Annotated in this window: 37 protein-coding genes and 2 pseudogenes; 14 read left to right on the top strand and 25 right to left on the bottom strand. The window is 37.2% G+C overall.

Features of this window, described 5'->3' with window-relative positions; all coding sequences use genetic code 11:
• Window positions 1-14 precede the first annotated feature (14 nt).
• From JCM15092_RS10155 to JCM15092_RS10120, 7 genes are all read right to left on the bottom strand, one after another.
• Window positions 15-614, bottom strand: coding sequence for an epoxyqueuosine reductase QueH (locus JCM15092_RS10155; protein WP_024994562.1), 600 nt, complete (start codon window positions 612-614; stop codon window positions 15-17).
• Window positions 615-725: 111 nt separating this feature from the next.
• Window positions 726-1,886, bottom strand: coding sequence for a sodium ion-translocating decarboxylase subunit beta (locus JCM15092_RS10150; protein WP_024994561.1), 1,161 nt, complete (start codon window positions 1,884-1,886; stop codon window positions 726-728).
• 1 nt (window position 1,887) lies between these two features.
• Window positions 1,888-2,319 (bottom strand): acetyl-CoA carboxylase biotin carboxyl carrier protein, encoded by a 432-nt coding sequence (locus JCM15092_RS10145; RefSeq protein ID WP_024994560.1) that lies wholly within the window; start codon window positions 2,317-2,319, stop codon window positions 1,888-1,890.
• Between the two features lie 22 nt (window positions 2,320-2,341).
• A complete protein-coding gene (locus JCM15092_RS10140) occupies window positions 2,342-3,262 on the bottom strand; it encodes an OadG family transporter subunit (protein ID WP_024994559.1) in 921 nt (306 codons plus the stop codon).
• 20 nt (window positions 3,263-3,282) lie between these two features.
• A complete protein-coding gene (locus JCM15092_RS10135; RefSeq protein ID WP_024994558.1) occupies window positions 3,283-4,836 on the bottom strand; it encodes an acyl-CoA carboxylase subunit beta in 1,554 nt (517 codons plus the stop codon).
• A gap of 24 nt (window positions 4,837-4,860) precedes the next feature.
• Complete coding sequence (gene mce, locus JCM15092_RS10130) at window positions 4,861-5,265, bottom strand: methylmalonyl-CoA epimerase (RefSeq protein WP_024994557.1); 405 nt, start codon at window positions 5,263-5,265, stop codon at window positions 4,861-4,863.
• A 128-nt stretch (window positions 5,266-5,393) separates the two neighbouring features.
• The gene (locus JCM15092_RS10120; protein WP_024994556.1) at window positions 5,394-6,374 is read right to left on the bottom strand and encodes a GNAT family N-acetyltransferase; all 981 of its coding nucleotides are present in this window, start codon (window positions 6,372-6,374) and stop codon (window positions 5,394-5,396) included.
• Window positions 6,375-6,456: 82 nt separating this feature from the next.
• Here JCM15092_RS10120 and JCM15092_RS10115 point away from each other — a divergent pair, with 82 nt between their 5' ends.
• Genes JCM15092_RS10115 through JCM15092_RS10095 form a run of 5 tightly spaced genes read left to right on the top strand, consistent with a single transcriptional unit; the run spans window position 6,457 to window position 9,929 of the window.
• Window positions 6,457-6,993, top strand: a complete 537-nt coding sequence (locus tag JCM15092_RS10115) for a nitroreductase family protein (protein ID WP_024994555.1) — start codon at window positions 6,457-6,459, stop codon at window positions 6,991-6,993.
• On the top strand, window positions 6,990-7,763 hold the full coding sequence (locus JCM15092_RS10110; protein ID WP_024994554.1) for a Rossmann-like and DUF2520 domain-containing protein: 774 nt from the start codon (window positions 6,990-6,992) through the stop codon (window positions 7,761-7,763). The genes JCM15092_RS10115 and JCM15092_RS10110 overlap by 4 nt, the downstream gene beginning before the upstream one ends.
• The gene (locus JCM15092_RS10105; protein WP_024994553.1) at window positions 7,760-8,278 is read left to right on the top strand and encodes a KdsC family phosphatase; all 519 of its coding nucleotides are present in this window, start codon (window positions 7,760-7,762) and stop codon (window positions 8,276-8,278) included. Before JCM15092_RS10110 ends, JCM15092_RS10105 begins: the two co-directional genes overlap by 4 nt.
• A gap of 11 nt (window positions 8,279-8,289) precedes the next feature.
• Window positions 8,290-8,871, top strand: a complete 582-nt coding sequence (locus JCM15092_RS10100; protein WP_024994552.1) for a Maf-like protein — start codon at window positions 8,290-8,292, stop codon at window positions 8,869-8,871.
• Between the two features lie 59 nt (window positions 8,872-8,930).
• A complete protein-coding gene (locus tag JCM15092_RS10095; RefSeq protein ID WP_024994551.1) occupies window positions 8,931-9,929 on the top strand; it encodes a 2-hydroxyacid dehydrogenase in 999 nt (332 codons plus the stop codon).
• Between the two features lie 230 nt (window positions 9,930-10,159).
• On the opposite strand, the gene JCM15092_RS10090 is transcribed toward JCM15092_RS10095, so the two are convergent.
• Window positions 10,160-11,329: a DUF3843 family protein gene (locus tag JCM15092_RS10090; protein WP_024994550.1), complete on the bottom strand. Its 1,170-nt coding sequence runs from the start codon at window positions 11,327-11,329 to the stop codon at window positions 10,160-10,162.
• Between the two features lie 85 nt (window positions 11,330-11,414).
• Here JCM15092_RS10090 and JCM15092_RS10085 point away from each other — a divergent pair, with 85 nt between their 5' ends.
• Entirely contained in the window at window positions 11,415-11,624 is a 210-nt protein-coding gene (locus JCM15092_RS10085) for a putative signal transducing protein (protein WP_024994549.1), read from the top strand.
• A 158-nt stretch (window positions 11,625-11,782) separates the two neighbouring features.
• On the opposite strand, the gene JCM15092_RS10080 is transcribed toward JCM15092_RS10085, so the two are convergent.
• The gene (locus tag JCM15092_RS10080; RefSeq protein ID WP_024994548.1) at window positions 11,783-12,805 is read right to left on the bottom strand and encodes a metallophosphoesterase family protein; all 1,023 of its coding nucleotides are present in this window, start codon (window positions 12,803-12,805) and stop codon (window positions 11,783-11,785) included.
• A gap of 453 nt (window positions 12,806-13,258) precedes the next feature.
• On the opposite strand from JCM15092_RS10080, the gene JCM15092_RS18075 reads away from it, so the two are divergent.
• The 4 genes and pseudogenes from JCM15092_RS18075 (at window position 13,259) to JCM15092_RS15770 (ending at window position 16,934) form a co-directional block, all read left to right on the top strand.
• A complete protein-coding gene (locus tag JCM15092_RS18075) occupies window positions 13,259-13,690 on the top strand; it encodes a nucleoside hydrolase-like domain-containing protein (protein WP_159101390.1) in 432 nt (143 codons plus the stop codon).
• 2 nt (window positions 13,691-13,692) lie between these two features.
• The gene (locus tag JCM15092_RS18070; protein WP_051532536.1) at window positions 13,693-14,673 is read left to right on the top strand and encodes a DUF1593 domain-containing protein; all 981 of its coding nucleotides are present in this window, start codon (window positions 13,693-13,695) and stop codon (window positions 14,671-14,673) included.
• Window positions 14,674-14,701: 28 nt separating this feature from the next.
• The gene (locus tag JCM15092_RS10070) at window positions 14,702-15,811 is read left to right on the top strand and encodes an acyltransferase (RefSeq protein ID WP_024994547.1); all 1,110 of its coding nucleotides are present in this window, start codon (window positions 14,702-14,704) and stop codon (window positions 15,809-15,811) included.
• A 96-nt stretch (window positions 15,812-15,907) separates the two neighbouring features.
• A pseudogene (locus tag JCM15092_RS15770) lies at window positions 15,908-16,934 on the top strand (glycoside hydrolase family 53 protein).
• Between the two features lie 85 nt (window positions 16,935-17,019).
• On the opposite strand, the gene JCM15092_RS10060 reads toward JCM15092_RS15770, so the two are convergent.
• The 8 genes from JCM15092_RS10060 to JCM15092_RS10025 all read right to left on the bottom strand — a co-directional run bounded on the left by JCM15092_RS10060 (window position 17,020) and on the right by JCM15092_RS10025 (window position 31,765).
• Window positions 17,020-18,231, bottom strand: coding sequence for a glycoside hydrolase family 5 protein (locus JCM15092_RS10060; protein ID WP_024994546.1), 1,212 nt, complete (start codon window positions 18,229-18,231; stop codon window positions 17,020-17,022).
• Between the two features lie 124 nt (window positions 18,232-18,355).
• The gene (locus tag JCM15092_RS10055; protein ID WP_024994545.1) at window positions 18,356-19,678 is read right to left on the bottom strand and encodes a glycosyl hydrolase; all 1,323 of its coding nucleotides are present in this window, start codon (window positions 19,676-19,678) and stop codon (window positions 18,356-18,358) included.
• Between the two features lie 6 nt (window positions 19,679-19,684).
• Window positions 19,685-21,667, bottom strand: a complete 1,983-nt coding sequence (locus JCM15092_RS10050) for a hypothetical protein (RefSeq protein WP_024994544.1) — start codon at window positions 21,665-21,667, stop codon at window positions 19,685-19,687.
• 18 nt (window positions 21,668-21,685) lie between these two features.
• On the bottom strand, window positions 21,686-22,987 hold the full coding sequence (locus JCM15092_RS10045) for a glycan-binding surface protein (protein ID WP_024994543.1): 1,302 nt from the start codon (window positions 22,985-22,987) through the stop codon (window positions 21,686-21,688).
• Between the two features lie 18 nt (window positions 22,988-23,005).
• On the bottom strand, window positions 23,006-24,727 hold the full coding sequence (locus JCM15092_RS10040) for a RagB/SusD family nutrient uptake outer membrane protein (protein ID WP_024994542.1): 1,722 nt from the start codon (window positions 24,725-24,727) through the stop codon (window positions 23,006-23,008).
• Between the two features lie 19 nt (window positions 24,728-24,746).
• Window positions 24,747-27,953, bottom strand: coding sequence for a SusC/RagA family TonB-linked outer membrane protein (locus JCM15092_RS10035; RefSeq protein ID WP_235782328.1), 3,207 nt, complete (start codon window positions 27,951-27,953; stop codon window positions 24,747-24,749).
• A gap of 880 nt (window positions 27,954-28,833) precedes the next feature.
• The gene (locus JCM15092_RS10030) at window positions 28,834-30,462 is read right to left on the bottom strand and encodes a CARDB domain-containing protein (protein ID WP_024994540.1); all 1,629 of its coding nucleotides are present in this window, start codon (window positions 30,460-30,462) and stop codon (window positions 28,834-28,836) included.
• Between the two features lie 181 nt (window positions 30,463-30,643).
• Entirely contained in the window at window positions 30,644-31,765 is a 1,122-nt protein-coding gene (locus tag JCM15092_RS10025) for an AraC family transcriptional regulator (RefSeq protein WP_024994539.1), read from the bottom strand.
• A 291-nt stretch (window positions 31,766-32,056) separates the two neighbouring features.
• Between JCM15092_RS10025 and JCM15092_RS10020 the strand changes: the two genes are divergently transcribed.
• The 3 genes from JCM15092_RS10020 (at window position 32,057) to JCM15092_RS15765 (ending at window position 33,877) form a co-directional block, all read left to right on the top strand.
• Window positions 32,057-32,569, top strand: a complete 513-nt coding sequence (locus JCM15092_RS10020) for a metallophosphoesterase (protein WP_024994538.1) — start codon at window positions 32,057-32,059, stop codon at window positions 32,567-32,569.
• 96 nt (window positions 32,570-32,665) lie between these two features.
• Window positions 32,666-32,809 carry a hypothetical protein gene (locus JCM15092_RS17345; protein ID WP_204367517.1) on the top strand — a complete coding sequence of 48 codons (144 nt, stop codon included), beginning with the start codon at window positions 32,666-32,668 and terminating at the stop codon, window positions 32,807-32,809.
• Window positions 32,810-33,481: 672 nt separating this feature from the next.
• On the top strand, window positions 33,482-33,877 hold the full coding sequence (locus tag JCM15092_RS15765) for a TlpA family protein disulfide reductase (protein ID WP_084488534.1): 396 nt from the start codon (window positions 33,482-33,484) through the stop codon (window positions 33,875-33,877).
• 745 nt (window positions 33,878-34,622) lie between these two features.
• Here the strand turns inward: JCM15092_RS15765 and JCM15092_RS17835 are convergent.
• Window positions 34,623-34,757: a hypothetical protein gene (locus JCM15092_RS17835; protein WP_262501378.1), complete on the bottom strand. Its 135-nt coding sequence runs from the start codon at window positions 34,755-34,757 to the stop codon at window positions 34,623-34,625.
• A gap of 202 nt (window positions 34,758-34,959) precedes the next feature.
• On the opposite strand from JCM15092_RS17835, the gene JCM15092_RS09995 reads away from it, so the two are divergent.
• A complete protein-coding gene (locus JCM15092_RS09995; protein ID WP_024994536.1) occupies window positions 34,960-43,665 on the top strand; it encodes a GH36-type glycosyl hydrolase domain-containing protein in 8,706 nt (2,901 codons plus the stop codon).
• Window positions 43,666-43,683: 18 nt separating this feature from the next.
• Here JCM15092_RS09995 and JCM15092_RS09990 read toward each other — a convergent pair whose 3' ends face one another.
• From JCM15092_RS09990 to JCM15092_RS09960, 7 genes and pseudogenes are all read right to left on the bottom strand, one after another.
• Window positions 43,684-44,223, bottom strand: a complete 540-nt coding sequence (locus JCM15092_RS09990) for a helix-turn-helix domain-containing protein (protein ID WP_369384652.1) — start codon at window positions 44,221-44,223, stop codon at window positions 43,684-43,686.
• Between the two features lie 172 nt (window positions 44,224-44,395).
• Window positions 44,396-44,704: an RNA-binding regulator gene (gene rbp / locus JCM15092_RS09985; RefSeq protein ID WP_024994534.1), complete on the bottom strand. Its 309-nt coding sequence runs from the start codon at window positions 44,702-44,704 to the stop codon at window positions 44,396-44,398.
• 144 nt (window positions 44,705-44,848) lie between these two features.
• Window positions 44,849-45,088, bottom strand: coding sequence for a hypothetical protein (locus JCM15092_RS09980; protein WP_024994533.1), 240 nt, complete (start codon window positions 45,086-45,088; stop codon window positions 44,849-44,851).
• A gap of 118 nt (window positions 45,089-45,206) precedes the next feature.
• Complete coding sequence (locus JCM15092_RS09975; RefSeq protein ID WP_024994532.1) at window positions 45,207-46,301, bottom strand: NAD(P)H-dependent flavin oxidoreductase; 1,095 nt, start codon at window positions 46,299-46,301, stop codon at window positions 45,207-45,209.
• Between the two features lie 481 nt (window positions 46,302-46,782).
• Window positions 46,783-47,311 (bottom strand): annotated as a pseudogene (locus tag JCM15092_RS16910) (site-specific integrase); the annotation flags it as partial.
• A 66-nt stretch (window positions 47,312-47,377) separates the two neighbouring features.
• Window positions 47,378-48,388, bottom strand: coding sequence for a GGGtGRT protein (locus JCM15092_RS09965; RefSeq protein WP_024994530.1), 1,011 nt, complete (start codon window positions 48,386-48,388; stop codon window positions 47,378-47,380).
• Between the two features lie 19 nt (window positions 48,389-48,407).
• Window positions 48,408-49,109 carry an iron-sulfur cluster assembly scaffold protein gene (locus JCM15092_RS09960; protein WP_024994529.1) on the bottom strand — a complete coding sequence of 234 codons (702 nt, stop codon included), beginning with the start codon at window positions 49,107-49,109 and terminating at the stop codon, window positions 48,408-48,410.
• Between the last annotated feature and the right edge of the window lie 140 nt (window positions 49,110-49,249).

Below are 49,249 nucleotides of genomic sequence, written 5' to 3'. Positions count from 1 at the left end.
ATTTATATTTAGAATCATTGTTTTTCAGACTCAGAATCATCCTTCCTCATGCTGAATTCACATCCGCAGTATCTTTGATTGTAAAAGTTATACTCTTTTATTATAGCTATCCTTCTATCACTCAAACCGCCTTTACGCCAGTTCTGTGCCCAATATGATACATCATCATAATTGCTGCATGCAAAATTGCCTGCTTCCTCAATCTGTTCCAGACTCTTCCATCTGCTTGAAGCAAGAGTTGTAGTTATAAGCGAGAAACCATTTTCGTGAGCATATTTTGCTGTCTCAAGAAGTCGAATCTTAAAGCATTTCAGACATCTTCCACCTCTCTCCGGTTCATTTTCCATACCTTTAACCATGCATCTCCAATTGTCATGATCCCAATCCCAATCAACAATATCCAATCCTAATGATTTAGCATATCGACTGCACTCTTCCTTACGTATATTATACTCTTCCAAAGGGTATATATTGGGATTAAAATAGAAGATTGTAGGTATGATGCCATGTTGCATCATACATTCAATTATGGCAGAGGAGCATGGAGCACAGCAAGTATGCAGCAACACTTTGTCAGAACCATCAGGAGTCTCTATGGAAAATTTCTTCTTCATGGTGCAAAGATATCATTTATTTATATGATTTATTATTATGATAGTGGTATAAAAAAAGTAAGTCTGACTAATGCCAGACTTACTTAATATTATATAAACTGTTTAATGATCTTACATCAAGAAACCAAGCAAGATACCGGCTGCTACAGCAGAACCGATAACACCTGCTACGTTAGGACCCATAGCATGCATGAGCAGATAATTTGTAGGATCGTATTCCAAACCGATTATCTGAGAGATACGTGCAGAGGCAGGTACAGCAGATATACCTGCATTACCGATAAGTGGGTTGATCTTGTTGTCTTTTCCGAGGAACAAGTTGAATATCTTTACAAAAAATACACCAGATGCTGTTGCAATGAAGAATGATATTGCACCAAGAGCAAATATAAGTATTGATGAGAATGTAAGGAATTCTGAAGCCTGTGTAGATGCACCTACGGTAAGACCAAGAAGCATTGTGATAACATCGATAAGTGGACCACGTGCTGTCTCAGCAAGACGACGTGTAACGCCACTTTCTTTTAACAGGTTACCGAAGAATAACATACCAAGAAGTGGAAGACCTGATGGTACAAGGAAACATGTAAGTAAAAGACCGATGATAGGGAAAATAACCTTCTCAGTATGTGATACAACACGTGGAGCCTTCATGCGAATCAATCTCTCTTTACGAGTAGTAAGAGCACGCATGATAGGTGGCTGAATCACAGGAACAAGTGCCATATATGAGTATGCAGATACTGCGATAGCTCCCATAAGGTTAGGTGCTAGCTTTGATGAAAGGAAGATAGCTGTTGGGCCATCAGCTCCACCAATAATACCTATTGCACCAGCCTGCATAGGGTCAAATCCTAATATAAGTGCAATCATGTAAGCACCGAATATGCCAAATTGAGCAGCAGCACCGATAAGCATAAGCTTAGGGTTCGATATAAGTGCAGAAAAGTCGGTCATTGCACCTATGCCAAGGAATATTAACGGCGGGTACCAACCCGATGTTACTCCCTGATATAGAATGTTAAGTACAGAACCATCTTCATAGATACCTACCATAAGTCCGGCTTCAGTATTGAAAGGTATGTTACCTACTAACATACCGAAACCGATAGGAATCAGCAACATTGGCTCGAATTCCTTTGAGACGGCCAAATAGATGAATGCTAATCCAATGAGAATCATAATTATGTTCCCCGGAGTAGCATTATGGAATCCGGTATATGTCCAGAAGTCCGCTAAGTTAGCTCCTAAAAAACCTATAAAATCTCCCATATTATTCAATTATTACAAGATCGGTACCTTCCAAAACAGATTCACCTTTACTTACATTTACAGCTGTAATCTTTCCATCTTTATCTGCATTGATATTATTTTCCATCTTCATAGCTTCGAGGATAATAATGGTTTGTCCTCTTTTTACAGTGTCGCCTACATTGACTCTGATGTCAAGTATTACACCTGGAAGTGGAGATTTAACTCCTGATTTGCCTGTAGATTTTGGCGCAGGTTTAGCAACGGTTGCAGTTGGTGCCTGAGGTGTCACAGGTACAGGTCTCTCAACCTTTGTAACCTGTTGTTTAGGAGCCTTCTCCATTTCAACTTTATATGGAGTTCCGTTAACTTCTACTGTAGCAATGTTATCTTCAATTTCTCCAATAGTTACTTTATATAAGTTACCATTGATTTTATATTTATATTCTTTCATGATATGATCAATTTTTGTTGGATTATTTTCTTGGTATTTCACGTAGAGTATAGATCTTTGAACTCCATGGAGAATAGCTTCTCTTAACTCTTGTGATGGTAAGTACAGTGTCTTCATTATCATGTACTTCATTTTGTATTTCATGCATTGCCATTGATATAGCTGCATAAATTTCACCTGGAGCTTCTTTCATGTTCTTAGCATCTTTCTCATCAGTAATTCCGGAGACCTTCATTGCATTACGGCTTGTCATTTTGACAGAAATATTGCCAACAAATTTGAATGCTATGTATAGCAGGATTAATCCGATGAAAACAACTGTCATTGCAGTTATCGACATACCTATACCCAACTGGTCATCTTCTTGGAATCTCTCTTGTTTCGCATTTTTATCAAGAGTCTTATTGTTTGTACTTGGAGTGACATATTTATCTTTAGAACCAGTCTTAATTTCCCACTTATCATCGCCGTCTGAGATACGTGCATATGACTGATTGGTCTTCAAAACTCCAGCAGGAACTGTTACTTCATCAAGAAGGTTTTTACCTGAGTCGTATAATCCAATCCAGTTGGAATTGATAGAATCAAGCTTGAAGTTTGTATGGAATGTGCCACGATTTGGAAGATTGTCCGCCCAGAATAGAGCATGTTGGCGAGGTTTCACCAATGTAAGTACATCCCCTTTCGGAATAAAGTATGTAGCAGTATCTCCCGGCGTTGAACTCACCTTGATAAGGCAAGCTGCAAGATTAGAACTTCCATATGATTTATTGAATATTTCAATCCATCCGTTGTGTACTCCATAATCATCCTCTAAGTCTGTTTGGTTGTCTATGAGTACCTCATTGATCATAAGTTTCTTCTGCACTTTCTGTTCTTTGCAGGAAGAGAAGCATACAACTACAATCATGGAGAGTAATATTCCTATTTTTGTTCTGTTCATAATTCTCATATTAATAATTATTACAAAGGAATATTACCATGTTTCTTTGCTGGATTTGTCAATTTCTTAGTTTGTAGCTGCTGAAGAGCTCTGATAATACGGAAACGAGTATTTCTTGGCTCGATAACATCGTCAATATATCCGTATTTAGCAGCATTATAAGGATTAGCAAATAGCTTGTTGTATTCAGCCTCTTTTTCAGCAAGGAATTGAGCTGGGTTCTCCTGTTCTTTAGCCTCACGAGCATAGAGAACTTCAACAGCACCTGCTCCACCCATAACAGCAATTTCTGCTGTAGGCCATGCATAGTTCATATCACCACGAAGTTGCTTACAGCTCATTACGATGTGTGATCCACCATAAGACTTACGAAGAGTGATAGTTACTTTGGGAACTGTTGCCTCACCATATGCATAAAGAAGTTTTGCACCATGAAGGATAACTGCATTGTACTCCTGTCCTGTACCTGGAAGGAATCCTGGAACGTCAACAAGTGAAACCAAAGGAATATTGAAAGCATCGCAGAAGCGTACGAATCTTGCACCTTTTCTTGATGCGTTACTGTCGAGAACACCTGCAAGATATTTAGGTTGGTTTGCAACGATACCAACAGATTGTCCGTTGAAACGTGCGAAACCGATAATCATATTTTTTGAATAATCTTTCTGAATTTCCAAGAACTCACCATTGTCAACGATTGCTGAAATAACTTCATTCATGTCGTATGGTTTGTTTGGATTGTCAGGGATAATTTCATTTAGAGAATCTTCAAGACGGTCTATTGGGTCTGTGCAATCAACATATGGAGCCTCTTCAAGATTGTTCTGTGGAATGTAACTCAAAAGTTTGCGGATTAGTGCCAAAGCCTCTTCTTCAGTAGAAGCTGTGAAATGAGTAACACCTGATTTAGTTGAGTGAACGCTTGCACCACCAAGGTTTTCTTGAGAAACATCTTCACCTGTTACAGTCTTAACTACCTTAGGACCGGTAAGGAACATATATGATGTACCTTCCATCATAAGAGTGAAGTCAGTAAGAGCAGGAGAGTAAACAGCACCACCGGCACAAGGTCCGAAGATACCTGAAATCTGAGGTATGACACCTGATGCAAGTATGTTACGTTGGAATATTTCGGCATAACCGGCGAGAGCATTAATTCCCTCTTGAATACGAGCGCCACCTGAATCATTAATTCCGATACATGGAGCACCCATCTTCATAGCCTGATCCATTACCTTACATATCTTGAGTGACATTGTTTCAGATAGAGAACCAGCTGAAACTGTGAAGTCTTGAGCGAAAATATAAACAAGACGGCCTTCAATAGTACCACATCCTGTAACTACACCATCACCTGGATAGTGTTTCTTTTCCATACCGAAGTTGGTACATCTGTGTTCAACAAACATATCCATCTCCTCAAAGCTACCTTCATCAAGTAGCATAGCAATACGTTCACGTGCCGTATATTTACCTTTCTCGTGTTGTTTGGCTATTGCCTTTTCACCGCCTCCAATACGTGCATTAGCACGACGTTCTATCAGCTCTTTAATTTTATCAAGTTGATTGCTCATTATATTTTGTTTTTATGTTATTACTTATTTTTCACAAAGTTCTGTAAGAACACCTAGAGTTGATTTTGGGTGAAGGAAAGCTATACTCAAACCTTCTGCTCCATTTCTTGGTGCTTTATCTATAAGGCGAATGCCCTTTTCTTCTGCTTCAGCAAGTGCGGTAGCAACACCATCTTCAATTGCAAAAGCTACGTGGTGTACACCTGCTCCTTTGTTTTCTATAAATTTAGCTATAGTGCTTTCTGGTGATGTAGCTTCAAGAAGTTCGATTTTAGTATCGCCTACTTTCAAAAAAGCAGTCTTAACCTTTTGGTCTTCCACAGTTTCAATGTTATAACATTTTAAACCTAAAACATTTTCGTAGTATGGAAGTGCTTCTTCGATGCTTTTTACCGCAATACCTAAATGCTCGATGTGTGAAATTTTCATAATGATTTTATTTATAAGTTTTAAAGTTCAAAAATTTATTTTTTTCAATCACAAAGAAAAGAAATTCAATATTAATAAAGAAATAATTCTTCAATTTTATTTGTAGTCAAAATCATGAGTTTTAGAGTCTAAGAATATATCTTACAAAATAGCTTGTTAAGCATATTCCATCTAAATCTGAACCATCGTCTTGTACTTGTCTGTTTACCTCCAAACCTCAGTATAAATTCCCTATATCCATACTTCTTGAATGGTAAACCCGGGTCAAGGAATTCAAAATGATCATATCCGTTTTCGTATGAATATTTAATTGCTCCCCACACTGCCATAATACCTGGATATTCGAAAGGATAGCTCTTTTTCATTCCCATAGAGAACCATAGATATGCAGTATCCTTTGAGAAAGCACATACTGATCCGCCAATAATCTTGTTGTTGTATTTTACGAGAAAGATCTTCGCAATCTCCTGTCCGGCATTTTTCCTAGAAAGTTGTATGAAGAAACCTATATGAGGGAAGTGTTTACGAATTTTTGAGGAGTAGTATTTTCTTAATAACATAGAAAATGCTCTTATCTCTTCCTCATCTTTTGCAATTTCAATGGTAACTCCGCTTTTTAAAGCTCTGTTAATCTGCTTCTTTCTTGATGAGCTAAGCCTCTCCTCAGGAGATTTGCTATGAAGTGAATTATAGACTCTCAGCCAATTTATTGCAAAATAGTTATTCTTTTTGAATGCTTGATATCCCAATAGAGGATTGTCAAGATTTCGGAACTCAATTAAAAAAGATCTCTTTTTAACCTCTCTTGTCAGCTTGTTGAGTAGTAATGAAAATAATTCTTCTTTATCGTATGAATTATCAAAATATTCCCCATTACCATAAACCTCACATCTCTTGATAATAGCAGGTGGAAATAATCTTACACTTTTTCTTACAGTGCCCATTAGTCTAGCAATGCATCTATCATCTTCCTCTGCTATTATCATTATGGGTTTGTAACCGCTAGTCTGTTTAAAAATTTTAAACAGCTCATTGGAATGGAAAAGAGTTGTACCCTCTATTTCCGGAAGCTCTTCAATGCTAGTGATAGTGGAAAGTTTGATAGCCATAATATGCAAAAATATTATTTTATTTTATATAAATCTCTATTCATGTAGTATATTTGTATAAACAAAAAAAGATAGACTATTTATGGATAATTTTACCGAACTCATCAAAAAAAGACGCAGTATGCGTAAATTTACAGAACAGACACTTTCACAAGAAGAGGTAGTAGAAATAATGAAGGCTGCTTTGATGTCTCCATCCTCCAAAAGAAGTAACTGTTGGCAGTTTATTGTTGTTGACGACAAGGATAAGTTAGAGAAGCTATCTTTATGTAAAGAAAATGGAAGCTCTTTTGTTAAAGATGCTCCAATGGCTGTAGTCGTTTTAGGCGATCCTTTATTGAGTGATGTCTGGATTGAAGATACATCTATAGCATCTATAATGATTCAGCTTCAGGCAGAAGATCTTGGACTGGGAAGCTGTTGGGTGCAGGTAAGAGAGAGATATCTTGCTAATGGTACTCCGTCAGGGGACTATGTAAGAAACGTACTTGATATTCCACTTCAACTTCAGGTGCTGTCTATAATAGCTATAGGACATAAAGGAATGGAAAGAAAGTCTTTCAACGAAGATAACCTGTTATGGGAAAAGGTTCATATTAATAATTTCGGAGAGAAATGAGAATAGCTCTTATCGGCGCTGGTAATTTGGCAACACATTTAGGAAAAGCCTTGCATAAGGCTGGTTATGAAATAGTATGCGTATTCAGTCGTACTGAAGAGTCAGCCAAAAACCTTTCGTCAATATTGAAATGCAGATATACAACAGACATTAAAGAAGTTGACAAAGATGCCGATATATACATTTCAGCTATAAAGGACTCTGCTTTTCATGAAATAGCTCCTGAACTTATAAAAGACAGAGAGAATTCTCTATTCCTTCACACTGCAGGAAGTCTACCAATGGATATATGGAGCGGTTATGCTAAGAGATATGGCGTGATATATCCTATGCAGACATTCAGCAAGTGCAAAGAGGTAGATTTTACTGTTATCCCTCTCTTTTTAGAGGCAAATAGTAAGGATGATCTTTCACTGATAAGAACTATTGCTGAACAGTTGTCGGATAGAGTATATGATGCCTCATCAGAGCAGAGAAGATATCTGCATATAGCAGCTGTCTTTGCATGTAACTTCTCAAACCATATGTATGCTATTTGTGATGACCTTCTTCAGAGGAATGGCATACCTTTCGATGTGATGCTGCCATTGATTGATGAGACAGCTGCAAAGGTGCATAAGTTGAAGCCAATTGATGCTCAGACCGGGCCGGCAATAAGATATGACGAGAATGTTATCAATGGTCATCTCTCTATGCTAGAGAATGATAAAGATTTTCAGGTTATATATGAGGCTATAAGTAAAAGTATTAATAAATTTTCCAGGAAATGATTGATTACGATTTAAAAAAGATAAAAGCCATTATATTTGATATAGATGGAGTACTAAGTAGCAGTACCATCCAGATGAATGATAAAGGAGAGCCTATAAGGACGGTAAACATTAAAGATGGTTACTCTATTCAGCTCGCTGTTAAATGTGGAATAAAAATAGCAATTATAACAGGTGGAAAAGGCGAGGCAATAATTGAAAGATATAAGGGATTGGGTGTAAAGGATATCTATACTTCTGCATCTGTCAAGACAAGAGAGTATGCAGATTTTGTGCAGAAATATAATCTGAAGGATGAAGAGGTCATTTATATGGGTGATGACATTCCCGATTATGAGGTTATGAAGATTTGTGGAGTGCCATGTTGTCCTGCTGATGCAGCTCCTGAAATAAAAACAATAGCAAGATATATTTCCCATGTTAATGGAGGTCAAGGTTGCGGAAGAGACGTTATTGAACAGGTGCTCAAGGCACAGGATAAATGGATGTCTCATGCTCACGCTTTTGGCTGGTGAAAAAAGATTGTATGTTAGAGAATTTGAAAAAATACAGTATTATCTTGGCCAGCAACTCACCGAGAAGAAAAGAGCTTCTTGAAGGGTTAGGCATAGAGTATAAGGTAAAGACGCTGCCAGATGTTGACGAATCTTATCCGGAAACATTAATTGGAGAACAGATACCTCTGTTTATAGCTAGGAAAAAGGCTGAAGCTTACATAGACACTATAGAGGACAATGAACTTATCATCACAGCTGATACAATAGTGTGGCTTGATGGAAAGGTGTTGGGTAAGCCTGAAGATAGTGCTCACGCTAAAGAGATGCTTGCATCTTTGTCCGGCAAAACACATCAGGTTATGACTGGTGTATGTATAACTACCAAAGATATCCGAAAAGAATTTGTTTCTGTGACTGATGTTACTTTTAACACTCTATCAATGGAAGAGATTGATCATTATGTCATAAACTACAAGCCTTTCGATAAGGCCGGAGCTTATGGTATACAGGAGTGGATAGGCTATATAGGAGTACAATCTATCAGTGGAAGCTACTTTAATGTAGTTGGCCTTCCAATACAGAGATTATACAGAGAATTGATAAAAATGTAAAGATTGTAAGAACCAAAATAATATTTGGTTTGTTTATTAAATAAAAAAAAGAATAAACCATGGCTTTGAAGATTGCATTTTATGACACCAAACCCTACGACGAACGCTCGTTCAAAGAGGCAAATGAAAAGTACGGATTTGACATTAGGTACTACAAAGGAAGATTAAATTTGAACAATGTAGTACTTACTAAGGGAGTTGATGCTGTATGTATATTTGTGAACGATACGGCTGATGCCGAAGTTATCCAGGCCTTAGCGGATAATGGCGTTAAACTGCTTGCATTAAGATGTGCAGGTTACAACAATGTAGACTTGAAGGCTGCAAAGGACAAAATGACAATTGTCAGAGTACCGGCTTATTCACCTTATGCTGTAGCTGAATATACGCTGGCTCTAATGCTGTCGCTTAACCGCAAAATTCCTCGTGCTACAATGCGTACTCGTGACGGAAACTTTTCTCTTCATGGATTGATGGGATTTGATATGCATGGCAAGACAGTTGGTATTATCGGAACTGGTAAGATTGCGAAAATCCTTATAAAAATATTGAAAGGATTTGGTATGAATATTATTGCTTACGACCTGTTCCCTGATTATAACTTTGCCCGTGAGAACCATTTTATTTATGCCTCATTAGATGAACTATATAAGGCATCGGATATTATTTCTCTTCATTGCCCACTTACCGAACAGACTAAATATCTTATCAACGACTACTCTATCAGTAAGATGAAAGACGGAGTTATGATAATCAATACTGGACGGGGACAACTTATTCACACTAATGCTCTTATCGAAGGATTGAAGAACAAGAAGGTTGGATATGCCGGACTTGATGTATATGAAGAGGAGAGTGAGTACTTCTATGAGGATGTTTCTGACAAGATTATTGATGATGATACACTTGCAAGACTTCTGTCATTTAACAATGTAATAGTAACATCTCATCAGGCTTTCTTTACAAAGGAGGCATTGGTAAATATAGCTAATACTACTTTGCAGAACATTAAAGATTTCCACGAAGGTAAGATCGAAAATGAAGTGACAATTTCTTAATGTAGAACAGAGTTTTTCTTTATAAAATATTATAGGCTGACCCATAAGCATAAATTGAGGGGTCAGCCTTATTTTTTGTGATATTATCACGTTCTGTTTCTCGAGAGAATGAGATATCCTTTTCACTCAACAGACTATGACTATATAAATCACAGCTGTAGTCTGTATAGACATCATTGAAGTCTATAAGAATAATATCTGTTGAGCAAGAAATAGGTTACGAAACCATATTAATCTCCTCTGTAGTAATATAGCAAAGAACAACGTGCAATGAAATCGGCAAACTTCACAGTAATCTCATTCTCACCATACTTAGGGAATTGAACATCAGGTATATATCTGTTGTCAATAAGATACTCCAAAAGATCTGGCGGACATTTTGTTGGTACTGTAAGCATAGAGAAGGCCTCTTTCTCTGCAATCGATTTATTATAGTATGGATTTAGAGGATCTTTTATATATTGGCATATATCATGTGCTATCAACATACCCTTCTCTTCATTGCACATCAGCACAAAGTTCTTGAAATCTTTCATTTGTGGAAGCATGTGGTTCTCATCATCAGGCCATTTCAATACGTTCACTAAGAACTTCTTCAATCCGGAATATCCATCAACGTATGCAATCTTATTTCCCATATTCCCATCCATGAAGTTTTGATATATCTCTTTGCTCTTCTCCTTCATCTTTTCAGACATTTCCGGGTTGGTAAAGAATAGCCCACCAATCTTTCTCCACATCTCAATTCCATTTGTACATACTATTTCCAACCATTCATAAAGGAAGAGAGCCAAAGGTCCGCATGGTACTGTAAATCTTTCACTCTCGGACAAATCTTTAATATATGCTTGTACTGATGGCTGTGTGAGGTAAGTGTACCCAAACAGCCATTCTAACTTATATTTCCCCTCTTTTTCATCATTATAACCATCGAAGTATTTGTTAAGGGTCTCATTTTCCGGCGCAACCTCATACTCATCAGATAAGATGTCATAAAGTTTAATAGCATTAGTCTCAATCGACTTATCCATTGGGTTTATAGGAAGTTTGCTATATCCTCCATTATATAAAGTGTTCCAGATTATGAATCTGATGTCTTCCACATTAACCTCACCATCAACATATTCTTCGCTGATATTATAGAAAGGTACCCGAGTTTTATACAGTTCATTACACTTCTCAGTGAATGCTCTCCATAATCCAAGTCCTGATATTAAATCCTCGATGTAAGCAGAGAGATATAGTGCACATCTTTTTCTTATTTCTACTGGGACATCATCAAGTGTAAGTGTATCAAATATAGTGTTACTGAGCTCTACAAAATAACCGTCGCTCTCTTTTTGTAGCTTATATGGGTGGACTTCCAACCATTTGTTGATATATATTTTTTCCTTTTTCATAATAGTCCGATATTTTTTACTAATATAGCAAAGATTAGATAACATATTTCATTCTCTTTTGTTATTAATAATAAATGCATATAATATGGAAATGGAAGAAAATGATGCAATGGCCGTTGTGAAAGTATGTGATAACTACGTTCAGGCAGAGATTATCCAGGGTAACCTTATCAGTAAGGGTCTTCATGCTGAGATTTATGATAATGGAATGGAGTCAATAATGGAAAATGAAGGAATTCCTGTATTGGTACCTAAGGATGAGTATGAGAAAGCAAAAGAAATTATTGGTGAATAAATTAATACCACTTGTCAGATTTTATTCTGTCAAGTGGTATTTTTTATAGGTCTTATTTAAAAATTCTTTGAGCAAATTTAGTGGGATAGATTCTCCAATTTCGCCAGATATGACCACCTTTCTGTGTTTTCTATGTTTTTATAGTCTTATAATTGTCATTATTCTCTTTCTATAGGGCGTCCTTTCCATTCACCGCGTATGAAACTATCCGGGTATGTTATTTTATTTATGACTTCACCTTTCTTCAAGCGAATCCATGATTTAAATGTACGGCTGCCCTCTTTCAACTCTATCACGCGTGCACCGTTAGGAAGATGATTATATTCCGTATTTCCACCAGTGAAACGGCCATATGCAAGCATTATACCTCGCCACATCACAGCATAGTCGTTATCATGGTCATGTCCTACAAAAGTAGCCATTACATCACCACTCTCCTTCATAGCCATGAACATTCCAGTATTCACCTCTGGTGAGCCAGGGTATTCCATACGTGTTCCAATCATTGCAGCTTGATTATTTGATGTCGCTTCAACATATTCAGGCAAAGGAATATGGAAGAATGCCAAAGCTGGTAAGGAATTACCTCCATTCTTATCTTTGTACATTTCACTTTGCTCTTTATACCAGCTTATCTGATTAAACTTAAACCAATCATATCCTTTAATATCTTTCAATTTTGAGTAGGAGTGAGAATCCATACAATAGAGCAAAGCAGACTCTTTCTTTCCATCTGATGAAAAGATAGGTAAAACATAATCAGGGGAGGCAATCTCACCACGATCAGGTAATTGATTGTAAGGGATAGTGTGAATCAAATCATAGAGTTCAGAACGGCTTTTTCCATGTTCGTCATCGTGATTACCAAAAGTTACTGCAAATGGAATCTTTCTTTCAGACACCAAATTCATCACAACTCTCATAGCTGTATCAGCTGGTTGTGAATATACAATATCTCCTGTAAAAATCACCATGTCTGGTTTTTCTGCATCTAGCACCTCCTTTATACGAATCAATGCAACATCGGATGCCGGATTACGATATTGAAAGTGTATGTCGGTGAACTGTACAATCTTAAAGTTTCCATTTTTATTAAATCTCAATTTTGGTGTTTGTGCAATCATGGAATGAGTTGCTATCAAGCAAACAAGCATTACAAAAATTTTAACAAGGTTTCGCATATTAATATAATTTTATCTCTTTGAGCAAATATAAATGTTATTGTAATATTATTGAGAATGATTGGAACAAATAATATTATATATCATAATTATACCATTATTATCTTATTGAATATTACATTTTTGTCTCCTTTGAAGTAATAAATCAATCCGATAAAATAATGCAATAGCATTTCTTATTAGTACTACATTAGTAAGTTACTACTTCTTACAAAAAGTTTCTTAGTGATTTATCAGGAACCATATATCATATAAATATACTGAGTAGTGATATATATATATTAACTGAAAAGATCTTTATCTCCTGTTTTTATAAGTTAGGTATTGGTATATCGCTTGGCATCATTCTTCTGTTTAAATGAGGTTAATTTGTCGGATTTGTATATTTTTGTACAATATGTGATTATTTACATCACCCTTTAAATCTATAAATCTAACTTAGGAATGTATAATATGAATATTCGAAAAACACTCACTCTTATTACCTCTCTCTCATTTTTATGTTCAGGAGAGGCCGCAGTTTCAATAGATAGCGCTCCCTTAAAACCACGTTTAGTAGTTATGACCGATATAGGTGATTGTAATGTTGAGCCCGATGATATGGAGTCAGCAGTGCGTCTTATGTCTTATGCTGACTGTTTTGAAATAGAGGCTATCATGACAACCGTAGGTTGGAATTGTGATCCATACCCTGAGGAGTGGGTTGAGAATCTCAATAAGGTAGTAGATGCTTACTCTAAGGATGTAAAGAATCTTATGAGACGTTCATCGCAGGTAACTTTCCTACCGCTGGAGAAAGAGAGTATAAAGCAGGAAATAGGTTATTGGCCTAGTGTGGAGTATATACGTTCACGCGTTATGCTGGTAGCCACAAAGCCGGGATAGGAGTGATAGGCGAAAATAACAACACCCCTGGAAGCGATTTTCTTATAAAACTGGCTGATGAAGATGATGACCGTCCTATTTGGGTAGCTACTTGGGGTAGCGGGAATACTCTGGCTCAGGCAATATGGAAAGTAAAGCAGACTCGTTCAAAAGAGCAGTTAAAAGCCTTTCTGAATAAGTTTCGTATATATACAATAACCGATCAGGATATGGTTTATGGCATGAGGATGAATCGTGAATATAGCTCGCATATGTGGATGCGCCGTGAGTTTAAAGATGATTTGAAGTTTATATGGGATGAGAATACATGGCAGTTACAGTGTGAACTGGGTAAGCGGAACTGGAACAAACATGAAACGCTGATACAGAACAATGGCGAGCTTGGGAAAGTCTATCCAAAATATAAATGGGGGGTAGAAGGTGATACTCCTTCATTCCTTTATATAATGCCTAACGGACTTTCTGATCCTGAAGACCCTTCGCAGGCCAACTGGGGAGGATGCCACACATATGGAATCTCTCCCGATAGTATTACATATTCTTGGTCTAGTTGGAAGGAACCATATAAAAGTATTACAGAGGGTTATAAGAGTCGTTTTTATCCCGATGAACTTAACGATTTCATAGCTCGTATTCAATGGGCTAAAGATGGGAAAGGTAATACCAATCCTGTGGTATTTATAAATGGAAAACATTCGGTAGTTCCAATAACATTAAAAGCAAAAGCTGGAAAGGAGTTGTCACTCGATGCTTCTAAGAGTTTTGATAAGGAGGGTGATGATTTGAAATTCCAATGGTGGCAACAGCCTGAGGCAGGTACTTATAAATCACTGCTAAAGTTAGATAATGGTGATTCAGCAAAAGTGAAGATATCAATTCCCGATGATGCTAAGGGTAAGAAGATACATATGGTATGCGAGGTACACGATGACAGCGAGTACAATCTTGTATCGTACATGCGAGTTATAGTTGATGTAAAATAGAATAATTAGACATAAATAATATACGACAATGGAAAAAGAGAGAATTGTTTTCGTGGATTACATCCGTGTGATAGCTTGCTTTATGGTTATGATGGTCCACGCCAGTGAAAATTTCTATGGTGCTGATCCATCTGGATTGGCAGGCAACGTATCTATGTTGGCAAATGAAAGCAACCGATTCTGGGTTGCCTTTTATGATGGTGGTTTGAGCAGAGTTGCTGTTCCTCTATTTATTATTGTCTCTGCCTTCCTTTTGGTTCCTATGAAATATGGAACAACGATGACACAGTTCTATAAACACCGTTTCATGCGTATAATGCCACCATTCATAACATTTCTTCTACTTTATACATTCCTTCCTCTGCTATGGGGTGGTATGAGTTGGGAGCAATCTGTTAAAGATTTTACCCTACTTCCATTTAACTTTCCATCAATGGGTGGTCATCTATGGTTCATGTATCCACTAATAAGTCTTTATATCATTATACCTGTGGTATCACCTTGGCTGGAGAAGTCATCGGCTAAAGATGAACTGATATTTATCTCGCTTTTTGTCTTTACCACATTCATACCATTCATACGCCGTTTTATCACTCCAGATCTCTGGGGAGAGTGTTTCTGGAATAACTTCTCTGCATTCTGGTACTGTTCCGGCTATCTTGGCTATCTTGTTGTAGCACACTATATCCGTGTACATCTTTCATGGTCTCGCTCAAAGCGTCTTAAGATAGGATTATTGGCTTTCATCGCAGGTGCAGCCTTCACAACATGGTCATTCTGGTTTATGGGAGTGCCTGGTAAGATTATTGAAACACCTATGTTGGAGTGGGCTTGGGAGTTCTGTACTCCTAATGTTCTTCTGGCAACATTCGGTATATTCCTTTTATTCACCTGCATTAATCAGCCTAAGGCACCTCGTTTCATCACCGAACTATCAAAACTCTCTTTCGGAATGTATCTGATGCACCTTTTCTTTCTGGCACCTATTGCCTCTTGGTTTGTAAACGGTAATCCGGCAAATCCTATGTTGCCGGTATGGATTGTCATTCCTGTAATAGCTATACTTACATTTATCTGTTGTTTTGTAACTTCCAAACTTGTATCATATATCCCTGGAAGTAAATATTTAATAGGTTAACTATGCAAAAAAATGGGATACCCGATGCTATTATTTTTGTCAATGAACAGTTTCTTTATTTAGGAACGACAATGGGTTAATTATAATATACCGATTATGCAGTTTATAAATATATTTTTGTCCGCACTATTATCATTGGGTGCTGCTGCCTGTGATGACGATAAAAGCCCATCTTTTCCAGATAAGCCAACTTATGAAATGAGTGGATTTGCAAAAGGTGCCGATGTAAGCTGGGTTACAGAGATGGAGAGCGTAGGAACAAAATTCTATGATGCAAATGGCAAGCAGACCGAGTGTATGACTCTCTTGCGTGATTATGGAATGAACTCTATACGTCTTAGGGTATGGGTAAATCCTGAAAAAGGGTGGTGCAATAAGAGCGATGTTATAGCAAAGGCATGGAGAGCAAACAAGTTGGGTATGCATATAATGATTGATTTCCATTATAGTGACTCATGGGCAGACCCTGGACAGCAGACAAAACCTGCAGCTTGGGCAGGCATGAGCATGGAGGAGTTGAAAGTAGCTGTTGCTGATCATACTAAAGATGTTCTTCAGGCATTAAAAGATAAAGGCATAACTCCTGAGTGGGTGCAGGTGGGAAATGAGACAGGCAATGGCATGTTATGAAGATGGAAAGGCAGCTGATAATATGAAACAGTATGCCGAACTAAATAATGCCGGTTATGATGCTGTGAAATCTGTATTCAGCGATGCAAAAGTAATTGTTCATCTCCAGGAAGGCAACAAGAACGGCATATTCAGATGGCTCTTCGACGGACTTAAAGAAAATGGAGGCAAATGGGATGTTATAGGTATGTCACTCTATCCGGAATCTGCAACATGGCAGACAATGAATAGTGATTGCCTTAATAATATAAAAGATATGATAACTCGTTATGGATGCGAGGTTATGATGTGTGAGGTTGGTATGCCTTGGAATGAGGCTGAGGCATGTAAAGCATTCCTTACCGATCTTATCACAAAAAGCAAGAGTGTTGATAAATGTCTTGGAGTTTTCTATTGGGAGCCACAGTGTATAAACAGTTGGAATGGATACTCAAAGGGAGCTTTCGACAACACTGGCAAGCCCACTGTTGCGATGGACGCATTTAAAGAGTAGAAGTTAGCTTGTTAATATAGAAATCCCATCTGTGCATATTCTTTATGTGTCACAGATGGGATTCTTTATTATATATATCTATTGTTTAAAAAGGATAAGAACTTTTTGCACCCTCCAACATGGCATCTACAGCCGTTGCATCTACAAGTTTCATTCCATTATTGCGATCGAATAATCCAAAGCACTCTGTACCCTCCTTTATGCCTCCATTATCCCACCAAAAAGGTGCTATTCCATTTTTACGTGCAAGAGATACTATGTTGGTTATATACTTGGCACGCGATTCAGCTCCACGCTGAGCCTGTAGTTCAGCACTGTATGAGTGGTGTACTACTCCGAATTCTCCCAAGATTAGTGGATAGCCTTTATCTACAAAAGCAGACTTTAGTCTCGCGAATAGATTTGTGAAATAGTCTTCCTGTCCCCATTCAGATATTCCATAAGCTTTATATTCGCTGCCCCAGAATTTTACATCATCCTGCAGGCAATAATTTGTTGGCTGATAGCAGTGGAACTCAACTATTATTCTGTTCTTAGTTGCATCTTTAGGAATAGCCATGGAGTTCAACCCATTTTCAGGACTGCAAACATATGTCTGCACGATAAGGTTTCTGTATTGGTTATTACCACCTGTAGCACGCACAGCATCTACAAAAGTCTGATTGAATCCGTTTTGAACAGATACATTCTCGGCTGTTGGTGTACCCCAGTTATCAGGTATATGTACCTCATTTGTACCTGCAAAAAGCAGATGTTCGTCATAGCCCTTGAAATAGTAGGCTATCTGAGTCCATAAATTTGTCTCTTTACGTTTCACTGCAGTCGCATGTGCATATAGCGGGTACGATTCAAGCCACATTTCATGATGAGTATTAATTATGACATAGAGGTCATTGTTTATGCAGTAGTCCACTACCTCCTTCACTCTTTTCATCCATGCGGCATCAACCTTAATATTATCATCGTTAGTTGCGTGGGGATACCATCTGACAGGTATTCGTATAGCATTAAACCCTGCAGCCTTAACAGCTTTTATCATAGTCTCAGTGCTCTTTGGATTTCCCCAAGATGTTTCAGTATCTTGCGCTCCGTCATAATATGCTTCTAGTGAGTTGCCGAGAGACCATCCTATCTTTATTTGAGAGACAAGTTCCTTGGCGTCACTTTTCATCCCTTCTGGATACACTGCTTCATCTTTTTTATTATCCGGAATAACTTCCCCATTATCATCAGATGAGGCTCCGCTGCAAGAGATTAGAGCAAAGATGGTGACAAGCAGAGATGATTTTAAGGTCATACTTTTTTCATTATTATGTTATCTTCTTAAAAAGAAGGGTGTCATAATACTATTGTGTAGATAGATATTGTGACACCCTATATTGTCAGTACTAATATAATTAGATTAATATCAGATGATAGAATTATTTAAATGAAGGCAGTTTGTCACGTGTGATAACATAACTCTGCTTCATAGCATCTTCCCACCACGCTTTATCAGCATGCAGTGTTTCAGCTCCGTCGTTATCGTACCATGGCATAAACCAACTCCAGCATCCGCCTGAAGCCCACTGCTCAGATATCTTTCCAACCGATCCGCATTCACTCAAAGTTATAATTTTATTTCCAAATTCTTTTATTATCTGTGAATATTGGGCTGCGCACTCAGCTGTAGTTTTATTGTATATATCACAACCTACTATATCAACATACTGATCACCTGGGTACCACTCTTTGTCACCAACTTGTGAAGTCCATATCCATATTAGATTGTTAAGTCCTTTAGACTTGAAGAAATCGAACATATAGATCCAAATAGCCTTTTCGCTGGATGCATTTCTACCCCACCAGAACCATCCACCTGATGCCTCATGGAATGGACGCCATAATACAGGGATATTTGCATCTTTAAGCAGTTTAAGGTAACCTGCGCACTTCTCAAGATCGGCTGTAAATACTTTGTTTTCCCAGCTTCCTTCAACAAGAGCCTTATCTGCATCAAAGCCATTGTTCTCTGCATAGAAAGCATAGCTTGTTGACCCTTCGGCTACAGGTACATTCCAGTGCCACATTATTGAAACTATTCCGCCATTGTCACTCCAATTTTTTACAGGAGTTATATCACTGTAATCAATCCAGTTTGATGGTGAACTTTGCAGATGCACATAGTCGAAACAGTTTATTGCAGGATATTTTCCTGTCCACTGGTATACTTGTTCAGACTTCTCTGTATTCCATGCTACATTTGCCATCATTCCTGATATAATCTTACTCTCATAATTTTCTTGAAGGAAAGTATATACTTTCATTGCCTCAGTTGTGAGAGTGTTTACAGGATTTTTGTCCAAACTGCATGTTTTGAATGTGAAAGTCATAGCTTCTACAGGCATTTTGTTTGGGCCTGTTATCACACCTTCAGGAATAGTCAGTGTGCACTCTTTATCACGTTCAGGGAAATTTGCAGTTATTATTAGTTGGTTGCTTGAACCTATAACCTCTGCACTGACTAATTCAGCTCCAGTAAGTTCAAGTTTATCTATGTAACTTGAGGCAAAGAATATATTCTTGTCAAAAGTAAGTGTGATAGTATGTTTACCAAGTGACAGCACTTCACTGCTTTCAGGAGATATAGTCTGAAACTCCGGAGCGGCTACCTGTGCAATGTTGTGTTCAACATCTGTATCGCATGCAGCGAGCAGCACTGAAAATAGTGCTACTCCTGCAATAAATTTATTAAACTTTACCATATTCTATTATTTAACGATTGTTACTTTAGTGAATGTCAAGTCAGAACCTTGAATTATAACACCTACATTAATCTGATCTTCACAATTTCCCTTATTAGCCTGAATCTTGTCGAGTATCTCCTGTGTAAGTGTACATTCCAAGATTCTGCTGTCGAATGTCCATCCATACATGTCTGTAGGAACCAATGTACCACTTCCTATCTCAGGGAATACCAGTGACGACCAGTTACCATAGTTTATCTGTGCCTGAGCCCATGTCTGATCCTTCTGAGTGAAGAAGAATTTTATCTTAGAGTTTGCTCTCACTCCTACAAATGAAGCTGCAGGAATCATAACTCTTCCGCCGTCACCCCATGTGATAAGTTTTGGACCTTCGAATACTACTACCTCAATCTTGGTAGACGAAATGACATTGATATGATACTCTACGCTACCATTATCAGAAATCAGTTTGACTGCAACATCACCATAAGTATCTACAGGAATACCTACACTCAGCTTCTTAGCTAGAAGAACATATTGTGCATTCACTCCATTTAGCTGTACACCTTTGAGATGTGTCTCATTCTCCACATTAAGAACAAGCATGCTACCAGACTTGAGTTCATCTGTTGGCAATGATGGTACATAGCAGAATAAAGGAGCATTAATTGTAAGTACACCTGTCTCAGCACTCTCTCCATTAGCCATTACCAGAGTAAGTTTACCAGTTTCAGAACCTGAAGTAGGCATAGCAATAGTAAGTTCAGCGGCATTACTGTTGTTGACAGCTACTTCTGCGCCTCCGGTAAATATAACTTTAGTTACAAGATCAAGATTCTTTCCTGTTAGTTTCACACTTGAACCAAGAGATAAAATGCTATTCTCGAATGCGGCGAACTCAGGTTTTGCAGTCGCAATATTCACAGGAACCTTAGCTCCACTAGCTGTGTTGAGGATAATATTACCGCTGGTACCTGCTGCCGGCATGGCAACTTTTACCTCTGTAACACTCTTTGATATTGGACTAACAGCACTACTAACAGATGGGAATAGTATGTTGGTTACGAGTTCCATATTTACTCCTGAAAGAGTAATCTCATCGCCTGCACGTAATCCTGTTGAAGGAGTAGCTTTAACTTCACTTGGCACTGCAACACCTATTGTAGCAATAGCCACCTTAACTCCTGATGCAGGAATCATAACCACTGCGCCATCCGAAATGTTTTCAGGAAGTGTAAATGTTATAGTGTTGTCTTTAACAACAAATTCTACAAGTGTACCGTTAGGCATCTCTACCTTCTTGACTAAATCAAGATCATTTCCAGTAATAGTGATAACATCACCTGGCTTCTTCTTATCCAGAGCAATCACACTTTCTGTAGAAGGTAGTATCACGTTCACCTCCTCGTCCGAATAGATCCAATTAGGAATTTCAGCTCCATCCGAAATGATAATTTTACCGCTCTTAGCCTCTTCAGGTACAACAAGCTTAATCTCTTTACGGTTCCACTCAATAAACTTATCACTTGTAACAGTTACATTCTCAGTAAAGATTATCTCCTTTATAAGGTTGAGATATTCTCCTTTTATTGTGAGAGTCTGATTTGGTTTTATGCTCATCGGATTGATAGACTCCAGACTGATTGGCTCTGTGTAGGTCAATTTGGTCTTAGTAGTAATCTCTCCCTCAGGGCTCTTCAAGGTAACATATCCCGGTTGTGCATTTTGCGGAACCTCTATGCGTATCTCTTCACTACTTATAACCTCTATATCAGTTATAGGGTCACATCCTGGTAGCACAATTTCGGTTACTTTATCAAGTCCGCTACCCAAGAAACGTAGTATACCTCCACGGGCTACAGGACTTGGTCCGAATATATTCAGACTTACGCCTCCTTTATACTGATTAGTGTCAAGGTCATCACCATTGTTACATGCAGTAAATGACAGAGAACTTAATAATACAAGGCACATCATACATAGTGCCGATATTTTATATGTTTTCATATCTTATTCGTTTTTTATTTATTCAACAGGAACCACACGAATATTATCTATGCAAATAACAGGATTGCAATCAGTTCCGGCTAATCCACCATGCCATACGAATAATGTAAGTCCTGTCAGCATGCTCTTAGAGAATGCTGTTGAACAAGCACTACCGTCATTCTTTTTGTTGAAGTCGGCAAATTTAATTGATACAGTAATCCATTTATCTGCAGTATTATAAGTACCATTATCTTTCCAAGGCATCCATAGACCGCGTGGTAGTTCAGCTTTACCATAGTAAGCGTTACCTGCCGTTGCAAATGTTACATCACTATTTCCAGAGAATATTACCTGTAAAGCAGATGACATCCAAGGATTTGATGTTGGTACATAAGCTTCGAACTTAACCTGCAGATTATTTACGCCGTACTCTTTTATCATCTTCTCAAACTCAGGAAGAGAGGAGAGTTCAGGGTATCCTTTATTAGGCTCAGGCCAGTAGTTAACACAGAAATTATCTTCTGCCCATGTACCTCCAATAGCTCCCAACATTGATGCACCTCCGAAGTAGAGGTATGATCCGTCTATACTTTCAATAGGGTCATTGTTCTTTATCACACCATTACGCCATCCGTGTCCTGTTGCCATTCCACCATGCGATCCGTCCCAGTCAAAAAGTATGTTACGTTTGTCGGCATACTGGAATTTAGAGCGACTGGTTCCATATATAGACTTCACATTTATATATCCTGAAGGAGCGTTGTCAGGTACAATAAAGCTTACGGCAGTCTTTGTTATCTTAGTAATTTTAGTTACAGGAACATTCTCTGCCATAGTTATCTTAAGTGGCACATTCTCATCGTCAATAAAGTAGTCACCATAAATCGTAGCCTCACTACCAGGTTTGGCATACTCACACGACATTGTGTTTACTGAAGGAGATGGTACAAGAACTTTAAAATCGTATGTTATTGTATCACTTGACTTGGTTATCATATAAATCTTATCTGTAACCTTTGTTGGAATCTCTTTAGGTACATCAACGATTACTGTATGATCTGTCATATAACTAGTATTAAGAACGGCCTTTTGGTCATTGAAATACATTGCAACTATACTTCTTAGATTATCACCTACCAGGCAGATACTATTTGACATATAAGCTCCTGTAAGCAAAGAATCAGAAACCTCAGGGGTAAGAGGACGTATATATTTCAGAGTTGGTATACCGCCTTCAATCTCATATTTATCCGGTTCATCAGCGCATGATCCCATTGTCAGCAGAGACAATATAGCGATTGAGCCCAAGAACCATTTTGTATATTTATTTTTTCTCATTTTTTCTATAGATTAATGTTAATAGCTATAAGTATTACGTATATCTACATGTATAGGCTCATCCATTAAGGTTGGGTTGAACACCAGGTCTTCTGTAGGTAAAGGAAGTGTGAAACTTGATTTAGTAACATTAGGAATAGGATCCTGAGTGTTATAAAGTTGGCTAGATGTTACAGTATAAGTACCATTAGTGTAGTACTCCTTATAAACAGCATCCAATCCCCAATATGAGTTGCGACGTTGAGATTTCAATTCTGTTATAGCACGCTGAGCATCATAATATGATAGACGTACATAGTCATACCAGCGGTCGCCTTCCATAGCCATTTCAAGGCGGCGTTCTTTCCATACATCTTCCCAGGTAATAGAAGCAGGGCGAGTGGCAGAAGCTACAGAACGGCTTCTTACAGCATAATATGCGTCAATTGCAGATGCATCAGTTGTAGATGTTGCTAATCCCATTTTAGCTTCGGCATAGATAAGGTATATATCTGCAAGACGAAGAATATGTGTACTCAGACCATTGGCCATATTTGCTGCAGAGGTACCCAATGCCTGCTCGTGGTCGTATGCATCACCATATAGATGTTTTACAGAATTTGCTCCTGTAGCAGATTGAAGCTGTCCGTTAGGACCTCCCTTTCCATAACCATCTTTGTCATATATGAACTTAAGATAGTTGAAACCACCTTTGTCAGTCCAGAAGTAATCATATACATCACCAGGCAACATCATGGTAGCTTTTCTGCGCTCATCAACATCTATTCTCTCTTTAGGAGATGCTAGAAGGTTAACACCGAAAGCATCTTGAAGATCTACAGACATACCACCATATCCTCCCCAGCAATCGCCAAACTCGTCGAAACCCACCATAGCCAAGTCAGACTGCAATGTGTTCTGCTGAGTCCAAGGGTCACGGCCTGCGTTCCAGTGCCATGAGAAGAGGCACTCCTCATTCTTGTTGTTCTGCATTCTGAAAATATCAGAATATTTTTCAAGGAGATGTCTTCCTGAGTTGTCTATAACGTCCTTAGCATATTCAGCTGCCTTATTCAGGTCACTTTCACTGCGAGTACCTGTTATACCTGAGCGAGTAAGATAAACTTTTGCAAGCAGACCTTCTGCGCAATATTTGTCTATACGTCCTGCGTCACCTTTTGCAGGGAGCAGTTCCATTGCCTTCTCGAGAGTTAGGATGATATACTCATATACATCAGATGCTTGTACTCTTTTTGAACTGTTATAGTTTCCTGCGCCCAATTCGGCAGTGTTGTCATGTATGATAGGCACTGCACCAAAAGAGCGTACCAGATAGAAGTATGCCATAGCTTTCCAAGCAAGACATTCGCCCATGCACTGGTTCTTAACTTTTTCCGATGCATTGGCACTCTTCAAACGGTTGTATACAGTATTTGCATGACCATTTACAGCCCACAATGAACTTGACATATTTTTCAGATCCTCATCCGATCCGTTTACTGTAAATGTAAGATAAGGACTGCTACCCATATAGTAGTTTCCTGAAAGAACTTCACCAACCTTTATGAATCCACGTTGAAAATCATACCATGGTGAGTTATAGAGATAGTTTACTCCTTGTACGCATTGCAGATCATTCTGATAGAAATTAGATTCATTGTATGTATCTTCTGCCGGACGGTCAAGGAAACTTTCACAAGACGTTGCGCTCATGCCCAACATGGCAGCAAACGCGAAATATTTTATATTATTGATTTTCATAATCATTCAATTATTGACGTTAGAAAGAGATATTCAAACCAAATGAATAGACAGTAGGAGATGGATAACGACCGTTGTCCAGACCATAAACATTAGCACTTGCAGTACTTGCTCCAATTTCAGGATCGTATCCGTCGTAAGATGTCAGCGTTAAGAGGTTCTGTATATTTGCATATAGACGCAATGACTCAATACCTATCTTCTTGATAGTTGTTTTTGGGAATGTATATCCTAATGTGATATTCTTAAGACGAATATATGATCCGTCTTCAACATATCTGTCGCTTACACGGTCATTATCATTAGGGTCGCCAATTGTTGCACGTGGAATTAATGTTCCTGAATTTGCAACTTTTACATTGGTGATATCATCATACCAGTTGTATACAGTTACACCATTTACAACAACACCATTTGAATAGTCTTTATTTACATCGATAGGTGTAAGTTGAGCACGGTCGGCAACAGCATTCAGTTGGTTAGTCCAAGCAGAATTCATATGAGTAAGTTTCATGCCAAGATAGTTGTATACCTTATTGCCGTAAGAACCATTGATGAATAGGCTCATATCAAAGTTCTTGTAACGGAATGTATTTGTGAAACCAAATGTGAACTTAGGCATTGGTGAACCTATATTTGTCTTGTCATTATCATTTATCACTCCGTCGCCATTGAGATCTTTGTATTTTATATCACCTACCCAAACTGTGTTTGAACGGTTGAATACATTATCTGACGGATATTTCACCGGTTTTGCAGATGTCTGGATATCCTCAAGATCTTTGTAAACGCCATCGCATACAAATCCATAGAAGTTGTATAGTGACTGACCTACATTTGTCACACTGACAACGTCTGTCCACTGTCCGTATCCTACAATCTGTCCACCACCTGTACCTGAAAGAGCTTTCAGTTTGTTACGGTTGAAAGAGATCTGGAATTCACTGTCCCATTGGAATTTTCCAACAAGAGGATGAGTGTTCAAAGTAATCTCTACACCTTTGTTCTCTATACTTCCATAGTTTCCATATGGAGCAGCCAAAGCTGAAGAACCATTACCCGATGTACCCATGTATGATGGCAGCTGGAGTTGCATCAACATATCATTTGATGTCTTTTTATACAAATCAACTGTTAGGTTTATTCTATCTTGGAAAAGTCCCAAATCCAAACCTAAGTTCCACTGTTCCTGTGACTCCCACTTTATTGATGTGTTAGGAATCTGAGAAGGACGATATCCCATGCCAAGTCCCGAAGGCATACGTGAGATAGGAGAGCCCCATTTGTAACCACCGATATTTGAGTTACCGGTCTGTCCGTAACCTACACGTAACTTACCATTGCTGATAACTTTAGTAAGAGGTTTGAAGAACTCTTCATTTGTAAATCTCCATGAAGCAGCCAAAGAGTGGAATCCTGCCCAACGTTTATTTGGACCGAAGTTTGAAGAGCCGTCATAACGATATGTATATGTACCTAGATAACGATCTGCATAGTTGTATGTAAGACGAGTAAAGAATGAAGCCATAGCCGAACTTCCGAAGCCTGAACTTATGGTAGGAGTACCTGTTCCCAATGCCGGATTATGTACAGCATCCGATGGAAGTTTGGTGTTTGATATACTTGTGAAGTCATAAGTGCTTTCCCAACATTCCTGTCCAAGCATTGCAGTGAAATGATGATCATTGCCAATATTACCTGTGTATGTGATATAGTTCTTGAACTGCCAGAATTTATTGCTGTTCTTCTGTATGCTGCTCTCATTTGATGAACGTACCCATCCCCCTAAATCGACCATTGGTTTATAACGTTCACCTTTTGATGAGTTAATATCGTATCCTAATTCAGAGTGCCATACTAAATTTTTAAATGGTGTAACCTCAAAATAAAGATTTCCTGTCAGTTTCTGTCTTTCAAGTAATATTTGGTCCATCATAGCCAAAGCAACAGGGTTAGGATTTGTATATCCCTCACGAACTACTGTAGCATAGTTACCGTCGATATCGTAGATAGGAATATCAGGAACAGTTGTAAGTGAGTAGTTTATAATACCCTGGTCACTGTCTGCCAACTTCAAATCTTCATCTGTAGATGTATAAGTAGCACTTACTCCAAGTTTCAGCCATGATTTAAGATTGGCGTCAAGATTAGCACGGAATGAATATCTGTTGAAGTTAGAGCCAATCAAGGTACCATCCTGGTCCATATATGAAGCAGAAACATAATATTGCATCTTATCTGTACCACCCTGAGCAGATAGCTGATGCTGAGTATGTGCTGCTGTACGGAACACTGCATCCTGCCAGTTTGTTCCTGCGCCAAGTATTGAAGGATCGGAATATGTCTTACTAGGATCTGAAATTTCACCGTTGTTTGCCAGATCATTGTAGAAATTTGCATATTCGCGAAGATTCATCAAGTCAAGACGTTTTGTCTGACGTTGAAGAGCAAACATTCCATCGTATGAGAATTTTGCATCACCAGCTTTACCACGTTTTGTTGTTATGAGGACAACACCGTTAGCACCTTGTGCACCATAGATAGCTGTAGCAGAGGCATCTTTAAGAATCTCCATTGATAGGATATCTGAAGGGTTGATTGTAGACAATGGTGAAATAGTAGAAACTTTACCATTACCCAAAGCATCACCCAGGCCGAAATCTGCACCGCTCTGTCCGCCACCTTGTACTATAACACCGTCGATTACATAAAGTGGTTCGGCATTTGCATTGATTGTTGCCTGACCGCGGACGCGGATTGATGAAGAAGATCCAGGAGCACCTGATGTCTGTACTGCAGTAACACCTGCTGCACGTCCCTGAAGAGACTGGTCTAAACTTGTGATGACAGATCCTTTAATCTTATCTTCTCCCATAGAGACAGATGAGCCGGATAGGTCACTCTTTTTCATTGTACCATAGCCAACTACCACCACCTCGTCGAGCATCTCTGTATCCTCTTTCAAAGATACATTGATAACCTTTCGACTTTTAAGGGTCTCTTCTAAGGTTTTGTAGCCAATATTAGAAAATACCAGAACTGATTTGCCTGCTGGCACAACAATAGAATATTTTCCATTGATATCAGTAATTGTACCTACCGTCGTACCCTTTATTAGTACGTTGGCACCAATTATAGGAGAATTGTCACTACCGTCAGTCACAACTCCCGTAATATGGTTTTGGGCAATAAGATGGCAGTTAATTGCCAATGCCATCAAAAACATAACAATGTTTTTCATACGGATAATTAGATTTTAAATTTACAATAAGCTATTTGTAGCTTTACAAATGTAGGATGAGCTAATATGTTGAACAAGTATAATTTTAGCTCAATGTGATACTATATTTGAATTAATTCTGATTGTAAAAAATAGACAAAAATTATATCTTGTATTAAGATTATGTGCTGAACTTTTTATTGCATAAATAGCTTATACAAGCCGTATAAGCTTGATATAAGCAAGTTTATATTTTAAAAAATAAGAAAAAACGTTGTGATTTATTGTTTATTGATGATTTTATGTCATCTATTATTAGTGTAAATAATAATAAATAGGAGTAGGTAGTAGCGAATTTAAACAAGAAAATAACTATTTCATTGAAAAATACAATATCTAGTAAATAACTATACATTATTATATAGAGATTGAATTTTTATGGCTGTTAAGATAATAGAGTAATATTCTGTTTTAAAGTTTCATATTAGATTTGGATAAAATAATACTATTTTTATAATAGTATAGATGATATTTTTACAATCGAACAAAAACGGTTATGAATCGCGGTGAATTTTGACAATTGTGATTATATAATAAATGCTTAGTATAAAGACTATACATGGTGATTTTAATCTTGGTTGACTGTCTAAAATAAGGATTAATAGATAAAGAAGATATTTAAGATATTGAATGAAAAAGGATGAACTAAAAGAAATATTGATTATAGGTTTATGGGTAGCTTTCTTTAATATTTTGAGGTACAGTAATGTTTTTAGTAGATGAATTTTTCATTCAGTCAGAGAGACGAACAGCTATTGCAATTCGTCTCTCTTGTTTTATCCGGTCAGCACTATATGACCGTGTATATATGAAAAGTGATTTTATACTATTCTATAACAAAATTGTTTGTGTCTATAAGCTTTCCATTTCTTATAAATCTTACTGTGAAGTTTCTGCTCTTTAGAGGTATGAACTCAGGTTTTGTTGTGAATGATATTTCACTGCATCCGTAAGGTTCTATTGGTTCCAATGTTCCTCTTGCAATTACATCATCATTATATAGCAGTTCTATATCTGTAGCAGGCGATGCAGAGAGACCGAAATTATCTATGTTGACACTTATCTGCTTCTCATCTTTAAAGTATACAGGTGCTGTTGCTGATAATATAGCCGGTTTGTAGTCAACAAAAGGCAGAGCAGCATATCCGAAAATCATCTTTCCATCCTTTCTCCTGCCTATCATCTTTGGTGCAAACTCTTCGCTATCTATGCCACTGTTTTTACCCTTGAAAGAAACTATCAGGTCATTACCCGACTCTTTAACCGATGAAACAGTAAAGCCTCTGCCATAATTAACCTCTTTATATGATCCGAAACGTAGTGACTTCAGGTCGATATCTTTTGCAGGGTTGAAATCGTTTTCTCCCTTTATAAGAACATCAATCTTCTTTGTTGCCTCGGTAACAGGCTTTGTATTGAGCACAGTGAGCAACATTCCCTTATTCATAGGAATGCATACATTCTTAGAGCTATGTTTATCTCCAGGTAAGTCTTCCCATTTTATCGTGTCTATTACTGCAAAGTTAGCCTGTATCACACGTCCTTGTTCATCTTGGAACACCTTCATACGTTCATATTTGAACCATTTCTCTACTGTGCCATCTTGATGTTTTGTTATGCCCGGCATATATGCTTCACCAGGTTCTGTTATCCAGTGCAGACCATCCTTAGAACGTTGGTAGAATGCAATTCTTCCAAGCCAATCATTGACAATCATATGATATTGTATGCTATCTTTCCAGACTATAGGATCTTCGAACTCACCATCAACCGGAGGATAAGTGCTTTTGTCGGATAGTAGATTATACTCTTTTACCCCGTCACGGCTTATCCATATGCCACCGCCACGGCAAACCATAAGTTTTGACCCATCTTGTCGGCTGGCAAATGTAAGATTTGACAATCCTTCAATAATTCTTCTTCCTCGTTTGTTGAATTGGAACACCCCATATATCCATGGGCCTTTTGGGTCATTAGCAATATAATATCCATCGATTACATAGACAAGATATCTTCCGTCACTCAGGCGATATGCCTCAGGGTTGTGTCCCTTACCTATAGAATTCTCTATCTTATAGGGCCCGGAGAGAGATTTTGATGTAGCATGAAAGGTTGTAGAATTCGACCAGAACATATGTCCTTTACGCGAATTTTCAGGCCAGCCACAAACGAAAAGATTAAATACTCCATCATCACCTTTAATTATGTTACCTCCCCAGAAGGAGATAGTAGGAGATTCAATTCCGTTATCTACAAAACGTGGTACAACATCTTTATATCCCCACACATCGGCAGATAATTTACCTTGAGGCATAGCTTCGAAACGATCCATGAACTTTCCGCCATTGATAAGGCTTTTCCATTCTGCCGGTCTCTCACGTTCTGTAATCTGTGAAAAGGATATTGTAAATAGCATTGATGATAATGCTGTAAGGAGTATTCTTCTTTTTTTCATATTAAAAGGTTTATATATAGTACAAGACTTATTAGAAACATAAAAATGATGATTCTGATAAGTCTTGGCAAAGATAAACAATCTATATATCTATTTCAATTTTATATTTATTTTATACGGCATATATACAGCGGATTTTCAATCTAACCATTGGGAATAGTAAGGAATCATATCATCTCGTTTATTCCAAATTCATTATGTTTCTTCCAAAATATTCTGTAGGAGTCTTACCTGTAATAGTACGGAAATTTCTTATAGCTGTGGTACGAGAACGATATCCACATATATAGAATGCCTCTTTAATGCTCATCTCATTATATTTATTAAGAAGAAATATAAAATCACTGATACGATAATTATTAATATAAGTAGTAATACTATCTATTCCATATTTATGTATTTCATTTGTCAATGATGTACGGTTAGTTCCCATCTCTTCTGTTAACATGCCCAGTGATAGATTAGGATTTCGCCAAGCCTGGTTGTCAATCATATATTTCTCCAATCGGATGAACAAGTTGCTTTCTTTGTGATAATTCTCGTTTTCATCCTTAATTATATTATGCAGTATTTCATTTTTCTCATCTCTACTGGCAAGCATTATTTCTTCGTTTGTAACATTCTTGTCTACAATACGATAAATCAGTTCCATATAAAGTCTAAGTGCAGTAATAGCCATTGTGAAATGAAAATATATAATAGATATTATCTTGGTATGATACGATAAAATCAACAGGTAGGTCATTACATCTATTATACCGCTTATCACATATACTATCATCCATGTTCTATCCGTATTATTGAATTTACGGGTATAAGGAATATAAAATATTAAGAATATGGGTAAACAAAGTATAAAGCATATAAAAAGACGGAATGCAACATTAAAATCATGAAAATGAGGAAGCATCTCTATTATACTTGAATACTCTTTATATTCTACTCCAAAAAGAAGAGTTAATCCGTAGAATGACAATATTAATATTACAGGAGTATATAACATCAGTAATCTTTTTCTATTTGTCCAACCAGGAGATATTACTTCAATAGGGTATATAGTATAGGACAAAATCATGAATAGTGCCAGTGATAACATTGGAACACTCAAAACAGGTCCTTGGAATATTCCATCCATTGCTTTTATCAATCGAGGTATATAGTTAACAACGGAAAACGAGATAATCACTCCCAATATAATTCTTGACCTGTCCCCACTTTTGTGAAAGGCAAATAAAGTACTTGCCGATAGAAGCATTACAATTAGTGCGGTATATATTGTAGCGATAAGAAAATGATCAATCATGTTTATTGAGTTTTTGTTATGTAAAAGTACAAAAAAAAAATATAACAAAACTGACTTGTGATTAATCATGTTTCATATATGTAAGAAACGCGTTTCATATATACAATCTGTATAATCTAATATATTATTTTGTAATAATGAAACATACTGTAAGTGTTATTCCTATGATAAATTCTTTACATTTAATAATTAAATATTTATGTTATAAAAGATGAAGAATATGAAAAAACAATTTATGAGAAAACTTTTTCAATACTTATCACTATATCTTTAATAGTGTCTACGGGTATTATGTCTGGATGTTCTGAAAATGAAAATGAGAGCAATAATGAAGAAAAGGCTGAATCTCTTTGGCAAGCAGGTAATACAAGGAATAAGATTGTAACTATAAGTGATTTGCATATTGGTATAGATGACAATTATGCAGAGACAGTAAAAAACAGAGAGATACTCATTCAATTTTTAAAACGACTTCATAGCACTAAGGATGTTCGCGAACTTGTTATAGTTGGCGATTTTCTTGATGAATGGTATCTTCAGGTTTTCTATCCAAACTATACTGATGAGGAGAAATTCTACAAAGGTGTAATCAGTAACAATCAGGAATTAATTGACGAATTGAAACATGTAATAAAAAGTGGAATAAAGCTAGTATACGTTCCTGGTAACCATGATTTGACATTGGAGCAAAAGACATTGCAAGAAGCTATTCCAGGCATAGTTCAGGTAAGCGATGCGCAAGGACTTGGAGTCTACTATACTGGTGACCGCAAAGAAATAGCAATTGAACATGGACATAGATAATAATAATGAAAAAGTAGATGTTGTAGTATTCGGTCACACTCATGTTCCAGATTGCAGACAATTTGCTGAGGGTAAATATTATATCAATGACGGTACTTGGTAGATCATAACTCAGATTCTAAAGAAGGATACACTCGTACTTTTGCAGTAATTACTACCGGAAATAAGGATTCTGTAGAACTTTATATGTACGAAGAAAATGGTACTTTAAAAGATTTGAAGAGCTTAGTGATGAAATAAATATAAGGCACTATCCAATTTTAATGTCAACTGCACAAGCTACTGGACATTGGGTTCTTACCAATACCAAGAAATAATTACTAGATCTGGTATCGCCATTGAAGCGTTTATTAGGGAGTATTACCCAAATGGAGTATTTGGTTAACGCCTAATGAGAATTTGAATGGTGTGAAGAGAAAGAAGTTTAAATGAGAAAAAGCCAATCTACTATTGTTAGTAGGTTGGCTTTTTTTATAGATGATGTTCAATATTACCTCCAAGTCAATGTAATATTATAAATATAGCACTCCATATTAGCTATAAATAACTTTACATAGTTATCACTCTATTTTCGATATTTTTTTGTTTTCTAATTTAATATCTTTTCTTTGCGTATGAAAATAAGAACATTTTTAATTAATAAAATAAGATGAGAGCTTTCATACTAATTTACATTTTACTTTTAATCTATCCTATTTCCATCTTTTCTCAAAAATTAGTAAAGAATGAAGATAAGAGTATTACTGTAACAGCACATACTAATTTTTCCATGATCCATCAGGAAGACAGATAGAGATAAATGAATTTCAAGATTCGTTAAGTACAGGAAATTATTCTATAACTATAAAAGACACCCTAAATGGATGTGCTAAGAATCAACTTAAAAGCAAAAAAATAAATAATAGTACATTAATGGTTGGTCAAGAATTTTTAGATTTTGATTTTACTTCTTCAATGAGTTCCCAGAAGAAACTTTTATTTATAACTTTCTGGGATATCACTTGCAAGCCATGTATTGAAGAATTAATTTCGTTAAATAATATGGCTAATGAATATCAAGATATAGCATTATATGCAGTTACATCAAATTCGGATGTTGAAGTTCGTAGTTTAAAAGAAGATAGAAATTATGTATGGGAAAATATTAAAATTGTAACGAACTATCCTTTCTATGCTAAGTTCAATATAAAAACTGTTCCTTTTAGTATCATTCTTGATAAAAATAGAATTATTCGTAAAATTATATCTGGTAAAAACATCAATGCCATACATTCATTTTTTGAAAAGGAAAAGAATAATATAGACTAGTAGCCCGTGACATAATTTATTGTATAGTGTCGCAATGTAAGTACATTATCAGGTCTTCTTGTAGGAAACGTTATCCTATTTCTTCTTGATTAATAAGATTATCTTTGTTTGATGCAAAGAAAAGAGAGGATGATTTATTTTCATTGCTCAGAAAAATGAATCATGACAGACTGTTCAACCGATCATGATTCATTGTTCAACCGATCATGATTCATTGATTAACTGATCATGACAGGTTTTGCGACTTAGATAATAGACTGGTTTCATGTACAGAAACAGATGCATGGGCTGACCAATTCCGGTGTTGAATCATTTAATGCAAAACTAAAATCTTTCAGGACTACATTCATAGGAGTTGATAATGTAAAGTTTTACTTATTAAGGGTTACTAAACTGTATGCTTAATTTGTTAAATCCACAAGAATAGTAACTGAGCCATAAAACGTAAATCAGAACATATCAAAAAATCATATCGTTAATAGATATCAAGATAAATCCATTTGCTTAGAGTTACAATTAGCAAAATGGTGCAAAACGAAGAAGTATAATAGTTACCAAATATATATGAAAAATTTGCTCTGAAAAATAGAGAAAATAACAACATATTAATGTTTTGCGTTAACATCAGTTTATTAAGTATTTAGTATAAGTAATTTTTTAAAAGCACAAGGCATTGAATTATAGTTAGTTTCTTCTCCTTAGAATATATTCATTCCCACCAAGTATAAAGCCCAAATTTTAATCGTTATTTTTTCAAGTCATCCAACCTTTTGCGATTCTTTTCAGCTCGCTTATTAGCCTTATCCACTCGTTTCTCTTTTAGATTCTTTTGAGGAGCTTTTCTGTCTGCTCTATCTTTTCCTTTTCCTTCTTTTGACATAGTTTTTTTGTTTTAAATTATTTTTTAAGATCAGGATTTCTTATCGAAAATATATTACATAATTAAAACTATAAGTTACATAATTAATAGTTTCAACCGTTTTCATGGCTTTATCTATGAATTATGTAACTTATTGAAAATGTTATGTAACACAAATTTCCATAAATCGGCATACCTTTTAAAATAAACAGAAGAAACAAATATGTTAGATTTTAGAGGTTATAAGAAATCCCAAAAAAAAGTCAATAATAAACCTTTTTACGGTGAATTGTTTAATACAGAACAGTTGGCAGAGTATTCTAAAGCACTTGGAGAGGATCATCAGGCAACAGGGAGTACACAGAGTAATTATCTGCGAGAGCAATTAGATTATAATGATGTTATTCTGCACGACTTCAATAATGAAATGTTAACAAGCAGTAATCGAAGTTATGTAACTCCCGCTATCGAATGGATGATTGACAATTTCTATTTAATTGAAGAGCATATTTTATTAGCCCGACATCACTACCCCAAGGAATATAACCAAGAACTTCCTTGCCTCTTGAAAGGTGAATATAAAGGGATACCTCGTATATATTCTTCAGTCATAGAACTCATCTCCCATACAGATTCTCAGATTGATATAGAATCACTTTCTGCTTTTTATAAGGCATACCAAATAAAATCTGCCCTCAAGATAGGAGAGCTGTGGGCAATCCCTATTATGTTACGGTTGGCGTTAATCGAAAATTTGCAACGTATTGCAACTCGATTACAGTTAAATACGAAACATCGCGATATAGCAAAACTGTGGGTCGACAAGCTGGAGGATATTGCTCTCAAAAAGCCTTCCAAATTGATTGAGATAGTAGCTGATATGGCACATTCCGATATCCCGACATCCGGTTCTTTTGTATCAGAATTCAGTCAACGGTTATCGTCTCAAAATTCGGCATTACAGATATCCCGCAATTGGCTCGAACAAAAACTGGCGGAGGATGGACTTTTCATAGACGAGCTGATTTATCAGGAAAATCAAAATCAGGCAGTAAATCAATTATCTGTTAGTCATATCATAAATAGTCTCCGGTTTATAAATACAACCGACTGGAAAATATTTGTTGAAAAACAAAGTATTGTAGAGCAAATTTTACTTAAAGATCCAGCTGGAATTTATGGATCTATGGACTTTAATACTCGTGATCATTATCGACATATTATAGAATCATTAGGACAAAACAGTCTTAGATCAGAGATCCAAATTGCTCAATCTGCGATTACATTAACCCAATTGTATAAAGATACGGGCACACGACAAGCTCATGTGGGCTATTTTTTAACAGGTGATGGAAAATATTTACTCGAAAAAGAAATTGATGTAAAAAAGACTATCACTACAAGAATAAGAAATGTATTCAGAGATGCTCCTTTAGCTATTTATGCCGGATCTATAACTATATTGTCTTTACTTGGATTTATCTTATTTGTTTCTGTTTTTCAATCTAAAGAAATGTCAATAACACATTGGCATTTCATGATCTTAGCATTCCTTTTCTTTATTTTCATTAGCCAGTTTGCTGTATTCTTTGTCAATTGGATAATTACTCTTTTTGCAAAACCGGATATTCTACCCCGACTCGATTTTTCCAAATCGATACCGGTCGAATGCCGCACGATGGTTGTTATTCCAACCATTATTTCGAATGAAGAGAATGTTGATAGTCTAATTTCCCAATTGGAACTTCATTATCTGTCGAATAGAAATACCAATCTTTATTTTGGATTATTGACAGACTTTCCGGATGCTTCTAAAGAGAAAGAGGCCTCCGATGATCTTTTGCTCAATCTGGCACGTTTGGGAATTGAAAATCTCAATAAAAAGTATAAGATTGATAACGGCACTCTGTTCTATCTGTTTCATCGCCCTCGTCAATGGAATCCGAAAGAAAAAACGTGGATGGGATATGAGCGGAAAAGGGGTAAGCTAATGGAATTTAATTCGCTACTAAGAGGCAAGGAAAACAATTGCTTCTCACACATTGAAGGAGACAGGTCTATATTGCCGAGCTTTAAGTATGTGATAACCTTAGATGCAGACACACAATTGTCTCCCGAAACTGCTCATAAGCTGATAGGAACAATGGCTCACCCACTGAATCAGGCAGAACTTGATGTGAAACGAAATGTTGTAGTCAGGGGTTATGGTATTCTGCAACCTCGTGTTTCGTCCAATCTTGTCAGCAGTCAATGTTCCCCTTTCTCACGCTTGTTTACAGGCGATTCGGGTATTGATATTTACACCCGAACTGTATCCGATGTCTATCAGGATGTGTTTCACGAAGGTTCTTATATGGGTAAAGGTATTTATGATGTAGATACTTTTGAAACCAGCTTAAACAACCGTTTTCCTGAGAACAAAATACTTAGCCACGATTTGTTGGAATCATCCTATATACGCTCAGGACTTGTTAGTGATATAGAAGTATCCGAATCATTTCCTCCGGGTTATAATATGGATGCAAACCGTCGTTTTCGTTGGATACGGGGCGATTGGCAGATCTTACAATGGGTATTGCCTTACGTTCCTAATTCGGGTAAAGGTTTTTCCAAAAATCCTATTTCGAGTTTAAGCAAATGGAAAATACTTGATAATTTACGCCGAAGTATAGTCTCACCTGCAACATTGTTATTCTTGATCGGATTTGCCATATTGTTCCCTCAAAAACTTTGGTCAGGTCTATTGTTGATACTTCTCATTACCGTTCTACCTTTTGTATTGGAGAATACAACCAACTCTTTACGCAAAGCAAAAGACCAATCGTGGAAACTCCATTTATGGGAGGTCTTAGGAAAAAGCATGTATCAATTCAAACAGGTTCTATTTGCGTTAGTTGTTCTCCCATATGAAGCCTATCTATGTGTAAAAGCAATTATTGTTACTCTTTGGCGATTAATTATCTCTCATAAACATCTGATGCAATGGCAGACCTCTGCTGATGTAAAGAAAAAAGCAGTTAATACGCTATCGGGATTCTATAACAGAATGTGGTTTTCTCCTGTAATGGCTATTCTGTGCGGAATATCATTAGGTATATACAACCCAATCTTACTATACGTTTGTCCGTTTTTATTTATATGGATAATTGCTCCATATATCGCCTGGCGCGCAAGTTGTCCCACAATCCCCAAAATATCTAAAATAACAAATGAGCAAGATCTTCTATTACACCGTATAGCCCGTAAAACCTGGCATTTTTTCGAAGTTTTCGTTAATGAAAAAGAGAATTGGTTAGCACCCGACAATTTTCAGGAGACACCTAATCCTGCTATTGCTTCCCGCACTTCTCCTACCAATATTGGTCTGTCGTTATTAGCCAATTTATCCGCTTTTGATTTAGGATACCTGACAGCTGGAAAGTTTGTAGAGCGAACTAAGCTGACCTTTGATACTATGACAAAACTGCAAAAGCACAGGGGGCATCTGTATAATTGGTATAATACCGAAACACTTGAGCCTATGTTTCCGTTGTATGTCTCGAGTGTCGATAGCGGTAATCTGGCAGGGCATTTGCTTACACTCGCTCAAGGACTAAGAGAATTGGAAGAAGACTGTATTTACAAGCCTGTTATTTTCGAAGGGATGCTTGACACTGTACAGACAATGAGAAACATTGACTGCAAAAACAAAGCCTTGATTCTACTCGAAAAAGAATTATCTAAGCCTTTGCCGAAAACATTAACCGCTGCATTTACCCTTTTAAAATTGGCAGAACAACAAATAGAGCAGGTAAATAATTCATTATCATCCGACGATGCCATACTAAATTCATGGGGGGCGGTATTAAAGAAAAACTGCAAGGAGTATGTTGATGAAATGCTTTTTCTTGGCCCTTGGCTTGCTATATCACTTTCTGTTCCTGTTGAAAGAGCGGGAGAAAATAGTGCATATGTACAGATGAATTACATAATCTCTACACTGGAAGCTTTAGATTATGTGCCTACGTTAACGCAAATAGCCAATTTAGAAACTACCGGTATTTGTTCACAAATTCAATCTGTATTAGAACAATTGTCCGGCAAAGATAATTTATCAGCTGATAGAGAAATAAAATACTTAACACAATGGCTGGCTTACCTGAAAAATGCAATAGAGAATGCAAAACAAAGAATAATGATTCTCAATGTTCTGGCACAGCAAAGTGATAGTTTTTCCAAAATGGATTTTGCCTTTTTATATGATCCAGTAAAGAAGTTATTCTCGATCGGATACAATGTTACCGAACAACAGATAGATCAAGGTTCGTACGATATGTTAGCTTCCGAAGCACGCTTGTGTAGTTATTTAGCCATAGCTCAAGGACAAATTCCGTTAGAGCATTGGTTTTCCCTAAGCAGATTACTTATTTTTTCGCAGGGGAAACCTATATTAGTCTCGTGGAGCGGATCTATGTTCGAATACCTTATGCCACTGTTGGTTATGCCAAATTATGAGCAAACATTGCTCGATCAAACCTACAAAGGAGTCATCTATGAACAAATCGAATATGGTAAAAAATTCGATATTCCTTGGGGAATTTCAGAATCCGGATTAAATCGCACAGATACTCAATTCAATTATCAATATAAAGCTTTCGGAATACCAAGTTTGGGATTGAAGCGAGGTCTGTCAAAAGACTTAGTTATTGCACCTTATGCCACTCTTCTGGCTCTGATGGTTAATTCGCGGAAAGCGTGCGAAAACCTGGAACGGCTTACCAATGACGGCTTTGAAGGCATGTATGGTTATTACGAGGCTGTGGATTATACACCATCTCATCTGCCGTTAAATGAAACAAGCATAGCAGTTCATTCCTATATGGCACATCATCAAGGTATGGGACTGGTATCGATATCCAACTTAATGAAAGGAAATAAAATGCAGGAGCGTTTTATGTCTTGCCCGATGATTAAGGCCTTTGAACCTTTATTACAGGAAAAAAATCCTCATAATATAAAGATCGATGTTATATCGGATGACTCTAAATTTGAAATCGAAGGGACTAATCCGTTATTATATAACAGTGTAAGTTATACTCGAGTTTTCGATAATAAAAACATACCACCCGAAATCAACTTGCTATCTAACGGACGTTATCAGGTAATGATAAATAACAGTGGTGGAGGCTATAGCCGATGGAATAATTTAGCAGTCACCCGCTGGCGTGAAGATGCAACCGCAGGTTGTCATGGATTATTTGTTTATTTACGTGATGTTGATACAGGAGAATACTGGTCGATCGGAAACCAACCGATACCAAATCCTTCTGATGATTACAGCGTAAAATTCACTCAGGCTTATGCAGAATTTAAACAACAACATTCTAAATTGGAAGTAAGAACAACCATATGTGTTTCACCCGAAGATGACATGGAACTGAGGCGAATAACCTTAACCAACCATACCAATAAGTCACGGAGAATAGAACTGACTACATACAGCGAAGTTGTTATATCGTCGCAAGATGCAGATGAAGCACACCCTGCTTTCAATAACTTGTTTGTACAAACTGAATTCAATGCAGCAGCTTCGTCCATATTGTGTACCCGACGTCCCCGTTCGCAGGAGGAAACCCCACCATACTTGCTGCATTTGCTGTTATCCGGGCAAGATCAGGAAAATGACGTTACGTGCGAAACAGACAGAGCTTCTTTTGTTGGTCGAGGACATTCATTGTCAAAGCCTTTGGCAATGAGGCAATCCGGAACGTTATCAAACAGTGAGGGTTCTGTTCTTGACCCTTGTATTGCATTGCGACGGTCGATCGTTATCCCAGCACGAAAGAGTGTAAAAGTATATGTGCTACTTGGTATGTCCGACACGTATTTAGGAGCGTTGTCCCTATCGGATAAATACCAGAATATCCGCATGACAGATCGTGCCTTTGAATTGGCATGGACTCACAGTCAGGTGGTTCTTTATCAACTTAATATTACCGAGACCGAAGCTCAGGTTTTTGCGAAAATGGCAGGATCTTTGGTCTATGCAAATCCTTTGTTCAGGTCTGATTCGAATACCGTAAAAAACAACAAACGCGGACAAAGCGGATTGTGGAGCTATGGTATTTCAGGTGATATTCCATTGGTATTATTAAGAATAAAGGATATAACAAATATAGAACTGGTACGTCAATTGGTTTTGGCGCATGCTTACTGGCGGATGAAAGGGTTAGTGATCGACCTTGTTATATTGAACGAATACACATCGGTGTATCGCCAATCGTTGTATGATGAGATAATGAACCTGATACACAGTGGTGTAGATGCCACATTCTTAGAAAAGCAAGGTGGCATTTTTGTTCGACGTGTAGAGCATATGCCCCACGAAGATATATTACTCCTTCAGTCTGTTGCCCGAATTGTAATCGATGATGAGCAAGGAACATTATTCGACCAAATGGAAGGTAAGTTAACTACGGATGTTCAAACTCCGATATTAAAACCAATATATGCTATTGAAGAGGTGAGTACAACAAACTTTGTACCCAATGATGTTATTCTTTCAAATGGTGTCGGTGGATTTTCTGCCGATGGGAAGGAATATATTATTACATTAAAACCGGGAGAATCAACACCGGCTCCTTGGTGTAATGTATTAGCAAATGAATATTTTGGAACGGTGGTATCTGAAAGTGGGAGTGCTTATACTTGGGGTGAAAATGCGCATGAATTCCGTATTACACCTTGGCATAATGATACAATACTGGATTCATCGGGCGAAGCCTTTTATATTCGCGACGAAGAAACCGGACAATACTGGTCACTAACCCCTTATCCTGCAAGAGGAAATAGTCCTTACGTTATTCGACATGGTTTTGGCTATACAGTCTTTGAGCATACTGAAAATGGAATAGAATCAGAGCTGTGGATGTATGTGGCTTTGGACACATCGGTAAAATTCACAATCTTAAAAATAAAGAATATTTCCAATCGTCCGCGCAACTTATCTGTTACCGGCTATTATGAATGGGTGTTGGCAGAGAAAAAATCCAAAAGTCTTTTACATACTCAGACGGAGGTCGATATAGAAACTGGGGTGCTTTTTGCTCATAATTTCTATAACTCAGATTTCGCAGAAAAGATTGCTTTTATAGATGTCAATGAGCCCCGAACGGTGACAGGCGATCGAAAAGAATTTATTGGGCAAAATGGAAGCTTATCTGATCCTGAAGCGATGAAGCATACTCGTTTATCAGGAAAAACAGGAGCTGGTATTGATGCTTGTGGAGCCATTCAAGTTATTTTTGATTTAGCAGAGGGGAAAACTAAAGAGACTCGTTTCAAGTTAGGATTTGCTCAGAATAAAGAGGAGATGAAACAATTAGTCCATCGTTATCGACAAGTAGAATCTTCACAACAAACATTAGATAGTGTTCGCAACTATTGGAATCAAACACTTGGTGGAATCAAAGTAGACACTCCTGATTCTTCGGTCAATGTAATGGCTAACGGTTGGTTACTGTATCAAACGTTGAGTAGCCGTATTTGGGCACGTTCTGGATTCTACCAATCGGGAGGAGCTTATGGTTTCCGCGATCAGTTGCAAGATGTAATGGCTCTGGTTCATGTTGAACCCGATATAACCCGAAAACAAATACTTCGTGCAGCCGCTCATCAATTTACCGAAGGCGATGTGCAACATTGGTGGCATCCTCCGATGAACAGGGGTGTTCGAACGCATTTTTCGGACGATTATTTGTGGTTGCCTTATGTTGTATGTCAATATATTTTAAGTGTTGGAGATAATGACATTTTAGGTGAGATTGTATCGTTCATCGAAGGTCGGGAGCTACGGGCAGACGAAGAATCATATTACGATCAGCCCAATCATTCAGCCGAATCGGCATCCCTTTACGAGCATTGTGTGAGGAGTATTAAGTACGGTCTTAAATTTGGCGTGCACGGTTTACCTCTCATGGGATGCGGCGACTGGAACGATGGTATGAATCTGGTAGGCAAAGAAGGAAAAGGTGAAAGCGTTTGGCTCGGTTTCTTTTTGCATGATGTATTAGTCAAGTTTTCGGATGCAGCAAGGCTTCGTAATGATGGATCGTTTGCTCAATACTGTGTAGAGCAAGCAAAAGAGTTGCAAAAAAATATCAGATTACATGCTTGGGATGGCAAATGGTATCGTCGAGCCTTTTTTGATGACGGTAGTCCTCTCGGCTCTGTTCTGAATGAAGAATGCCGGATTGATTCTATTGCTCAAAGTTGGTCGGTAATTAGTGGTGCAGGAGATAAGGAGCGTTCGGCAATGGCCATGAAGCAAGTTGATATACAGCTAGTCGAAAAAGAGGCTAAGCTCATCCGTCTGTTTACTCCTTCATTTGATAAATCATCTCTAAATCCGGGTTATATAAAAGGTTATATTCCGGGAGTTCGTGAAAACGGAGGGCAATATACTCATGCAGCCATCTGGACAGCTTTGGCTTTTGCTATGATGGGAGAAACAGATAAAGCATGGGAGCTTTTCGATTTACTGAATCCAGTACAACATGGTGCCACAGCGGAGGATATTGCCATCTATAAAGTTGAGCCGTATGTGGTAGCGGCTGATGTGTACACAAACCCTCAGCATCTCGGACGAGGAGGGTGGACATGGTATACCGGTTCGGCATCGTGGATGTATCGTTTGTTGACAGAAACACTGCTTGGCATCAATCGTGCGGGAGATAAACTACATTTAACTCCTCATCTAAAAAAAGAATGGGATAACTACAAAGTACATTACCATTTTCAAGAGACTGTTTATCACATCTCGTTCAATCGTATCAAGGATTTTGTAATAGATCCTTATCTTGTTTTAGATAGCCTCAAACAAGATGATTCGAATACCGTATATATGAAAAATGATTATACAGAACATTTTGTTGACGTGTGGATTAGGTAGTGGCAGCATCAGATGCCTTTATAAGTTTTCAATATTATTCCGGCGTTTATTTTTAAGGTTTTTGTAAAAAGTAGGCGTTAATCCTGTTACTTTTTTAAATTGATTGGATAAGTGAGCAACACTACTATAATGTAATTTGTAGGAAATTTCGGTAAGGTTCAATTCATCATAAAGAATTAATTCTTTTACCTTTTCTATTTTGTGCATAATAATAAAATGTTCAATTGTAACACCTTCTGCCTCTGAAAATAAATTGGCTAAGTAAGTGTAGTTGCTATTTAATTTTTCACTCAGATAATCGGAAAAGTTTACTTTCAGTTCTTCTCTAGAATGATGTATCAGTTCTATAATTGTAGTTTTTATCTGTTCTATCTGGATTGCCTTTTTATCATCCATCAATTCAAGTCCCGATTTTAATAACATTGTGCGAAGCAAAAAAAATTGCTCATCTGAAATTGCATCTAAAGTTTCTATTACTCCGAGCTGAACACTGGAATATCTGATTCCGATCTCCTCAAGATTGGATTTCACCATCATTATGCAACGGCGACTAACCATATATTTGACATATATCATCATTGGGATGCACTTTTGATTGTAATATACTGATTTATTTAGGCTTATTTGAAGGAAGATATAAAATATATTGTTTTGTCATATTCTAAATGAGTACAAAAAACGGGTAAGTAATTACACCTACCCGTTTTAATTTATACATTATTTCGTTTTATTAGTAACGATTTCCATTGTAGCCACCGTTTCCACCACGGCTGTTGTAACCTCCGCTACCTCTATCCGTTTTAGGACGAGCAATAGTTACAGTGATTGTCTTGCCTTCATAATCAGCATTGTTTAGCTCATCTATAGCTTTCTGTCCTTCTGCATCATTAGGCATTTCAACAAAGCCAAAGCCACGCGATCTTCCAGTTTCTCTGTCTGTAATAATCTTAGCCGATTCTACTTCGCCATAGGCTGTAAATAATTCTTGCAAACTCTCGCTTGTTGTGCTAAAGTTTAGATTCGATACGTAAATGTTCATTCTTTTTTTATTAATTATTATTGGATATCCTTATTGGTTAGACTGATCTTTACAGCATTCAGCATGCCTCTTTGACCATGTTACAAATAGAATATTACCATCTTTATTTCTAAAATATCTTTTTTTATATAGGAATAGCTATTTTTATATTTTTGATTTGTGCAATCTGATATACTTTTCCACTCGAGCATCTATTTCCTCCTGAGACAAATGAGCAGGGAGTTCGATTGTTGTCCTCTCGCTAATCGTGACATGAATAACAGCCCCATTTTTTCCCTTTACATTTTTCAATACAGATTCAGCCTGCTGATTAGCTGAAGTTCTTTCAGAACGGGCTATTTCACCCTCTTTTCTGTTTATCGAAGAGCTTTGTTTTGCTGCCATTTTTGTTTTGTTTTAATTGGTTTTATGTATTTTTACAAATACAAGAGCATTGTTTGCCGACATTTTGTAACGATCATATTCTCGGATGTCTCTTTTGACGGTTTCTTCTGTCAAATTATCATTCATGAGACAGATCTATTGCTGATAATGCTACTTTTTCTGCTATAGCAAATTCTTCTTTCAATTTGAATACAACTTCTTTAACGCTACTTATTTTCTGAGCCAGATGAGCATTTATTCCGGCAAAAGCATATCCCTTTTTCATGTCTCCTTTCGCAGCACTTAATAATGCTTTCATTATACAATAGGGACTCTTAGTATAATCGCAGGTTTTTATGCAGTGTACAGGACAATTTTTAGGTATCTCCAATCCTTCGGCAACACGTTTGAGAAATTCTCCTTTAATAGCACGTCCCGGCATCCCAACCGGACTGTTGATTATCATAAGATCGTTTTCCTGTGCGGTAAGGTAAACCTGTTTGAAGGCTGTCGAAGCATCGCATTCTTCGGTTGTAACAAATATAGTTCCCATCTGTACCGCAGATGCTCCCATTTCTATAAAACGGTACATATCTCCTCCTGAGGATATCCCTCCTGCAGCAATAACCGAGATCTTTTTTATTTCTTTGTATGAAACTACCGTTTTTATAACTTCCGGAATTATATGTTCAAGAGAATATTGCTCATCATCAAGTTGTTCTCTCTTAAATCCCAAATGCCCTCCGGCTTTTGGCCCTTCCACAACTATTGCATCGGGCAAATAACCGTAATTATTATACCATTTCTCACAAATTATCTTTGCGGCACGAGCTGAGGAAACAATTGGTACTAACTTCGTTTTGCTGTCGGCAGTTTGATACGATGGTAAATCCAACGGAAGTCCTGCACCTGCAAATATTATATCTGCTTTTTCTGCAATGGAGGTACGTGCCATATCAGCAAAATTAGATAAGGCAACCATTATATTGACGCCAATTATACCTTTTGTCTTTTCTCTGGCTAAACGCAACTCTTCTTTCAGTCCCCAAATACTACTCTTTATGAAATTTCCGTGACCTTTATGAATGAGACCTAAACCTGCACATGATATAACACCTATACCTCCTTCATTAGCAACCGCCGATGCTAAGCCGGACAAAGATACTCCTACCCCCATTCCACCTTGGACAACCGGAAGTTTAACTTCCAGATTCCCTATAAAAAATGATTTCATCTTATTTACAAAAATGTGTCGCGACAAACTGTATATACTTTTCGCAACGAATTAATACTATAAACAAGAGAGTTGATTTTGTTCTCAATTTTAACGATGGGAAGATCCGCAGCAAGCGCGGAGCAAATCATTGTGAAGAAAAGATACAATAAAAACTATATTGCTCAATGGGTGAAGATACGGAAATAAATCTACTTATTTGTTGTTTTACAATATCTTATTAAATATTCTTTATATTTTAATATTTATAACTTTAACATAGACATTGATATGTTCGATCATTTTGGCAATACTCTCAACCTTAATCTCGCCGAAAGTAATATAATTCTGAAATAATAAGGGAGCATATGAAAGTATATATTCTTAGAAAGCCCCAAAAGACATGCAGAATACCTTTTGAATAAATGGAGATTGTATAGAAAGTCTTGTTCGTATACAACAGAATTCTTATCTATAGTTTTCAATAACGATCAAGTAAAAATTAGAAAAAAAACAGAAAAAGAAGCATTAGAATAAAGCATTTTATCTTTTTGCAAAAGATAAGTCGCTCTTTGTATAGTGAGGAAATTAAGCATATAAGAACCAAGCTGGTTTCTAAATCGTTACCTATTGAGAAGCGAATAGCACATAATCGTTTGATTAATAGCCAACAAAAGTTTTCCTTGTGTCTTCTTGTATGGAATGTGATCCTTTTATTAATACCACATAATATTGCAATATCTTTCAAATACTTATTCACATCTGCAGGATCTTGAATAGGTAATAGCTTATCACCACCTTTATAGTTATCAAGAATCATCTTTGCTATTGGAAATAATGGTATTCTAGATAGTATCTCTGTTTTTACCCTTCTTTTCTTAATCCAGATTCTACCACTGTTATCTCTTTCAAAATGTTCTGGAGTTAATGTTTTAATATCAATATAACTAAGACTAATAAAACAACCTATATTTTGTCCTTTCAAAGCGTGGAATAGGGGTGTAACAGTTGATTATATTCCTTAGTTCTTCTTAATCTAAAAAAACAGCCTTGTAAATCATTGATTTACAAGGCTGTTAAAATATTTAGTAATTTAATTACTTGCCTAAAGACTGAGCTACGTCAACAGCACAAGCAACAGTACAACCTACCATTGGGTTGTTACCAATTCCTAAGAATCCCATCATCTCTACGTGAGCAGGAACTGATGAAGAACCAGCGAACTGAGCATCTGAGTGCATACGACCCATTGTGTCTGTCATACCGTAAGAAGCAGGACCTGCAGCCATGTTATCTGGGTGAAGTGTACGACCTGTACCACCACCTGAAGCTACAGAGAAATATGGTTTACCAGCAAGGGTACGTTCTTTCTTGTATGTACCTGCTACTGGGTGTTGGAAACGTGTTGGGTTTGTTGAGTTACCAGTGATTGATACGTCAACTCCCTCTTTCCACATGATAGCTACACCTTCGCGAACATCGTCAGCACCATAGCATTTTACTTTAGCACGAGGACCATCAGAATATGCTATTTCGCGAACAACTTTAAGTTCACTTGTATAATAATCGAACTGAGTCTGAACGTAAGTGAAACCATTGATACGTGAGATGATCTGAGCAGCGTCTTTTCCAAGACCGTTCAAGATACAACGTAAAGGCTCTTTACGTACTTTGTCTGCCTTAGCAGCAATTTTGATTGCACCCTCTGCAGCAGCGAATGACTCGTGACCTGCAAGGAAAGCGAAACATTTAGTCTCTTCACGAAGAAGACGAGCTGCAAGGTTACCATGACCGATACCTACCTTACGATCGTCAGCAACTGATCCTGGGATACAGAATGCCTGAAGACCTAAACCGATAGCTTCAGCAGCTTCAGCAGCGTTCTTGCAACCTTTCTTAATTGCGATAGCGCAACCTACAACATAAGCCCATTTTGCATTCTCGAAACAGATTGGCTGAGTCTCTTCACATGTCTTATAAGGATCAATACCAGCAGCCTCGCAAATTGCGTTTGCTTCTTCGATATCTTTGATGCCGTTTGCGTTCAATTCAGCAATAATCTGCTTGATACGACGGTCTTGGCTTTCGAATTTTACTTCTCTAATCATTTTTATTTCCTCCTTATAATTATTCGTGACGTGGATCAATATGTTTAACTGCACCCTGCTCAGGAGTTACACGACCGTATGTTCCTGTAACTTTCTTCAATGCTTCGTTTGCATCTGTACCTTTTTTGATTTCGTCCATGAATTTACCCATGTGTACGAACTCGTAACCACAGATTTCATCGTTCTTGTCAAGGAATACATTCTTGATGTAACCTTCAGCCATTTCAAGGTAACGAGGACCTTTAGCTAATGTTCCATAAAGTGTACCTACCTGGCTACGAAGACCTTTACCTAAATCTTCAAGTCCAGCACCGATAATCAAACCGCCTTCAGAGAAAGCAGACTGAGTACGACCGTAAACAATTTGAAGGAACAATTCACGCATTGCAGTGTTGATAGCATCACAAACAAGGTCTGTATTCAATGCCTCAAGAATAGTCTTTCCTGGAAGGATTTCAGCAGCCATAGCAGCTGAGTGAGTCATACCAGAACAACCGATAGTCTCAACCAATGCTTCCTGAATAATACCCTCTTTTACATTCAATGTAAGCTTGCAAGCACCTTGCTGAGGAGCACACCATCCGATTCCATGTGTCAAACCAGATACATCTTTTATTTCTTTCGATTTAACCCACTTTCCTTCTTCAGGAATTGGAGCTGGTCCGTGATTAGGACCTTTCTTCACAACACACATGTGTTCTACTTCGTGTGAATAAGTCATATTTTTACGTTTTTATTAAATAAATTAATCATCGTAACATTGAAAAAGAAGATTTTCTTTTTCGGTATGCAAAGTTAGTTCTTTTATTCTTTTTTGCAATCGCTGATATCTTAGTTTTTAATAAATAATAATATATAATT

It is taken from the genome of Phocaeicola paurosaccharolyticus JCM 15092 (assembly GCF_000613805.1).
GTDB classification, from domain to species: Bacteria; Bacteroidota; Bacteroidia; order Bacteroidales; family Bacteroidaceae; genus Phocaeicola; species Phocaeicola paurosaccharolyticus.
The sequence above is the reverse complement of the archived record's forward strand: the minus strand, read 5'-3'. Positions and strand labels throughout refer to the sequence as shown.

Bases quoted from the DNA above. Each gene is read 5' to 3' on its own strand.
- JCM15092_RS10035 (WP_235782328.1), bottom strand. From the start codon at position 27,953: ATGTTTTTGATGGCATTGGCAATTAACTGCCATCTTATTGCCCAAAAC.
- JCM15092_RS09975 (WP_024994532.1), bottom strand. From the start codon at position 46,301: ATGAAATCATTTTTTATAGGGAATCTGGAAGTTAAACTTCCGGTTGTC.
- JCM15092_RS10110 (WP_024994554.1), top strand. From the start codon at position 6,990: ATGAGAATAGCTCTTATCGGCGCTGGTAATTTGGCAACACATTTAGGA.
- JCM15092_RS10105 (WP_024994553.1), top strand. From the start codon at position 7,760: ATGATTGATTACGATTTAAAAAAGATAAAAGCCATTATATTTGATATA.
- JCM15092_RS09965 (WP_024994530.1), bottom strand. From the start codon at position 48,388: ATGATTAGAGAAGTAAAATTCGAAAGCCAAGACCGTCGTATCAAGCAG.
- JCM15092_RS10030 (WP_024994540.1), bottom strand. From the start codon at position 30,462: ATGAAAAAAAGAAGAATACTCCTTACAGCATTATCATCAATGCTATTT.
- JCM15092_RS10120 (WP_024994556.1), bottom strand. From the start codon at position 6,374: ATGGCTATCAAACTTTCCACTATCACTAGCATTGAAGAGCTTCCGGAA.
- JCM15092_RS09995 (WP_024994536.1), top strand. From the start codon at position 34,960: ATGTTAGATTTTAGAGGTTATAAGAAATCCCAAAAAAAAGTCAATAAT.
- JCM15092_RS10150 (WP_024994561.1), bottom strand. From the start codon at position 1,886: ATGGGAGATTTTATAGGTTTTTTAGGAGCTAACTTAGCGGACTTCTGG.
- JCM15092_RS10085 (WP_024994549.1), top strand. From the start codon at position 11,415: ATGGAAATGGAAGAAAATGATGCAATGGCCGTTGTGAAAGTATGTGAT.
- JCM15092_RS09990 (WP_369384652.1), bottom strand. From the start codon at position 44,223: ATGGTTAGTCGCCGTTGCATAATGATGGTGAAATCCAATCTTGAGGAG.
- JCM15092_RS10080 (WP_024994548.1), bottom strand. From the start codon at position 12,805: ATGCGAAACCTTGTTAAAATTTTTGTAATGCTTGTTTGCTTGATAGCA.
- JCM15092_RS15765 (WP_084488534.1), top strand. From the start codon at position 33,482: ATGGTTGGTCAAGAATTTTTAGATTTTGATTTTACTTCTTCAATGAGT.
- JCM15092_RS09980 (WP_024994533.1), bottom strand. From the start codon at position 45,088: ATGGCAGCAAAACAAAGCTCTTCGATAAACAGAAAAGAGGGTGAAATA.
- JCM15092_RS18075 (WP_159101390.1), top strand. From the start codon at position 13,259: ATGAATATTCGAAAAACACTCACTCTTATTACCTCTCTCTCATTTTTA.
- JCM15092_RS10135 (WP_024994558.1), bottom strand. From the start codon at position 4,836: ATGAGCAATCAACTTGATAAAATTAAAGAGCTGATAGAACGTCGTGCT.
- JCM15092_RS10140 (WP_024994559.1), bottom strand. From the start codon at position 3,262: ATGAACAGAACAAAAATAGGAATATTACTCTCCATGATTGTAGTTGTA.
- JCM15092_RS10090 (WP_024994550.1), bottom strand. From the start codon at position 11,329: ATGAAAAAGGAAAAAATATATATCAACAAATGGTTGGAAGTCCACCCA.
- JCM15092_RS10055 (WP_024994545.1), bottom strand. From the start codon at position 19,678: ATGGTAAAGTTTAATAAATTTATTGCAGGAGTAGCACTATTTTCAGTG.
- JCM15092_RS17835 (WP_262501378.1), bottom strand. From the start codon at position 34,757: ATGTCAAAAGAAGGAAAAGGAAAAGATAGAGCAGACAGAAAAGCTCCT.
- JCM15092_RS10060 (WP_024994546.1), bottom strand. From the start codon at position 18,231: ATGACCTTAAAATCATCTCTGCTTGTCACCATCTTTGCTCTAATCTCT.
- JCM15092_RS10040 (WP_024994542.1), bottom strand. From the start codon at position 24,727: ATGAAAATCAATAATATAAAATATTTCGCGTTTGCTGCCATGTTGGGC.
- rbp (WP_024994534.1), bottom strand. From the start codon at position 44,704: ATGAACATTTACGTATCGAATCTAAACTTTAGCACAACAAGCGAGAGT.
- JCM15092_RS10045 (WP_024994543.1), bottom strand. From the start codon at position 22,987: ATGAGAAAAAATAAATATACAAAATGGTTCTTGGGCTCAATCGCTATA.
- JCM15092_RS10070 (WP_024994547.1), top strand. From the start codon at position 14,702: ATGGAAAAAGAGAGAATTGTTTTCGTGGATTACATCCGTGTGATAGCT.
- JCM15092_RS10020 (WP_024994538.1), top strand. From the start codon at position 32,057: ATGTCTGGATGTTCTGAAAATGAAAATGAGAGCAATAATGAAGAAAAG.
- JCM15092_RS10145 (WP_024994560.1), bottom strand. From the start codon at position 2,319: ATGAAAGAATATAAATATAAAATCAATGGTAACTTATATAAAGTAACT.
- JCM15092_RS09960 (WP_024994529.1), bottom strand. From the start codon at position 49,109: ATGACTTATTCACACGAAGTAGAACACATGTGTGTTGTGAAGAAAGGT.
- JCM15092_RS10095 (WP_024994551.1), top strand. From the start codon at position 8,931: ATGGCTTTGAAGATTGCATTTTATGACACCAAACCCTACGACGAACGC.
- JCM15092_RS10115 (WP_024994555.1), top strand. From the start codon at position 6,457: ATGGATAATTTTACCGAACTCATCAAAAAAAGACGCAGTATGCGTAAA.
- JCM15092_RS10155 (WP_024994562.1), bottom strand. From the start codon at position 614: ATGAAGAAGAAATTTTCCATAGAGACTCCTGATGGTTCTGACAAAGTG.
- JCM15092_RS10025 (WP_024994539.1), bottom strand. From the start codon at position 31,765: ATGATTGATCATTTTCTTATCGCTACAATATATACCGCACTAATTGTA.
- mce (WP_024994557.1), bottom strand. From the start codon at position 5,265: ATGAAAATTTCACACATCGAGCATTTAGGTATTGCGGTAAAAAGCATC.
- JCM15092_RS10050 (WP_024994544.1), bottom strand. From the start codon at position 21,667: ATGAAAACATATAAAATATCGGCACTATGTATGATGTGCCTTGTATTA.
- JCM15092_RS10100 (WP_024994552.1), top strand. From the start codon at position 8,290: ATGTTAGAGAATTTGAAAAAATACAGTATTATCTTGGCCAGCAACTCA.